This is a genomic window from Mesorhizobium sp. CNPSo 4688, from assembly GCF_057784295.1.
In genome coordinates this window covers 1-55,112 of the sequence record NZ_JBWLUY010000018.1, presented here as the reverse complement: position 1 = coordinate 55,112, position 55,112 = coordinate 1, and the positions used below count along the sequence as shown (strand labels likewise).

General features: G+C 62.0%; 55 protein-coding genes and 3 tRNA genes. 34 read left to right on the top strand and 24 right to left on the bottom strand.

Annotation, left to right across the window (positions count from 1 at the left end; genetic code table 11):
- Positions 1-240: 240 nt before the first annotated feature.
- From AC04SH_RS27910 to AC04SH_RS27895, 4 genes are all read right to left on the bottom strand, one after another.
- Positions 241-858, bottom strand: a complete 618-nt coding sequence (locus AC04SH_RS27910; protein WP_488577397.1) for a PilZ domain-containing protein — start codon at positions 856-858, stop codon at positions 241-243.
- Positions 859-1,026: 168 nt separating this feature from the next.
- Positions 1,027-1,665 carry a PAS domain-containing protein gene (locus AC04SH_RS27905; protein WP_488577396.1) on the bottom strand — a complete coding sequence of 213 codons (639 nt, stop codon included), beginning with the start codon at positions 1,663-1,665 and terminating at the stop codon, positions 1,027-1,029.
- A gap of 475 nt (positions 1,666-2,140) precedes the next feature.
- Positions 2,141-2,434 carry a MoaD/ThiS family protein gene (locus tag AC04SH_RS27900; RefSeq protein ID WP_488577395.1) on the bottom strand — a complete coding sequence of 98 codons (294 nt, stop codon included), beginning with the start codon at positions 2,432-2,434 and terminating at the stop codon, positions 2,141-2,143.
- A gap of 5 nt (positions 2,435-2,439) precedes the next feature.
- On the bottom strand, positions 2,440-3,522 hold the full coding sequence (locus tag AC04SH_RS27895; protein ID WP_488577394.1) for a WD40/YVTN/BNR-like repeat-containing protein: 1,083 nt from the start codon (positions 3,520-3,522) through the stop codon (positions 2,440-2,442).
- Between the two features lie 262 nt (positions 3,523-3,784).
- Here AC04SH_RS27895 and AC04SH_RS27890 point away from each other — a divergent pair, with 262 nt between their 5' ends.
- The gene (locus AC04SH_RS27890) at positions 3,785-4,561 is read left to right on the top strand and encodes a rhomboid family intramembrane serine protease (protein ID WP_488577393.1); all 777 of its coding nucleotides are present in this window, start codon (positions 3,785-3,787) and stop codon (positions 4,559-4,561) included.
- 88 nt (positions 4,562-4,649) lie between these two features.
- Positions 4,650-5,081 (top strand): CBS domain-containing protein, encoded by a 432-nt coding sequence (locus AC04SH_RS27885; RefSeq protein WP_488577392.1) that lies wholly within the window; start codon positions 4,650-4,652, stop codon positions 5,079-5,081.
- A gap of 48 nt (positions 5,082-5,129) precedes the next feature.
- On the opposite strand, the gene AC04SH_RS27880 is transcribed toward AC04SH_RS27885, so the two are convergent.
- Entirely contained in the window at positions 5,130-5,387 is a 258-nt protein-coding gene (locus AC04SH_RS27880; RefSeq protein ID WP_488577391.1) for a YjhX family toxin, read from the bottom strand.
- A 284-nt stretch (positions 5,388-5,671) separates the two neighbouring features.
- Here AC04SH_RS27880 and gatB point away from each other — a divergent pair, with 284 nt between their 5' ends.
- Together gatB and AC04SH_RS27870 are read left to right on the top strand one after the other, a co-directional pair.
- A complete protein-coding gene (gene gatB / locus AC04SH_RS27875; RefSeq protein ID WP_488577390.1) occupies positions 5,672-7,171 on the top strand; it encodes an Asp-tRNA(Asn)/Glu-tRNA(Gln) amidotransferase subunit GatB in 1,500 nt (499 codons plus the stop codon).
- Between the two features lie 4 nt (positions 7,172-7,175).
- The gene (locus AC04SH_RS27870; RefSeq protein WP_488577389.1) at positions 7,176-7,664 is read left to right on the top strand and encodes a GNAT family N-acetyltransferase; all 489 of its coding nucleotides are present in this window, start codon (positions 7,176-7,178) and stop codon (positions 7,662-7,664) included.
- A 17-nt stretch (positions 7,665-7,681) separates the two neighbouring features.
- On the opposite strand, the gene AC04SH_RS27865 is transcribed toward AC04SH_RS27870, so the two are convergent.
- The 3 genes from AC04SH_RS27865 to panB form a co-directional block, all read right to left on the bottom strand.
- A complete protein-coding gene (locus AC04SH_RS27865; protein ID WP_488577388.1) occupies positions 7,682-8,842 on the bottom strand; it encodes a helix-turn-helix transcriptional regulator in 1,161 nt (386 codons plus the stop codon).
- A 220-nt stretch (positions 8,843-9,062) separates the two neighbouring features.
- Positions 9,063-9,920, bottom strand: a complete 858-nt coding sequence (gene panC / locus AC04SH_RS27860) for a pantoate--beta-alanine ligase (RefSeq protein ID WP_488577387.1) — start codon at positions 9,918-9,920, stop codon at positions 9,063-9,065.
- Positions 9,917-10,747: a 3-methyl-2-oxobutanoate hydroxymethyltransferase gene (gene panB, locus AC04SH_RS27855; protein ID WP_488577386.1), complete on the bottom strand. Its 831-nt coding sequence runs from the start codon at positions 10,745-10,747 to the stop codon at positions 9,917-9,919. The genes panC and panB overlap by 4 nt, the downstream gene beginning before the upstream one ends.
- A gap of 227 nt (positions 10,748-10,974) precedes the next feature.
- Here panB and AC04SH_RS27850 point away from each other — a divergent pair, with 227 nt between their 5' ends.
- From AC04SH_RS27850 to AC04SH_RS27840, 3 genes are all read left to right on the top strand, one after another.
- Positions 10,975-11,373, top strand: coding sequence for an NADH:ubiquinone oxidoreductase subunit NDUFA12 (locus AC04SH_RS27850; protein WP_488577385.1), 399 nt, complete (start codon positions 10,975-10,977; stop codon positions 11,371-11,373).
- Positions 11,374-11,488: 115 nt separating this feature from the next.
- Complete coding sequence (locus tag AC04SH_RS27845) at positions 11,489-12,040, top strand: DUF2155 domain-containing protein (protein WP_488577384.1); 552 nt, start codon at positions 11,489-11,491, stop codon at positions 12,038-12,040.
- A 75-nt stretch (positions 12,041-12,115) separates the two neighbouring features.
- Positions 12,116-12,502, top strand: coding sequence for a hypothetical protein (locus AC04SH_RS27840; RefSeq protein ID WP_488577383.1), 387 nt, complete (start codon positions 12,116-12,118; stop codon positions 12,500-12,502).
- 46 nt (positions 12,503-12,548) lie between these two features.
- Here AC04SH_RS27840 and aat read toward each other — a convergent pair whose 3' ends face one another.
- The 6 genes from aat to AC04SH_RS27810 form a co-directional block, all read right to left on the bottom strand.
- Entirely contained in the window at positions 12,549-13,166 is a 618-nt protein-coding gene (aat, locus tag AC04SH_RS27835; RefSeq protein WP_488577382.1) for a leucyl/phenylalanyl-tRNA--protein transferase, read from the bottom strand.
- A gap of 27 nt (positions 13,167-13,193) precedes the next feature.
- Positions 13,194-14,537 (bottom strand): acetyl-CoA carboxylase biotin carboxylase subunit, encoded by a 1,344-nt coding sequence (gene accC / locus AC04SH_RS27830; RefSeq protein WP_112564333.1) that lies wholly within the window; start codon positions 14,535-14,537, stop codon positions 13,194-13,196.
- Between the two features lie 10 nt (positions 14,538-14,547).
- Entirely contained in the window at positions 14,548-15,009 is a 462-nt protein-coding gene (gene accB, locus AC04SH_RS27825; protein ID WP_112564335.1) for an acetyl-CoA carboxylase biotin carboxyl carrier protein, read from the bottom strand.
- A gap of 26 nt (positions 15,010-15,035) precedes the next feature.
- Positions 15,036-15,470, bottom strand: coding sequence for a type II 3-dehydroquinate dehydratase (gene aroQ / locus AC04SH_RS27820; RefSeq protein WP_112564337.1), 435 nt, complete (start codon positions 15,468-15,470; stop codon positions 15,036-15,038).
- Between the two features lie 151 nt (positions 15,471-15,621).
- A complete protein-coding gene (locus AC04SH_RS27815) occupies positions 15,622-16,422 on the bottom strand; it encodes a DsbA family protein (RefSeq protein ID WP_488577381.1) in 801 nt (266 codons plus the stop codon).
- 57 nt (positions 16,423-16,479) lie between these two features.
- Positions 16,480-17,892: a M48 family metalloprotease gene (locus AC04SH_RS27810; protein ID WP_488577380.1), complete on the bottom strand. Its 1,413-nt coding sequence runs from the start codon at positions 17,890-17,892 to the stop codon at positions 16,480-16,482.
- A gap of 155 nt (positions 17,893-18,047) precedes the next feature.
- On the opposite strand from AC04SH_RS27810, the gene AC04SH_RS27805 reads away from it, so the two are divergent.
- Both AC04SH_RS27805 and AC04SH_RS27800 read left to right on the top strand, forming a co-directional pair.
- Positions 18,048-19,196: a pyridoxal phosphate-dependent aminotransferase gene (locus tag AC04SH_RS27805; protein ID WP_488577379.1), complete on the top strand. Its 1,149-nt coding sequence runs from the start codon at positions 18,048-18,050 to the stop codon at positions 19,194-19,196.
- An 11-nt stretch (positions 19,197-19,207) separates the two neighbouring features.
- The gene (locus AC04SH_RS27800) at positions 19,208-20,137 is read left to right on the top strand and encodes a glutaminase (protein WP_488577378.1); all 930 of its coding nucleotides are present in this window, start codon (positions 19,208-19,210) and stop codon (positions 20,135-20,137) included.
- Between the two features lie 97 nt (positions 20,138-20,234).
- On the opposite strand, the gene AC04SH_RS27795 is transcribed toward AC04SH_RS27800, so the two are convergent.
- On the bottom strand, positions 20,235-23,195 hold the full coding sequence (locus AC04SH_RS27795; RefSeq protein WP_488577377.1) for an Rne/Rng family ribonuclease: 2,961 nt from the start codon (positions 23,193-23,195) through the stop codon (positions 20,235-20,237).
- Between the two features lie 649 nt (positions 23,196-23,844).
- Between AC04SH_RS27795 and AC04SH_RS27790 the strand changes: the two genes are divergently transcribed.
- From AC04SH_RS27790 to AC04SH_RS27770, 5 genes are all read left to right on the top strand, one after another.
- Positions 23,845-25,104 carry an N-acetylmuramoyl-L-alanine amidase gene (locus tag AC04SH_RS27790; RefSeq protein WP_488577376.1) on the top strand — a complete coding sequence of 420 codons (1,260 nt, stop codon included), beginning with the start codon at positions 23,845-23,847 and terminating at the stop codon, positions 25,102-25,104.
- 213 nt (positions 25,105-25,317) lie between these two features.
- Positions 25,318-27,774, top strand: a complete 2,457-nt coding sequence (locus tag AC04SH_RS27785) for a penicillin-binding protein 1A (RefSeq protein ID WP_488577375.1) — start codon at positions 25,318-25,320, stop codon at positions 27,772-27,774.
- A 130-nt stretch (positions 27,775-27,904) separates the two neighbouring features.
- A protein-coding gene (prfB, locus tag AC04SH_RS27780) for a peptide chain release factor 2 (RefSeq protein WP_112564354.1) occupies positions 27,905-29,036 on the top strand; the annotation gives its coding sequence in 2 pieces (ribosomal slippage) (positions 27,905-27,970 and positions 27,972-29,036; 1,131 coding nt in all).
- A 42-nt stretch (positions 29,037-29,078) separates the two neighbouring features.
- Positions 29,079-29,486 (top strand): GFA family protein, encoded by a 408-nt coding sequence (locus AC04SH_RS27775; RefSeq protein WP_488577374.1) that lies wholly within the window; start codon positions 29,079-29,081, stop codon positions 29,484-29,486.
- A gap of 270 nt (positions 29,487-29,756) precedes the next feature.
- Complete coding sequence (locus AC04SH_RS27770) at positions 29,757-30,134, top strand: hypothetical protein (RefSeq protein WP_488577373.1); 378 nt, start codon at positions 29,757-29,759, stop codon at positions 30,132-30,134.
- 245 nt (positions 30,135-30,379) lie between these two features.
- On the opposite strand, the gene AC04SH_RS27765 is transcribed toward AC04SH_RS27770, so the two are convergent.
- Positions 30,380-31,249 carry an SDR family oxidoreductase gene (locus tag AC04SH_RS27765; protein ID WP_488577372.1) on the bottom strand — a complete coding sequence of 290 codons (870 nt, stop codon included), beginning with the start codon at positions 31,247-31,249 and terminating at the stop codon, positions 30,380-30,382.
- Positions 31,250-31,352: 103 nt separating this feature from the next.
- Here AC04SH_RS27765 and AC04SH_RS27760 point away from each other — a divergent pair, with 103 nt between their 5' ends.
- The 4 genes from AC04SH_RS27760 (at position 31,353) to AC04SH_RS27745 (ending at position 34,392) form a co-directional block, all read left to right on the top strand.
- Positions 31,353-32,243: a LysR family transcriptional regulator gene (locus AC04SH_RS27760; RefSeq protein WP_488577371.1), complete on the top strand. Its 891-nt coding sequence runs from the start codon at positions 31,353-31,355 to the stop codon at positions 32,241-32,243.
- Between the two features lie 128 nt (positions 32,244-32,371).
- Positions 32,372-32,740, top strand: a complete 369-nt coding sequence (locus tag AC04SH_RS27755; RefSeq protein ID WP_142864880.1) for a GFA family protein — start codon at positions 32,372-32,374, stop codon at positions 32,738-32,740.
- Between the two features lie 153 nt (positions 32,741-32,893).
- On the top strand, positions 32,894-33,544 hold the full coding sequence (locus AC04SH_RS27750) for a YiaD family glycine zipper/OmpA-like lipoprotein (RefSeq protein WP_112564362.1): 651 nt from the start codon (positions 32,894-32,896) through the stop codon (positions 33,542-33,544).
- Between the two features lie 239 nt (positions 33,545-33,783).
- Positions 33,784-34,392, top strand: a complete 609-nt coding sequence (locus tag AC04SH_RS27745; protein WP_488577370.1) for a hypothetical protein — start codon at positions 33,784-33,786, stop codon at positions 34,390-34,392.
- 64 nt (positions 34,393-34,456) lie between these two features.
- On the opposite strand, the gene AC04SH_RS27740 is transcribed toward AC04SH_RS27745, so the two are convergent.
- Entirely contained in the window at positions 34,457-36,052 is a 1,596-nt protein-coding gene (locus AC04SH_RS27740; protein WP_488577369.1) for a DEAD/DEAH box helicase, read from the bottom strand.
- Between the two features lie 191 nt (positions 36,053-36,243).
- Entirely contained in the window at positions 36,244-37,011 is a 768-nt protein-coding gene (locus AC04SH_RS27735) for an NAD kinase (RefSeq protein ID WP_488577368.1), read from the bottom strand.
- A 671-nt stretch (positions 37,012-37,682) separates the two neighbouring features.
- Between AC04SH_RS27735 and AC04SH_RS27730 the strand changes: the two genes are divergently transcribed.
- The 6 genes from AC04SH_RS27730 to AC04SH_RS27705 all read left to right on the top strand — a co-directional run bounded on the left by AC04SH_RS27730 (position 37,683) and on the right by AC04SH_RS27705 (position 43,709).
- Positions 37,683-38,717 (top strand): extracellular solute-binding protein, encoded by a 1,035-nt coding sequence (locus AC04SH_RS27730; RefSeq protein ID WP_488577367.1) that lies wholly within the window; start codon positions 37,683-37,685, stop codon positions 38,715-38,717.
- Positions 38,718-38,818: 101 nt separating this feature from the next.
- On the top strand, positions 38,819-40,246 hold the full coding sequence (locus AC04SH_RS27725) for an amidase (protein ID WP_488577366.1): 1,428 nt from the start codon (positions 38,819-38,821) through the stop codon (positions 40,244-40,246).
- A 66-nt stretch (positions 40,247-40,312) separates the two neighbouring features.
- Entirely contained in the window at positions 40,313-41,005 is a 693-nt protein-coding gene (locus tag AC04SH_RS27720; RefSeq protein ID WP_488577365.1) for a TetR/AcrR family transcriptional regulator, read from the top strand.
- An 842-nt stretch (positions 41,006-41,847) separates the two neighbouring features.
- On the top strand, positions 41,848-42,615 hold the full coding sequence (locus AC04SH_RS27715) for a hypothetical protein (protein ID WP_488577364.1): 768 nt from the start codon (positions 41,848-41,850) through the stop codon (positions 42,613-42,615).
- A 60-nt stretch (positions 42,616-42,675) separates the two neighbouring features.
- Positions 42,676-42,975 (top strand): hypothetical protein, encoded by a 300-nt coding sequence (locus tag AC04SH_RS27710; protein WP_488577363.1) that lies wholly within the window; start codon positions 42,676-42,678, stop codon positions 42,973-42,975.
- A 164-nt stretch (positions 42,976-43,139) separates the two neighbouring features.
- A complete protein-coding gene (locus AC04SH_RS27705) occupies positions 43,140-43,709 on the top strand; it encodes a DUF2569 family protein (RefSeq protein ID WP_488577362.1) in 570 nt (189 codons plus the stop codon).
- Between the two features lie 120 nt (positions 43,710-43,829).
- Here the strand turns inward: AC04SH_RS27705 and AC04SH_RS27700 are convergent.
- Positions 43,830-43,905, bottom strand: a tRNA-Thr gene (locus AC04SH_RS27700).
- A gap of 159 nt (positions 43,906-44,064) precedes the next feature.
- Here AC04SH_RS27700 and AC04SH_RS27695 point away from each other — a divergent pair.
- A complete protein-coding gene (locus AC04SH_RS27695; protein ID WP_142864872.1) occupies positions 44,065-44,232 on the top strand; it encodes a hypothetical protein in 168 nt (55 codons plus the stop codon).
- 274 nt (positions 44,233-44,506) lie between these two features.
- Positions 44,507-44,815, top strand: a complete 309-nt coding sequence (locus AC04SH_RS27690; RefSeq protein WP_488577361.1) for a BA14K family protein — start codon at positions 44,507-44,509, stop codon at positions 44,813-44,815.
- Positions 44,816-44,872: 57 nt separating this feature from the next.
- On the opposite strand, the gene AC04SH_RS27685 is transcribed toward AC04SH_RS27690, so the two are convergent.
- Positions 44,873-45,328, bottom strand: a complete 456-nt coding sequence (locus AC04SH_RS27685) for a hypothetical protein (protein WP_488577360.1) — start codon at positions 45,326-45,328, stop codon at positions 44,873-44,875.
- An 88-nt stretch (positions 45,329-45,416) separates the two neighbouring features.
- On the opposite strand from AC04SH_RS27685, the gene AC04SH_RS27680 reads away from it, so the two are divergent.
- Positions 45,417-45,770, top strand: coding sequence for a hypothetical protein (locus AC04SH_RS27680; RefSeq protein ID WP_488577359.1), 354 nt, complete (start codon positions 45,417-45,419; stop codon positions 45,768-45,770).
- A gap of 56 nt (positions 45,771-45,826) precedes the next feature.
- On the opposite strand, the gene bhcR is transcribed toward AC04SH_RS27680, so the two are convergent.
- Positions 45,827-46,648 carry an HTH-type transcriptional regulator BhcR gene (bhcR, locus tag AC04SH_RS27675; protein ID WP_488577358.1) on the bottom strand — a complete coding sequence of 274 codons (822 nt, stop codon included), beginning with the start codon at positions 46,646-46,648 and terminating at the stop codon, positions 45,827-45,829.
- Positions 46,649-46,852: 204 nt separating this feature from the next.
- Here bhcR and gcl point away from each other — a divergent pair, with 204 nt between their 5' ends.
- Genes gcl through AC04SH_RS27660 form a run of 3 tightly spaced genes read left to right on the top strand, consistent with a single transcriptional unit; the run spans position 46,853 to position 50,380 of the window.
- On the top strand, positions 46,853-48,634 hold the full coding sequence (gene gcl, locus AC04SH_RS27670; RefSeq protein ID WP_488577357.1) for a glyoxylate carboligase: 1,782 nt from the start codon (positions 46,853-46,855) through the stop codon (positions 48,632-48,634).
- Between the two features lie 27 nt (positions 48,635-48,661).
- Positions 48,662-49,459 carry a 2-oxo-tetronate isomerase gene (gene otnI, locus AC04SH_RS27665; RefSeq protein ID WP_488577356.1) on the top strand — a complete coding sequence of 266 codons (798 nt, stop codon included), beginning with the start codon at positions 48,662-48,664 and terminating at the stop codon, positions 49,457-49,459.
- Between the two features lie 33 nt (positions 49,460-49,492).
- Entirely contained in the window at positions 49,493-50,380 is an 888-nt protein-coding gene (locus tag AC04SH_RS27660; RefSeq protein ID WP_488577355.1) for a 2-hydroxy-3-oxopropionate reductase, read from the top strand.
- A gap of 30 nt (positions 50,381-50,410) precedes the next feature.
- On the opposite strand, the gene AC04SH_RS27655 is transcribed toward AC04SH_RS27660, so the two are convergent.
- Positions 50,411-51,262, bottom strand: coding sequence for a TrmH family RNA methyltransferase (locus AC04SH_RS27655; RefSeq protein ID WP_477238214.1), 852 nt, complete (start codon positions 51,260-51,262; stop codon positions 50,411-50,413).
- A 210-nt stretch (positions 51,263-51,472) separates the two neighbouring features.
- Here AC04SH_RS27655 and AC04SH_RS27650 point away from each other — a divergent pair.
- Both AC04SH_RS27650 and AC04SH_RS27645 read left to right on the top strand, forming a co-directional pair.
- Positions 51,473-51,557: transfer RNA gene (locus AC04SH_RS27650), tRNA-Tyr, on the top strand.
- Between the two features lie 27 nt (positions 51,558-51,584).
- Positions 51,585-51,658 (top strand) — tRNA-Gly (locus AC04SH_RS27645).
- Positions 51,659-51,850: 192 nt separating this feature from the next.
- Here the strand turns inward: AC04SH_RS27645 and AC04SH_RS27640 are convergent.
- Positions 51,851-52,315 (bottom strand): YidB family protein, encoded by a 465-nt coding sequence (locus AC04SH_RS27640; RefSeq protein ID WP_488577354.1) that lies wholly within the window; start codon positions 52,313-52,315, stop codon positions 51,851-51,853.
- Positions 52,316-52,449: 134 nt separating this feature from the next.
- Here AC04SH_RS27640 and AC04SH_RS27635 point away from each other — a divergent pair, with 134 nt between their 5' ends.
- On the top strand, positions 52,450-52,707 hold the full coding sequence (locus AC04SH_RS27635; protein WP_142864859.1) for a GlsB/YeaQ/YmgE family stress response membrane protein: 258 nt from the start codon (positions 52,450-52,452) through the stop codon (positions 52,705-52,707).
- Between the two features lie 48 nt (positions 52,708-52,755).
- Here AC04SH_RS27635 and AC04SH_RS27630 read toward each other — a convergent pair whose 3' ends face one another.
- On the bottom strand, positions 52,756-53,643 hold the full coding sequence (locus AC04SH_RS27630) for a DMT family transporter (protein ID WP_488577353.1): 888 nt from the start codon (positions 53,641-53,643) through the stop codon (positions 52,756-52,758).
- A gap of 297 nt (positions 53,644-53,940) precedes the next feature.
- Here AC04SH_RS27630 and tuf point away from each other — a divergent pair.
- Positions 53,941-55,112 (top strand): elongation factor Tu (tuf, locus tag AC04SH_RS27625; RefSeq protein WP_473562770.1); only part of this gene is annotated, 1,172 nt, incomplete at its 3' end.

Sequence of the window (55,112 nt, the reverse complement as noted above, 5' to 3'; positions counted from 1 at the left end):
GCAAAAACCCGAAGTAGACATTGAGTAAAACCCCAATAGAATAAGCGTAAAATTTGATCTATTTTAATATAAAATCGTTCAGGTCTCTGCGCAAAAACCACGGTGTCGGGGCGCGGATTTCGACCGGCGCCGTGGATTTGCGGCGTTCCGCACCGCTGCAAGAAAAAGCAGACGGAATGCCAGGTGACAAAAACCGGCCGCGAAGGGCCGGTTCGTTTTTTACTGCATGTTGTCGATCGTTCAGGCGCGCGGCGCGTTGAACTCGGAATCGAGCGTTTCCGGGCGCTGGATGACAGCGAATTCGATGGCGACGCCGTCCTCGAACTGACGCACCACCTGGCCGCGCATGGTTCCAAGCATCACCTGGATGCCGATCGCCGGCTTGACGTCGATCTCGACCGCCGCGCCCGACAGGGACAGGTCGATAATGCGGCACTGATACTGGCGCCCATCGGTGAGCTGTAGCACGCTGGTCGGGTTTCGCGGCGCCACGCGTTCGTGGCGGCGATCTTCCGGCAGATCGAGTTCATGCTTGTTGGCAAGCCAGGTCAGCTGTGCGGCAAGCTTGTCCTTCTTGCGGTCCGAGGCAATGACGGTCATGGCAAAGCCGTCCTGCAAGGTGCGCGTCACCACGCCCTCGATGCGGCCGATATGATCGATATAGGCAATGACTTTTTCGCCCGGCATGCCGACGCGCTCGGTGCGCAGCGCGACATTGCCCGGCGACATGTCGACCACCTGGCACGGGTGTTCGGTGCGGTCCTCCAGCATGAACCGTCCGTAGATCTTAACCCGGACGCGCTGAAAGTTACGCCTTTCGGCGCGGGACGGCGCATATTCGACCGCCGCTGACCTCATGACTGCCTACACCCCGTTGGCATTCCCGCATCGCGCGTGGAACTTCACGCTGAAACGCTACAGCAAATCAGGTTAACAAAGGGGAAAAGCGGGCCGCCGATACTTAAGGTCGGAGCCTGGTTTTGAGCCTAAAGCGCGTCGTGTTTGAACGCATTCAGGCGACATGCACTATTCGCCACGCCCTCCCTCGAACACGACGAGGTGGCGGATGCGTCGCGACCGACCGAGCGCCGAGATGGTCTCCGGCGCTTCGAGCTCGGTAGGAGCCAGCGAAGGAACGGATATTTCCGGCCGGTTTTTCAGGAACATCGGTTCCTTGTCGGGATCGATGACACGGATGGAATCGATCAAGGCGTCGGTGATCGGGTCTGCGCCCAGCCAGAACGGCTTTTCGACGGCGCTGACGACGCCGAGGCAGCGCGGGTTCTCGACACCGCCGTCGAGCGGCAGGGCAAGCAGTTCGAAGCGGTTCGAACGGCCGTTGCGGCTGAACCCCTCATAGGTGATGAGCACTACGGATTTCTGCTCGAAGACGCCGTGAATGAGCCGCGACACCAGCCGCTGGTCCTTTTCGCGCCACAGCGACGGGAAGGAAAAGCCCTTGAGTTCGCGGCCATAGCCGGCGCAAAGCCTGGTGCCGGCAAGCCGGAACACCGCTTCGCCGCGCGTGTCCCTTTCCAGGATGAATGTATCGGCCAAAAGCGCCTTGATGTCGGCCGGTTCGACTTCCGATCGCTTCGGGGCAGGGCGCCCATCACGCAGCCGGTTCCAATATTGGAACAGCGTGATTGATCCGTTCTGGTTCATGCTATGCGGCTCCGCGCGATCTGTCTTTTGGTGTCCCATCGGTGAACAGAAAGGGCGCTCTCCGATGACTTACATGCGGTGCCTCGCAGGATGCGTGCCAGCGTCGTTAACACTTGTTCACGGGTCGGGGACGTTAAGGTTAACAAGTGGTTTACGTTGCGCGCGCGAGGCCGCCATGGCACAGCAAAACCACTCCAGAAGCGGTCGTTTCGCGACGATCGGCAGCACTTCAGTCAAGAGTTTTAGGGGGAGCAGGGGCTCGACCGGCCGTTCAAGGGAAACCTTGGACGGCTTCTTTTTGATTCGCACCCGGTGATTCGCGCGCTTCGAAAACGGTCGAGGGTCTCGACGCCAAGCTTTCTGCCGTCGGCGAGCGATGAACGCGCCGCCACCAGCTGGATCCCTCCAACTGATCCCTTCTCCCTCGCTTGCGGCCAGGGATATCGTCGGGAGGGTGGGCTACCTGTTCCCTGGCCTAACCGCCGCTGATTGCCGTCAGGATAAAAACCTCGGTGCCGGGCGCAAGCCTGGTTTCCAGGGTTGCCTTCTCGCCATCGACGAAAACGTTCATATGGCGGCGGATGGCAGGGCGGGAATCGCACATCCGGTCGCGCATGCCGGGCCAGAGCGCGTCCAACCCTTCGATCATTTCCTTCACAGTCGAGGCCGGCAGTTCGACCCGGCGCGGCGCGCCAGGAAACAGGTCGACGAGCACGCCCGGGAGCCGCGCGATGACATGGTGCACACTGCGGGCGGGGTTGTTCGACATTTGCCCTACTCGCCCAACACCATCGTCTCGACGGACAGAATCTGGGGCAGATGCTGAGCGATCTCCGACCAGTTTTCGCCTTCGTTGGCACTGGCAAAGAGCGAGCCGCCGCTGGTGCCGAAATAGACTCCGGCCGGATCGAGGCTGTCGGTCGCCATAGCCTGCCGCAACACGCCCGCATAGCAGTTCTCCTGCGGCAGACCCTTGCGCTCGTCGAGCCATGTGGCTCCAGCATCCTTCGTCTTCCAGACCGCCGCCTTCGCGTCCGGCACGTAACGGCCGGCGCTGTCGCCGTTGAGCGGCAGAAGGAAGAGCGTGTCGGCGTCGCGCGGATGCGTTGCCGCGGGAAAACCGAAGGTCGATGGAAGGCCCTTCTCGATGCTCTGCCAGTTCTTGCCGCCATCGTCGGAGCGGTACATGCCGCAATGGTTCTGCTGGTAGAGCCGGTCGGGCTTGCCGGGCGCCATCACCAGGCAGTGTACGCACTGGCCGAATTCTGGATAGTTTTGTCCTTCGGGCAGGAAGTCGGCGCGGGTGCCACGGTTGCGCGGCTCCCACGTCTTGCCGCCGTCCCAGGTGTAGAACACGCCTGCGGACGAGATGCCCACCCAGATCTGCTCCTCGTCTCTGGGGTGCGTGACGATGGAATGGAGGATGAGGCCCGCGCCACCTGGGTTCCAGTCCTTGCGGCTCGGGTGATGCTGCAGGCCCTCGATGTGGCTCCAGGTGGCCCCGCCGTCGTCGGAGCGAAACAGGCCGGCCGGCTGCACGCCGGCATAGAGGCTGCCGTTGCGCTTGGCGAGGCTCCACACCGCCTTGATCGGTTCCTCGCCAACCGCATAGGCCAAGCCCTCGCTGGAATGCGTCCAGGTCTGGCCAAGGTCGTCCGACTTCCAGACCGCCGGACCGAACCATTCGTTGCCGCCGGCGCCGTAGATCGCCCCGGTCGCGGGGTCGCCGACGACATGGTTCATCGGCCAGTGCTCGCAGAACGGACCGCGCAGCTTCCACGACCCGCGCTTGCCATCGCTCTCGGCGATGAAGGCGCCCTTTTTTGTGCCGATGAGCACGAGGATTTTTTCTGGCATTTTCTCCTCCCGATTGCGCCGCTTTCATCAAGGACGGTGGAGCGCGGGCCTAGCCGACAGGGCCAACGATTTTTTTTCAGTCTAAACCCGTCGAGGCCAAGGTGAGAAGATCTGCCGCCTCCCTGGCTCTGGCATCGGGGATAGCGCGATCTGTGCTGTCATCACCTGCCGCCGGGCTGGAGAGGTGTCAGAGGATGCAGGCAGTTTCAACCGAAGCATCCTTGCTCTAAAGCTCGCGGAACGAATTCCTGGACCCAAGTGAATGAGCGAACCGACAAGCCCCGCCGAGACCGAACAGACCGAAGAGGCGCCGCCGCCGCGCCGCGAGCCGGTGTTCAACCTGCCACCGGTGGTGCTGGCGGTGATCGGCATTTGCGTCGCCGTGTTCCTGCTGCAGCAATATGTGCTGACCGAGGACCAGCAGATAACATTGCTCACCGACGGGGCCTTCATTCCCGTCCTCTACACCGGCCAGTACGGCTTCGACTGGTTCCTCTTCACCCGTCCTTTCACCTATGCCTTCATGCATGGCGGCCTTGCCCACATTGCCATCAACATGGTTGCGCTGGCCGCCTTCGGTTCGCCGCTGGCCAACCGTCTCGGCTGGTTCTGGTTCGCATTGTTTTTCGCCGCCACCGGATTGGCCGCGGTGGTGCTGTTCTGGGCCGTCCATCCATACGGCGAAGCGCCGCTGGTCGGCGCTTCCGGCGCGATATCGGGCATGATGGGTGCTGCGGCGCGTTTCGGATTCCGTACCGACCGCTCGTCCGGCAGGGCTGCCTTTGCCGGTCCCGTGCTGCCGATCGCAATCGTTCTGCGCATGCGCGGCGTCGTCAATTTTCTCGGCGCCTGGATGATCATCAATCTCGTCACCGGCCTCTATGGTCTCGGGCTCGGCGCGCCCGGCCAGATCGCCTGGGAGGCGCATATTGGCGGGCTTGTCGCCGGTTTCTTCGGATTGCGCTGGTTCGACCGGCGCTGGCGGGCGCCTGAATGGGAAATAGCCGACGACCAGCACACCCCCGACCAGCACACTTGAAATGCAACCGTTCACGGCGCACGATGTTCACTCTTATGTGAAGCCGGTCTGGGGGAGCTGGCTAGCCAAGCAGGAGGAGGAGGACGCCATGACGGTTAAGGCAATTCTCGAGAAAAAAGGCCATGACGTGTTCACGCTCGGGCCGAATGTAAAGCTGAGCGAAGCCATTCGAATCCTGGCCGACCACAAGATCGGTGCACTGGTCATCACCAATGGCGATCACAAGATCGTCGGTATCCTTTCCGAGCGTGACATCGTGCGGGTCGTTGCCAAGGAAGGCGCTGCCGCACTTGATATAGCGGTGCGCTCGGCGATGACGCCGAAAGTGAAGATCTGCAACGAGAACCACACGGTCAACGAGGTGATGGAGATTATGACCAAAGGCCGGTTCCGCCATCTGCCGGTGGAAAAGGACGGGATGCTCGACGGCATCGTGTCGATCGGCGACGTGGTCAAGCGCCGTATCGAGGATGTCGAGCGGGAGGCTGAAGAGATTCGGGCCTATATCGCAACGGCTTGACTCGACGAAGAACCCGCCGACCGGAAGACCGGCCGGCGGTATTTTACTCTATCGGTTGTCGAGTTCGGAGCGGACGAGCTGCAGTCCGCGGCTTGTGATGCGGTAGGGGCCGCCATCGCAAGACGAAACCGCCTTCCTCCGCCTCAGTTTTCGAAACAGATCGAGATCGACGCCTGGATAGTGCCAGCCGTCGCGGGTCATGCATTTGACCGACGCGATCCGTCTTTTGTGGTTCTTTTCGACTTCAATGCGCCCGCCCTGTGCGAGCAGGTGCAGGATGAGCTGTTCAGTGCGCGAAATATCCATTGGAGAAATTCCCGGGAAAACGAAAAATGCCGCCGCCGCGAAGCTTCGCGGCACGGGGTTTCAGGTCTTCTTGCCCTGCCTCGCTAAGAGGTCAGGGCCCTACCGGGACTGAGCGTAAGTGGACATCCACTCTCCATTGGGATGGGCGTCCTATAGGCGAAAGCGGCCGAAAAGGCCAGACTGCGGCTTTGGCCTTGTCTCTTTTGGCGGTTTGCACTAGCGAAGTTTTCACATCCAAATATGCGTCTCACGCATATCCGAGAATTCTAGGTACGCAGGCCACCATGACCCTCATCGATACCCGTACGCCCGACGCCAAGCGCCTGATCTCCGGCGCCACCGGCGATTGGGAAATCATCATTGGTCTCGAAGTGCACGCGCAGGTCATCTCGGAAGCAAAATTGTTTTCCGGCGCTTCGACCGCTTTCGGTGCGGCCCCCAACGCCAATGTCAGCCTGGTCGATGCGGCCATGCCGGGCATGCTGCCGGTGATCAACGAGGAATGCGTCAAGCAGGCGATCCGCACCGGTCTCGGGCTGAAGGCGCAGATCAACCACAAGTCGGTTTTCGACCGGAAGAACTATTTCTATCCGGATCTGCCGCAGGGCTACCAGATATCGCAGTTCAAGCAGCCGATCGTCGGCGAGGGCACGGTGATCGTTTCTGTCGGCCCCGACCGCCAGGGCGAGTTCGAGGATATCGAGGTCGGGATAGAGCGGCTGCACCTGGAGCAGGATGCCGGCAAGTCGATGCACGACCAGCATCCGACCATGTCCTATGTCGACCTCAACCGTTCGGGCGTGGCCCTGATGGAGATCGTCTCCAAGCCTGACCTGCGTTCCGGTGACGAGGCCAAGGCCTATGTCACCAAGCTGCGCACCATCATGCGCTATCTCGGCACCTGCGACGGCAACATGGACGAAGGCTCGATGCGCGCCGACGTCAACGTCTCGGTACGCCGGCCCGGTGGCGAGTTCGGAACGCGCTGCGAGATCAAGAACATGAACTCGATCCGCTTCATCGGCCAGGCCATCGATTATGAGGCGCGCCGCCAGATCGCCATCCTGGAGGACGGCGGCAAGATCGAGCAGGAAACGCGGCTGTACGATGCGGTCAAGGGCGAGACGCGCTCCATGCGTTCGAAGGAAGAGGCGCATGACTACCGCTATTTCCCCGATCCCGATCTTTTGCCGTTGGAATTCGACCAGGCCTATGTCGATGCTTTGGCGAAAAACCTGCCGGAGCTGCCCGACGACAAGAAGGCGCGGCTGGTCTCTTCGCTCGGGCTGTCGACCTACGACGCCTCGATCCTGGTGTCGGAAAAGCCGATCGCCGACTATTTCGAGCAGGTGGCCAGCGGCCGCGACGGCAAGCTTGCCGCCAACTGGGTGATCAACGATCTGCTCGGCCAGCTCAACAAAGCCGGCAAGGACATTGAAAATGCTCCTGTCACACCGGAGCAGCTCGGTGCCGTCATCGACCTGATCAAGGAAGGCACCATCTCCGGCAAGATCGCCAAGGATCTGTTCGAGATCGTCTGGAACGAGGGCGGCGATCCGCGTCAGCTGGTCGAAAGCCGAGGGATGAAGCAGGTCACCGACACCGGCGCCATCGAGAAGGCCGTGGATGAGGTCATCGCCGCCAACCCCGACAAGGTCGAGCAGGCGCGCGCCAAGCCGACCATGGCCGGCTGGTTCGTCGGCCAGGTGATGAAGGCCACTGGCGGCAAGGCCAACCCGCAGGCGGTCAACGATCTCGTCAAGGCCAAGCTCGGTATCGAGTAAAACGATGTTCGTCCGCACCGCCGGGGAACGCGACCTTGCCGCCATCCGCGCGCTGCTGGTCGAAACCTGGCATGCAACCTACGACGCCATCTATGGCCCCAAGCGGGTGACCGAAATCACCGACGATTGGCATTCGATCGCATCGCTCAAGGCGCGGCTGACGCGGCCGAATTCCGAGTTCCTGGTTGCCGATGACGGCAAGCGCATCGGCGGCATGGCTTTCGCCGCCGCTACGACGGATGCGAAGATCGTGCTGTTGAACCAGCTCTATGTCCTGCCCGCCTGCCAGCGGCAAGGCATCGGCAAGGCCTTGCTGGACGAGGTCGAGGCCAGCTTTCCCGAGGCAAACACGCTGCGCGTCGAGGTGGAAGAAGCCAACACGCCGGCCATTGCTTTCTACCGTTCGAGGGGATTTTTGCCGGCCGGCAGCACCGCAGATTGCGGCGGCGGTTCGGGATTGCCAGCGCTGATCTTCGAGAAGCCGCTGGGATAGGTGGCTGACGGCGCGGATCAGGCCGAGCGCAGCGGCGGCGTCAACTCGCGCATCAGGAGTTGCAGCTCGCGCTGATCGCCGGTGGCGGTCTTGTCGAAGATGGTCGCCAGCTGTGATTTGATGGTGCCGTCCGAGACGCCGCTGGCACCCGCGATTTCGCGCCGCGTCCGGCCGGCGAAGACATGGCCGGCGACGCGCTTTTCCGCCGCGGTCAATCCGAACAGCGCGGCGATCGCCTCCAGCGCCGGCACGGGTGCTGCGCCGGCGGCGGCAATGAAGATGGCGGCGGCGGCGCGTTGCGACATGCGGGCCGAAATGTCGCGTCGCGCCAGCGGCATGACATGCGCCACCGCCGGAACCATGGACCGGACCAGGGGGATGTTGATGCCTGACGGCCCGAGCGCGAATTCGTCGCGCGTGCCGAGCTGCACGGCGCGGCCAATCGCCGTGTTGGCATTCGCGTAGGCGAAGGAGAGATGGCCGCGAACCGAGGACATCGGGGTGTTCTCCGTGAGCAACGCCTCGGCTGCCGGATTGGCGAAGATGATCTGCATGTCGTCTGCGACGATCAACACCGGATGGTCTAGGCTCTCGATAATCGAGCGGAAGATGTCAGCCTTGCGCCGCTCGGCCTCGAACAGGTCGCCGATCGTCACTGCGCGCCGGACGTGAGGTGCGAGCGTCGAAATCAGATCGAGATCCCTGGCCGAAATCTGGGGCCTGTCCTTGTCGGTCACCACCATCAGCGTGCCGGTGCGAGTAGGCTGCTTCATCAGCGCCACCCAGAAGAAATCGTCGAGCCGGTTGGGTTCCACCCACTCACGCACGATGCGGCTTTCGATCCAGTTCTGCCGCGCGTCGGGGCCTTGCAGCGCATAGACGCTATCGACAGTGAACGGCATGTCGATGTCCATCTTCGGCAGCGCCTTGAGGAACGGCACTTCGGAGGCATAGTCGCGCTGCAGCGACTCGAGCAGGGCCGGGTCGCCGCAACACATCGAAAACCGAGCCGAATTGCTTGATGTGTCGACGACCGCCAGCATGGCAAGCCGGCCGATCGCCAATTTGCAGATTGATTCAAGCGTCGACTGCCACCGGCCGACATCGGCAATCGAATCGTAAATTGCCTCCACGATCTGCGGCAGAGCGCGACCGTTGATGTTGGGCTGGATAGACATAGAGCCTCGTTTGCATCGCAGCGTAGTGGCAGGTCACACATTATCTCTGCCTAAGGTAACACAACATTGCCGGGTTACGCCGCGTCTGTGAAACATCTCACAGCGACGTTTTGGTGTGTTATCGCTATCAGACCAGCCGATATGACCCTGAATCACCGCTGTTTACGGGTGCTCGCGCCAAGCTGCGATACAAATCAAATTGAACGGATTTGGAACTTTTTCAGGGAATAAATGAGGAAACTTCCACATTGTCGATCAGTCTGGTCTTGCCAAGCCAGGCCGCAGCGAGGAGGCGGCCATCGCTGTCACGCCGCCAGGGGGCAAGGGTCAGGCTTTCGCGCGCGGCGACATAATCGACGCGGTCGAAGCCTGCCTCGAGAAGCGCGGCGGCAGCCTTGGCGGTCACGCTGCTTTCGTCTGTGCCGGCTGCAAGCGCCGCCGCCGCCTGACGCAAGATGACATTGAACTGGCGTGCGACATCGAGTTCGGCGGCGCCGAGATAGGCATTGCGCGACGACATAGCGAGGCCGTGCGCGTCGCGCACTGTCGGCGCGCCGACAATCTCCACCGGCAGGTCGAGATCGCGGCAGAGTTTTCGGACGACGCAAAGCTGCTGGTAGTCCTTTTCGCCGAAAATGGCGAGATCGGGCAGGGCTTGCAGAAACAGCTTGGCCACGACCGTGGCGACGCCCTCGAAGAAGGTCGGCCGGAAGTCCGATTCCAGTCCCGAAGACGGGCCGCCGACCGATATCCTAGTCGCAAAACCCGCCGGATACATCTCGGAAACCGTCGGCGTGAAGGCAAGATGGGCGCCGGACAGCGTCAGCCGATCGAGGTCGCGCGCCAGCTGGCGCGGATATTTGTCGAGGTCTTCGGTGGGGCCGAACTGGGCAGGATTGACGAAGATCGAGACGATGCAGCGATCGGCCGTCGAAAGCGCGGCCCTGACCAGCGAGATATGGCCGTCATGCAGCGCGCCCATGGTCGGCACCATGGCGACCGTGAGGCCGTCGCGCCGCCAGTCGCGGATCGCGGTGCGAAGGGCAAGCACAGTGTCGACCACGACAGGCTGGTTCATGCGTTGTCCTTGCCCGTTTTGGCTGAAAAGACATGGCCCGCTCCCGGAAAGGTGCGACTGCGCACCTCCGCCGCATAGTGCGCGGCGGCATCGGCGACGACGCTGCGCAAATCGGCGTATTCCTTGACGAATTTCGGCACCCGGTCGACCGTCAGGCCGATCATGTCGTCGATGACCAGGATCTGGCCGTCGCAATCGCTGCTGGCGCCGATGCCGATGGTCGGAATGGCGATGCGCCGGGTGAGGTCGGCGGCAACAGTCTCGACGGTGCCTTCGATGACCAGCGAGAACGCGCCCGCCGTCTCGACCGCGTCGGCGTCGCGCATGAGGGCAGCGACATTCTCCGGCGTGCGGCCCTTGATCTTGTAGCCGCCGTCCTTTTCCACCGACTGCGGCTGCAGGCCGATATGGCCCATCACCGGAATGCCGGACGCGACGATTGCCCCGATCTGGCCGGCCACGTCAACGCCGCCTTCCAGCTTCACCGCCTGGCAGCCGGTTTCCTCGACGATGCGGCGCGCCGAGGTAACGGCTTGCTCGACTGACGTCTCATAACTGCCGGCCGGCATGTCGATCACCACGCAGGCCTTTGCCGAGCCGCGCATCACCGCCTGGCCATGGGCGATCATCATCTCCAGCGAGGCGCCGAGCGTGGTCTCGTGGCCGTGCAGCACCATGGCAACGCTGTCGCCGACCAGGAGAAGGTCGACATGCTCGTCGAGCAGGCGGGCGATGGGATAGGTGTAGGCGGTCAGACAGACGATCGGCACGCCGCCCTTGCGGGCGCGAATCGCCTCCGCGCTGATCCTGACGGCAGCTTTGGCCATTCCTCACCTCCCGCAGCCGGCGTTGACCAGCGCCGGCTGCGCAGAGCTTTAGGAACACACAGCCGGCTTGGCAAGCGTGCTGTTCGCACTTGCGAAATGATCAGCGGACAGCAGAGGCTTTCGCCATGCCGTCAGTGCCGCAGTCGCCGCAAAACCCTTGCCTTCGCGATGGCCTGACGCCATAAGCAGGGAAGCAGGCACCGCCGCGCCCGCCGCGAGGATTTTTGATGAAAACCTTCCTTACGCAGTTTTTCACCTGGTGGAACAGCCAGACGCTGGGAACGCGTTTCCACACCTGGCGCCACGGCATCAAGGTCGGCCAGGACGCGACCGGCAATGTCTACTATGAGGGCGGCGTCGATTCGGAAGGCCGCACCCGCCGCTGGGTCATCTACGCCAACTATTCGGAAGCCTCGGCGATCCCTCCGGGCTGGCACGGCTGGATCCATCACCGCGTCGATGTCGCGCCGCCGAGCGACGATTATCGCCCGCGCGAATGGGAAAAGGCGCATGAGCCGAACCTCACGGGAACGCCGGCCGCCTATCGCCCGAAGGGTTCCGTGCTCACCAATCAGCACCGTCCGCAGGTGACGGGCGACTATGATGCGTGGACGCCTGGTTCTTGACCACAGGCCGGTCTTTTGTCGCCACAATTGGCGTTTAGCTGCTTGTTGGTATGACAACGGCGACTAGCCTTGGGCGTGACAGAATCACCCAGGCCCAAACCACCGGTATATCAGCATGAACATTTTCAGCCTGACATCGATGGCCGGACTGACGGCAGTTGCCGCTGTTGCCATGTGCCCGACAGCGTTTGCGGCAGCCCAGGAGCCCGCCGCGGCGCCGGCAATCTCGGAACGTATCACCAACCCGGTCGCCCAATTCGCCGGCATCGACAAGATCACCGGCCGCATCATCACCTTCGATGTCTATATCGACGAAACGGTGCAGTTCGGCGCTTTGCAGGTGACGCCGCGCATCTGCTATTCGCGGCCGGAGAACGAGGAACCAAAGACCGATTCCTTCGTCGAGGTCGACGAAATCACGCTGGACCGCAAGATCCGGCGTATCTTCACCGGCTGGATGTTCGCCGAAAGCCCCGGCCTCAACGCCGTCGAGCACGCCGTCTATGACGTCTGGCTGAAAGGCTGCAAACAGAAGTCGGATGTGCCGCCGCCCGACGCGGCCAAGGCCGAAACCCCCAAGGTCGATGCCTCCAAGCCGAAGCCCGCCGCTGCTCCGGCCGTGGAACAGCCAGACCCCACGGAGCCCGACGCGACCGACACCAACTGATCCTCCGGAACCGTCGTGGCCACCACGCGTTTGGCCATGAACGACCGCGCATTTATGCGCTTGGAGGATTTTGCGATGTCAGATAGCAAGCGGATCACGGCCAACAAGAAAGAACTGCTCGACCTCGAAAAGGGGTTCTGGACGGGCGACTCGGCCTATTACGCGGCCAACGCCGACACCGAATGCCTGGTGGCATTTCCTCAGATGGCAAAGGCGATGGACAATGCCGACCTCGCCAAGACCGCGACCAAGCCCAACCGCTGGCGCGACCTGCAGATCGACCTCAAGGGCATCATCGAGCCCGGCAGCGACATTATCATGCTGACTTATGAGGCTCATGCGACACGGGAAAACGGCGAAGCCTACGCGGCTCTGGTCAGCACCGGCTATGTTCATCGGGTCACCGGATGGAAGATGATGTTCCATTCGCAGACGCCGATGGAGACCACAGCGAAAAGCTGATCACTCAAGCCGTCGATGAGTGAGCCGGGCACGTCCGGTCTCCCGTTCAGGGATAGAAAACGGCTTCCCCCTTCAGGGCGTCGGCCAACATCTTCTCGTATTTGCCACGCGGCACGTCGACCGCGCCGAAACGCCTGAGGTGTTCGGTGGTGAACTGCGTGTCGAGCAGCGCGAAGCCGCGCGCCTTCAACCGCTCGACGAGATAATAAAGGCAGGTCTTGGACGCGTCGGTCTCCCTAGCGAACATGCTTTCGCCGAAGAACACCCGTCCCAGCGACACGCCATAGAGGCCGCCAACCAGCCGTTCTTCGCGCCATGCTTCGACCGAATGGCAATGCCCGAGACGGTGCAGCTCGACATAGGCTTCGCGGATCGGCGCGTTGATCCAGGTCGAGCGGCGCTCCTCGCGCTTTTCGGCGCAGCCGTCGATCGTCGCCTCGAAATCGAAGTCGAAGCGGATGTCGAAAGGGTGCTTGCGGATCGTCTTCTTCAGGCTCTTCGGCGTGTGGAACGCCTCGAGCGGGATGATGCCGCGCGTCTCCGGCCGCACCCAGAACACCTCAGGGTCCGAAGCGCTCTCGGCCATCGGGAAGACGCCCGAGGCATAGGCCTTGAGCAAAAGGTCGGTCGGAATGCGATAGCCGGGCGCGTAGGGGCGGGTCATCGCGGCATCATAGCGGCAATTTGGGCGCTATTCCTCTTTGGCCAGATACTTTTCCAGCCAGTGGATGTCGTAGTCGCCATTGGCGATGTCGGCATTGCCGACCAAGTCGCGAAACAGCGGCAGCGTTGTCTTGATGCCGTCGACGACGAACTCGTCGAGCGCCCGGCGCAGCCGCATCATGCATTCGACGCGGTTGCGTCCGTGCACGATCAGCTTGCCGATCAGGCTGTCGTAATAGGGCGGGATCTTGTAGCCGGAATAGACGCCGGAATCGACGCGGATGCCGAGGCCGCCAGGCGTGTGGAAATGGGTGATCGTGCCGGGCGAGGGCGTGAAGGTGCGCGGATCCTCGGCGTTGATGCGGCATTCGATGGCATGGCCGTTGAACTTGATGTCTTCCTGGCGCACCGAAAGCCCGCCGCCTGAGGCGACGCGGATCTGCTCGTGTACGAGATCGATGCCGGTGATGGCTTCCGTCACCGGATGCTCGACCTGCAGGCGCGTGTTCATCTCGATGAAGTAGAACTCGCCGTTCTCGTAGAGGAATTCGATGGTACCGGCGCCGGAATAGCCGAGGTCAGCGATGGCCTTGGCGCAGATACCGCCGATGCGGGCGCGCTCCTCGGCGTTGAGGGCCGGCGATGGCGCCTCTTCCCAGACCTTCTGGTGGCGGCGCTGCAGCGAACAGTCGCGCTCGCCGAAATGCACGCCGCGGCCGGCGCCGTCGCCGAACACCTGCACCTCGATGTGGCGCGGCTTTTGCAGGTATTTTTCGATGTAGACGGCATCGTCGCCGAAGGCGGCACCGGCTTCCGTGCTCGCTGTCTGCAAGGCGATCTCAAGGTCGGCCTCGGTAAGAGCGACTTTCATGCCGCGCCCGCCACCGCCCGCCGACGCCTTGATGATCACGGGATAGCCGATCTCGGCGGCAATGCGCTTGGCTTCCTTCTGATCGGTGACGGCGCCGTCCGAACCCGGCACCACCGGGATGCCGAGACGCTTCGCGGTGCGCTTGGCCTCGATCTTGTCGCCCATGATGCGGATATGGTCGCCGGACGGGCCGATGAAGGTGATGTTGTGGGCGGCCAGAATGTCGGCGAACTTGGCGTTCTCCGACAGGAAGCCATAGCCTGGATGCACGGCGTCGGCGCCGGTGATCTCGCAGGCGGCGACGATCTGGTGGATGTTGAGATAGCTGTCTCGCGACGGTGGCGGGCCGATGCACACGCTCTCGTCGGCAAGCCTGACATGCATGGCGTCCGCATCGGCGGTCGAATGCACCACCACGGTCTGGATACCGAGTTCCTTGCAGGCGCGCAGCACCCGAAGCGCGATTTCGCCGCGATTGGCGATGAGGATCTTCTGGAACATCCGGCCCGCTCTACTCGATCACGACGAGCGGCATGCCGTATTCGACCGGCTGGCCGTCCTCGAACAGGATCGCCGTCACCGTGCCGGCGCGCGGCGACGGGATCTGGTTCATTGTCTTCATCGCCTCGATGATCAGCAGCGTCTGGCCTTCCTTGACCTTCTGGCCGATCTCGATGAAGGCCTTGGCGTCGGGCGAGGGGGCGAGATAGGCGGTGCCGACCATCGGCGAGGGGACCGCGTTCTTGGACGGATCGGCCGCCGCGGGTGCAGCAGCGCTCGCCGCGGGCTGCGCTGCCGGCGCATAGCCTGCTTGAGGTGCCGCAATGGCGTGGACGGCGGCCGGCGCCTGGCGCGATACGCGCACCTTCAGGTCGCCGAGCTCGACCTCGATCTCGGTGAGGTTGGTGTCGTTCAGTATGCCCGCCAGATCGCGGATCAGTTGCTGGTCAACACCGGTCTTCTTTATCGACATTTTCGAGCCTTCTGTTTGTGGGCCGGTCATAGGCGTGCCGCCAGCGCCTGCAGCGCCAGCGAGTAGCCAAGCGGCCCGAACCCGCAGATCATGCCGACAGCGACCGGCGCAACCATGGAGACGTGGCGGAATGGTTCCCGCGCGTGGATGTTGGAGAGGTGAACTTCGGCGACGGGCAGCGGCGCGATGGCGCGGATGGCGTCGTGAATGGCGATCGAGGTGTGGCTGTAGGCACCCGGATTGATGACGATGCCGGCGGCCTTGTCGCCGGCCTCCTGGATCCAGTCGACGAGGTCGCCCTCATGGTTCGACTGGCGAAAATCGATCTCGAGGCCAAGTGCGGCGCCTGCCTGCTTGCAGTCGTCGGCGATCGCGGCAAGCGTCTTGCCGCCATAGATGCCGGGCTCGCGCTTGCCGAGCGCGTTCAGGTTGGGACCGTTCAGGACGAAAATCGTTTTCAAAAATGCCGACCTTTTCCCAGCACCTGCCTCAAGCCGGCGCGCAGGGCCTTCTATAATGGGCATAGTCGCCCGCGGAAAGAGCGCAAGTGCGATCTTTCACTGTCCACAACAGGCCGAAATTTGCCCGTGAGAGATAGGCTCGCGCGCAAGATCAGAGGGCGGCTTTCGCCGCCTCGATCTTTTCGGCCAGCACTTCCTGGCCAAGCGCACCGAACACCACCTCGTTGCCGACCACGTAGGACGGCGTTCCAGTGATGGCCAGCTTGTTGGCGAGGTCGAAGGTCTTGGAGAAAGCCTCGGTGATGGTCGGATCCTTCATCTTCTCGCGCAACTCCGCCTCATCGGCGCCGAGCGACAGCGCCACCTTGATGGCCGCAGCCTCTGTGGCGCGGCCCTGGCCGCCGAGCAGCGCATTGTGGAACTCGCCATACTTTTCCGGCTTCATCAGGTGGAAGGCCATCGAGACGACGCTGGCCTTCTGCGAATCCGGGCCGAGGATCGGGAATTCCTTGAGCACGAAGCGCAGGTCCGGATCGGACTTGGTCAGCGCCCGCATGTCCTCGATGGCGCGTTTGCAGAAGCCGCAATTGTAATCGTAGAACTCGACGATGGTGACCTTGCCCTTGGGATTGCCGACAACGCCGTCGAAGGCCGAGTTGAAGATTTCATCCTTGGCCTTGGTAATGACGCCGAGTGCGGCAATGCGCTGCTCTTCCTTCTGCTTGGCCTCCAGCGCGTCCTGCACTTCGAGCAGCACTTCCGGGTTTTTCAACAGATAGTCGCGGATGATGCCCTCGACCTCGGCCCGATCGATCTTGGTGTCCGAGGATGCGGTCTGGACGATCGCGGTATCGGCCTTTGCCACCTGCGGACTGCCGGCGACGAACCCGAAAGCCAGCATGGCAAGAGCAGCCGCCACTCCCGTCGTGCCTAGCAATATTGCCTTGTTCATCGTCTGATCCTCTTACCGGTTCCGGTCTATTTTAGTCGCTGCGAGCGACCGGAAGGTTCATTTCTTGAGTTTGCCTGAAGGGTTGTAGTTTATGATGTCCTGCGCGCGAATCCAGCCGGGCTCGCCGCGCTTCAAGTCCTTTTGCGCGCGCATGGCAAAGATTTTCGCATTCTTGTAGTCGCCGGAATAGAAATGGCCCTCGGCGGTGGCGAGCTCCGCGGCCGGTATGTTACCGAGTTCGCCATAGGCCTGGGCCAGATAGCGGTACCCGGCGGTGTTTTCCTTGTCGCGCCCGAGACCGGTGTTGATCTGCACCACCGCCTTCTTCAGTGAATCGGGCGTGCCGATGGCCATCAGCGCCTGGCCGAGGGACACGGGCAACAGGCCCGACTTCACCGGATCGAGGCTGACCGCCTTGGCATAGGCATCCGCCGCGTCCTTCGGCTTGTTGGCCTTCATCAGGATATCGCCGCGCAATTCCTGGAAATAGGGGTTCTTCGGCTGTTCCTTGATCAAGGCGTTGGTCTTGGTGAGCGCCGCACCGAGATTGCCGTAGAGATAGGCCATCTGCGCCTCGCCATAGCGCGATGGGAGGCTGCCCGGGGCCTTGCGCATCAGCCGCGTCGCGGCGGCCTGGCCGCCCATATAGGCGGCGATCTTGATGCGCATCATGTCGTGCCGCTGCTGCAGGGCGGGCGGATCGACCTTGTCGACATTGGGGCTTTGCTTGACCAGCACTTCGAGATTGGCGATGCGCTCCTGCGGCATCGGATGGCTGATCCGGTAGGGATCGACCTGCGTGCCGGACAGCGACAGGGCGTTCTGGAAGCGGGCGAAGGTCTTCAGCATGCCCATGCCGGACTGGCCGGTGGCATTGAGATAGGTGATGGCCGAGCGGTCGGCGGTCGACTCTTCGGTGCGCTGGTAGGCAAGAATGCTGCGCTGCGCCATCTCGCCGCCGCCGGCGGCGACACCCATGCCGGCACCGGCAAGGCCGCGGCTGTTGGTGGTGGCGCCGGCAACGATGGCGCCGGCGCCAAGCAGCGTGGCGATGATGGCCATCGTCTTGGCGCGCTCGAGCTGGTCACGCAATTTCTGCTGATGGCCGCCGGCGATGTGGCCGGCTTCGTGGGCGATGACGCCGATGATCTCATTGGGCGTTTCGGCCTGCATCAGCGCGCCGGTGTTGATGAACAGCCGGCGCCCGGTGACGAAGGCGTTAAAACTCTGATCGTTGACCAGGACGATATCGACGCCGTCATTGGCAAGACCAGCCGCCTTGAAGATCGGCCGCGCATAGTCGCGCACCAGCGCCTCGATCTCGGCATCGCGCACCACCGGCACGGCCTGCGCGAAAGCAGTCACGGAGCCGGAGATCGCAACAGTGGCGGCGAGCAAAAGCGTCGCGAAGCCGCGCGCTGTCTTCCCGATGGAATATTTTGAAATCGTCGATTTGGGTCGGCTCAGCATGAGGTCCACTGGTAAACGAGCGGGCGAACGATGAAAAGAGTCGGCACCGAAACTAGGCTAACTTGTGATCCTCACATCAATCGGGCATTTGTGGGGCGCTGCCATCCGGGTAGATGATCTGGAGCGGCGGGATCGGGCGGAAAGAGTGAGGTCAAATGGTTGTTTCGCTGTCGCGCCGCGGTGAAGTCGAGCCGTTTCACGCCATGGACATTCTGGCCGAGGCCAACCGGCTGAAGGCGACAGGCGTGCCTGTCGTCTCCATGGCTGTCGGCCAGCCATCCGATCCGGCGCCGGTGGGGGTCAGGGAAGCCGCCGTAAATGCGCTGAAGATCGGTCGCATCGGCTATACCGATGCGCTCGGCCTGGTGGATCTGCGCAAGGCAATCGCCGCGCACTATGGCGATCATTACGGGATCGATGTCGCGCCGAACCGGATTGCCGTGACGACGGGATCGTCGGCAGCCTTCAATCTGGCCTTCCTGGCCATGTTTGATCCGGGCGACCGCGTCGCCATCGCAGCGCCCGGCTATCCCGCCTATCGCAACATCATGGCCGCGCTCGGCATCGAGATCGTCGAGATCGAGCTCGGCCTGGACGCCTATCTGCATGCCGACCATCTCAAGGCCGCACATCGGGAAAAACCGCTGAAGGGCGTGCTGTTCGCGAGCCCTGCCAATCCGACCGGCGCCGTCATTCCCGCCGACGAGCTGTCTGCGCTGGTGACGACGGCCGAAGACCTTGGCATCGCCGTGATTTCAGACGAAATCTATCACCGGCTGGCCTATGCCGCGCCCGACACCACGGCGCTGGCCTATGGCTCGGGCGCAACGGTGATCAATTCCTTCTCAAAATACTATTGCATGACCGGCTGGCGTATCGGCTGGATGGTGCTGCCGGACGCCCTGGTGCGGCCCATCGAGCGCATTGCCCAGAGCCTCTACATCTCGCCGCCGGAACTGTCGCAGATCGCGGCGATCGAAGCCTTCAAGGCGACGGAAGAGCTGGAAGCGGTGAAGGCGCGCTACGCCTGGAATCGCGAGCTGTTGATGCAGCGCCTGCCGGAGCTCGGATTTCCGCTGGCAGCCCCCATGGACGGCGCCTTCTACGCCTTTTGCGATGTCACCCGGCATACCAATGACAGCATGGCCTTTGCGCGCAAAATGCTGGCCGAGGCGCATGTGGCGGCGACGCCCGGCCGTGATTTCGATCCGCTGGCTGGACACCGAACGATGCGGTTTTCCTATGCCGGCAGCCATGACGACATGGTCGAGGCGATGGCGCGCATCGAGCGCTGGCTGAAATAGCGGGGACGACAATGCCGGAACTCGAACAGGCGCTGGCCGAAGTTGCCGCCGAAATGGCTGAGCGAACCGATCGCGGCGAGGTCGCCACCTACATCCCGCAGCTCGGCAAAGTCGACCCGAAGAAATTCGGCATTGCGGCGGTGACAAATGACGGCCGCGTGCTTGTCGCCGGCGACGCCGACCAGGCGTTCTCGATCCAGAGCATCTCGAAGGTGTTTACCCTGACGCTGGCGCTCGGCAATGTCGGCGACGCGCTGTGGCAGCGTGTCGGGCGCGAGCCGTCGGGCAATCCGTTCAACTCGATCGTCCAGCTCGAGCATGAGAACGGCATTCCGCGCAATCCGTTCATCAATGCCGGCGCCATCGTCGTTTCCGACATCCTGCTCGCCGGCCACCAGCCGCGAGAAGCGATCGGCGAGATCCTGCGCTTCATCCAGTTCCTCGCCGACGATGAGACGATCATCATCGACCGCGAGGTCGCGGCGTCCGAACGCGCCACCGGCTACCGCAACTTTGCGCTTGCCAACTATATGAAATCCTTCGGCAATCTTCACCATGCGCCGGAACTGGCGCTGGGCGTCTATTTCCACCATTGCGCCATCGCCATGAGCTGCCGGCAACTGGCGCTGGCCGGTCGCTTCCTCGCCAATGGCGGCAAGAACCCGGCGACCGGCCACTCTGTGGTGTCGGCCGAGCGCGCACGCCGCATCGGCGCCATGATGCTGACCTGCGGCCACTATGACGGCTCCGGCGATTTTGCTTTCCGTGTCGGCATTCCCGGCAAAAGCGGCGTCGGCGGCGGCATATTGGGGATCGTGCCGGGTGTCGCCTCGCTTGCCGTGTGGTCGCCCGGCTTGAACGCCAACGGCAATTCGAAGCTGGGGTCGATCGCCTTGGAAAAACTGGCCAGGACGATGAACTGGTCGATCTTCGCTCCCTGACGGGTTCGGCCATTCCCAGATACGAAAATCCCGCGCCGTCTTTCGAGCGGCGCGGGATTTCTATTGTTCAAGCAATCAGTTCAACTGTCTGAAATTCTTAGAAAAAGCCCTTCCGCTGCCACCAGCCGGCACGCTTCGGCTTTTCCTCGGCCTTTGCCTCGTCGGCAACGCTGGAGGAAACCACCGGCACGACCGGGGTATCCGCCGCGACGGCCTTGCGCCGGGTCGGTCGAGCAGGCGCTTCCTCCTCGACTGGAGCGACAGGCGCAGGCGTCTCCACCTTTGCCGGTGCGACTTCCTCGACTGGGGCAGTAGCCGGCACTTCGGCCACCGTCTCGGCGGGGATTTCGGCCACGGCCTTCTTCGCCCTCGAGGCGCGCTTCTTCTTCGGCTTTTCGGCTGGCGCGTCGTCGTTCGCCGCGGCGGGAGCCGCAGCTTCTTCAACCGCTACTGCCACGACCGGTTCGTTGGCCGTAGCTTCGGCTTCTGCGGCATCGGCCACCGAAACGTCAGCGGTTTCGCCTGCCTCGGCCTCAGTGCTTTCACCGTCTTCGCGGCGATTGCGCTTTCCACCGCGCTTGCCGCGCCGGCGCTTCTTGCCCTGGGCGTCATCCGACGCTTCCACGGTTTCGACGGCGCCAACCGGAGCTTCGCTCTGCGGTCCCGCATCGCCATCGCCTGCTTCAGCGGCCAAGTTGTCGCTTGCAGCAGAGATCGGGGCACCTTCGGCGGCGTGGCCATGCTCGCGATCGCCATGTTCGCGGTCGCGATCCTTGCCGCCGCGCCGCCTGCGGCGCTTGCGGCGCTTGCGGTCGCGGCCTTCGCCGTCCTCGGCCGATCTCGGCTGCTGCTGCGATTGCGGCTGCGCCTGGCGCGGCTGCTCGACCTGCACCACAACCTCGTCGTCTTCCTCCTCGATGACGATCTCGTCCTCGGGCTCTTCGGGCTCGACATAGGCGGGCAGGCTGCGCTGTTCGACAAAGCCTTCCGGCTTTTCGGCAATAGCGCCGCGGAAGATCGCATAGTGCTGCACACCGACCGTGTCATCTGCCTCGATGGTGATGGTCAGGCCGAAGCGGCTTTCGAGTTCCACCAAGGTGCCGCGCTTGTGGTTGAGCACATAGAGCGCGGTCGCTGCCGGCGTCCGCACCGTGATGTGGCTGCGCGAATCCTTGAGCAGGAATTCCTCAATCGCCCGCACCACCATCAGCGCCACCGACGAGTCGGAGCGCACATGGCCGGTGCCGCCGCAATGCGGGCAGGGCTTCATGGTCGATTCCAGCACGCTGGCGCGAATGCGCTGGCGCGACATCTCCATCAGGCCGAAATGCGAGATGCGGCCGACCTGGATGCGAGCCCGGTCGTTCTTGAGGTGATCCTTCAGCCGCTTCTCGACGGAGCGGTTGTTGCGGTTCTCTTCCATGTCGATGAAGTCGATGACGATCAGGCCGGCGAGATCGCGCAGCCTCAACTGCCGGGCGACTTCTTCCGCCGCTTCGAGGTTGGTGTGGAGCGCGGTGTCCTCGATCGAGTGCTCCTTGGTGGAACGGCCCGAATTGACGTCGATGGCGACCAGAGCTTCGGTCTGGTTGATGATGATGTAGCCGCCGCTCTTCAGCGTCACCTGCGGCTGCAGCATGCGGTCGAGCTGTGCCTCGATGCCGTTGCGCACGAAGATCGGCGTCGTGTCGCGGAACGGCTGAACCACCTTGGCGTGGCTCGGCATCAGCATGCGCATGAAATCCTTGGCCTCGCGATAGCCTTCCTCGCCGGAGACAAGAATCTCGTCGATATCCTTGTTGTAGAGGTCGCGCACCGAGCGCTTGATCAGGCTGCCTTCCTCATAAACAAGGGCAGGGGCGGTGGATTGCAGGGTCAGATTGCGGACGTTTTCCCAAAGCCGCATCAAATATTCGTAGTCGCGCTTGATCTCGGCCTTGGTGCGGCTTTCGCCGGCGGTGCGCAGGATGACGCCCATGCCCTGCGGCACTTCGAGATCGGCAACGACCTCCTTGAGGCGCTTGCGGTCGACCGCGCTGGTGATCTTGCGCGAAATTCCGCCACCGCGCGCCGTGTTGGGCATCAGCACCGAATAGCGGCCGGCAAGCGACAGATAGGTGGTCAGAGCCGCGCCCTTGTTGCCGCGCTCTTCCTTGACCACCTGCACCAGCAGGATCTGCCGGCGCTTGATGACTTCCTGGATCTTGTACTGGCGGCGCACCGGCTTGCGGCGGTTGCGCACCTCTTCCAGCGCATCCTCGGCGCCGACCGATTCAATCTCGTGGTCGTCGGGATGCGAGGACTGCACCTCTTCCAGCATGCCGCGATCATTGTCGCTGGAGGTGGATTCGCCGCTGTGATCGGCCGAAACAGTTTCGCCGCTAGCCTCGCTGGAGGCCGCCTCGTCGCCGGCCTCAGCCTGCGGGACGGCTTCGGAGATCACATCCGCTTCGACGCTTGCCGCGATCGATGTCGGGCCGCCTTCTGACGGTTCGGTCCCGGATGTCTCAGTCTCGGAGGTTTCGCTGTCGCTATGCGCGGCGTGATCTTCATGCCCGGCGGTATCAGCCGCGGCATGCTCGAAAGCAGGCTCTTCGGCAACGGCATCGCTGCCGGTGTCGCCATGTTCGCCGTTTTCATCATCGGTACCGGCGTCGCGCTTGTGTTCGCCACGCTCGCGGCCTTTGCCGCCGCGCCGGCGGCCGCGCCGGCCGCGATCGCGGCTCTGGCGGTCGTCGCCGTCATTGTCCTCGTTCTCCTCGTCTTCGGCTTCCTGCGCTTCGGCGCGCAGCAGAGCCTGACGATCGGCGACCGGGATCTGGTAATAGTCGGGGTGTATTTCACTGAAGGCGAGGAAACCATGACGGTTGCCGCCATATTCGACAAAGGCTGCCTGAAGGGAAGGTTCGACGCGCGTTACGCGGGCGAGATAGATGTTTCCTTTGAGCTGCTTCTTGTCCTGGGATTCAAAGTCGAATTCTTCAATACGGTTACCGCGGATAACGACAACGCGTGTTTCCTCCGGGTGGGAGGCGTCTATCAGCATTTTGTTGGGCATTATTTCGTTTCCCCCCGGCAGCCGCCAGCCGCAGCTTGCGAGGCAAAGCCCGCTGCTGCGTGTCTGTGATGTGGGTGCCGGATGTCTGGATGGTTGCTGGCCGCCGCTTGAGCGCCATGGCGGTGCCGCCCGCAGCCATTATGGCGCGGTTTGATGCGGACCTTTCCATGATTGCGCTTGAAGCCATCGTCACCAGCAGAACCTTTTGAACCAAAGCCCGGGCGAACCGGACCAGCTTGTTTGCTCATACAGAGCCGGCACGGGAACAAACCCGGCCGTTTTCCTCACGCAGGCGATTCCCCCGCCACGGGCGCACACCTGCGAAATTCGTCGCGATCACCTGAAGCCTTTTCGCTGGAAGCGAAAGGAGCCGCCTTTCATCTGACCTGTAGCAGGAAGCTGCGGGAGAAGCGGTTCCAGGATTGCAGTGATCCACCATCGCTTTTATGATTTGACGGGGTGGAAGGCAACCCCGATTTCGGATGCCGGCAAAAAGCAGTGCCGTAACGGAAGCACAGGCCTTAATCCTCAATGAAAAGGCTTGGTTAACCTTCTCTGGATACCAATCGTTAATCGAGTCTGCGGCCTGACCGGCATTTCGACCAACCACGCGGGCGCGAGGCGCCAAACCGGGAGCGACTGCAAAGAGATGGGACTGGCGGGCACCACAGACAAGGGCCATGGCCGTGCAGGCCTTTTGCTGCGCGCTGCGATTGTGCTTTTGCTGCTGGCGCTTTGCTTCGGTTTTGCGCCGGGTTCACGCGCGGCCGATGCGCCGCTCGGCGCCACCGCCTACAAGATGGCGGGCGACGCCACCAAGATGCGCATCGTCATCGATTTCGACCGCGAACCCGATATCAAATGGTTCCTGCTGCGCGGCCCCAACCGGCTGGTCGTCGACCTGCCGCGCACACGATTCGCCATCAGCGCGAAGGACGCCAAGGCGCGCGGCCTGGTTAAGGCGGTGCGCTATGGCGATCAGGGCGAGGGATCGCGGCTGATCCTGACCGGCAAGGGGCCGTTCTCGGTCGACAAGCTCGACGTGCTCAAGAACGATGACGGAACCGGCTACCGCATCGCCATCGACATGTCGGCGGCCTCGGATCGCGAGTTCGATGAAGCCCTTGCCAACCAGGCGCTGACCACCGGCTCGACCGTCTCCACCGACAAGGGCGCCAGGGTCGGCACCGGGCCGGTCTCCAATCCGGGGCATCGGTTCACCGTCGTCATCGATCCCGGCCATGGCGGCATCGACGGTGGCGCCGAAGGCCTCAACGGCACCATCGAGAAGAACGTCACGCTGGCCTTCGCCACCGAATTGCGCGACAAGCTCACCGCCGTCGGCAGCTACGACGTGTTCATGACGCGCGAGACCGACGAGTTCCTGCGGCTCGACGACCGCGTGCGCATCGCGCGCCAGCACGAGGCCGACCTGTTGATCTCGATCCATGCCGATACGATCAGCGTCAAGGGTATCAGAGGCGCCACCGTCTACACCGTCTCCGACAAGGCGTCCGATCCGGAAGCGCAAGCGCTGGCCGATCGCGAAAACCTTTCCGACCAGTTCGCCGGCATGGTGATCAAGGACGACAACAAGGAAGTGACCGACATACTGATCGACCTGATCCGCCGCGAGACACATAATTTCTCGATGAGTTTCGCCCACACTCTGGTTGGTCAGCTTTCCACCAGCGTCGGCCTGATCAACAATCCGCAGCGCTCGGCCGGCTTCAAGGTGCTGAAGGCGCCCGATGTTCCGTCGGTCCTGGTCGAGCTCGGCTATCTCTCCAATGCCAAGGACGAAGCGCAGCTGCTCGACGCCGACTGGCGCGGCAAGGCGGCGCAGAGCATCACCAACGCCGTCGCCTTGTTTGCCTCCGCCAAGATGGGGACTGGAACCGGGGGCTGAGATGGCCGCCGCCGCCCACAACCAGAGGCAGCGTTGCACGACGACAACACCGGGCGCTTTTATTTCCGGTGGGGGATGCAGAAATCGGGCGCTGCCCCATTTTGTCCACATGGTGGCGACATGGGTTTTCCATCACGGATCGGGACCGTTGCGAAGGCTTGCGCGAAAGGCGGCTTCGTCTAGGAAATTCCCGAACCTCGGACTGGAGCGGGCATGATTCGTCTCATCGGCTATTTCTTTGGTATCGGCACGACGCTGGCGCTTCTGGTTGCCGCGGGCGTGGCGATATACATCAGCCATCTGTCGAAGGACCTGCCCGACTACGAAGTGCTGGCCAAGTACGAGCCGCCGGTGACGACCCGGATCCATGCCTCCGACGGCTCGCTGATGGCAGAATATGCGCGCGAACGGCGGCTCTATCTGCCGATCCAGGCGGTTCCGGACCGGGTCAAGGCGGCGTTCCTGTCGGCCGAGGACAAGAATTTCTACAACCATCCCGGCATCGACATCACCGGGCTTGGCCGCGCCATCTACGTCAACCTGCAGAATGTGGGCTCGGGCAGGCGCCAGGTCGGCGCCTCGACCATCACCCAGCAGGTGGCAAAGAACTTCCTGCTGTCCTCGGACCAGACCTACGAGCGCAAGATCAAGGAGATGATCCTGGCCTTCCGCATCGAGCAGGCGTATTCGAAGGACCGCATCCTCGAGCTCTACCTCAACGAGATCTTCTTCGGTTTCGGCGCCTATGGCGTTGCGGGCGCGGCGCTGACCTATTTCGACAAGTCGGTCAACGAACTCACCGTCGCGGAAGCCGCCTATCTGGCGTCGCTGCCGAAAGGTCCCAACAACTACCATCCCTTCAAGCATGCCGACCGCGCCATCGAGCGCCGCAACTGGGTCATCGACCAGATGGTCGAGAATGGCTACGTGACGCGCGAGGAAGGCGACAAGGCCAAGGCCGAGCCGCTCGGCGTGACGCCGCGCCGCAACGGCTCCTATCTGTTTGCGGGCGAATACTTCACCGAGGAAGTGCGCCGCCAGATCATCGCGCGCTATGGCGAGAACGCGCTCTATGAGGGCGGCCTGTCGGTGCGCACGACGCTCGATCCGAAGATCCAGCTCATCGCCCGCAAGTCGATGCAGAACGGTTTGCTCAAATACGATACGCTGCGCGGCTATCGCGGACCGGTGACGCATATCGACGCTTCCGGCGACTGGGGCGTGGCGCTGGGCGCCGTCAAGGGCTTGGAAGACGTGCCGGAATGGTCGCTTGCCGTCGTGCTCGACAGCTCGGATACCGGCCTTTCCATCGGCCTGCAGCCGAAGCGGCAGATTTCAGGCGATATCGTCAAGGAACGCGTCGAAGGCACCGTCAGCAAGGAAGACATGAGCTTTGCCATGCGCCATGTGGTCGAGGGCAAGACGGTCAAGGCCAAGTCGCCGGCCGACGTGCTGCAGCCGGGCGATGTCATCTTCGTGCAGAAAAACGAAGGTTCGGACGGCGCCTATACGCTGCGCCAGGTGCCGGAAGTGGAGGGCGGCCTGATCGCCATGGATCCGCATACCGGCCGCGTGCTGGCCATGGTCGGCGGCTTCTCCTATGCGCAGTCGGAGTTCAACCGCGCCACGCAGGCGATGCGCCAGCCGGGCTCGTCGTTCAAGCCGATCGTCTATTCGGCCGCGCTCGACAATGGCTATACGCCGGCCTCGGTGATCATGGACGGACCGATCACCATCCAGAGCGGCAACACGACCTGGACGCCGAAGAACTATGACGGCACGGTCGCCGGCCCCGCGACCTTGCGCTCCGGTATCGAAAAGTCGCGCAATTTGATGACGGTGCGGCTGGCCAACGACATGGGCATGAAGCTGGTGGTGGAATATGCCGAGCGCTTCGGCGTCTACGACCATCTGGCGCCGTATCTGCCAATGGCGCTGGGCTCCGGCGAGACGACCGTGATGCGCATGGTGTCGGCCTATTCGATCATGGCCAATGGCGGCAAGTCGATCAAACCCTCGCTCATCGACCGTATCCAGGACCGCTACGGCAAGACGGTGTTCAAGCAGGACGAGCGCGGCTGCGAAGGCTGCAATGCGTCCGAATGGAACAACCAGCCTGAGCCGGAACTGGTCGACAATTCCGAGCAGGTGCTCGACCCGATGACCGCCTACCAGATCACCTCGATGATGGAAGGCGTCGTCCAGCGCGGCACCGGCGCTACCATCGCCGAACTTGGCCGCCACATTGCCGGCAAGACCGGTACGACCAATGACGAGAAGGACGCCTGGTTCATCGGCTACACGCCGAACCTCGTCGTCGGCCTCTATATGGGCTTTGACACGCCGAAAGGGCTTGGCAAGGGCGCGACGGGTGGTGGTCTGGCGGCGCCTATCTTCAAGGATTTCATGCGCGTTGCGCTGGACGGCACGCCCAATGTCGACTTCAAGGTGCCGGAAGGCATGAATCTGGTCGCCATCAACCGCAAGACCGGCATGCGTGCCGCGGCGGGCGATGCCGGCACCATCATCGAAGCCTTCAAGCCGGGCACCGGCCCCGCCGACAGCTATTGGGTGATCGGCATGGGCGCCGACGGTTCCAACGGCGCCGGCGGACCGCTGTCGCCGCAGGCGACGGAAGCCATCCAGGCGCCCGGCGGCGGGCTTTACTGACGATCTGATTTCTTATGTTGAATGGGCTGGCTTGTTAAGCTGGCCCATTTCGCTTTACAGGCAGCAATGCCGTCCCTATGTATCGCGCCGACCCAAGCGCCACTTCAAAAACAGGACAGAACAACCAGCCATGCGCGCGGAAACGCAGAACATTGTCGATGAGATCAGGCAGGCGATAACCCTGCTGAGGAGGCATCTTTGACTGGGATCAGGCCATAAAGCGGCTTGAATACCTGAATGTGCGGGCTGAGGACGCCAGCCTCTGGAACGAACCACTGGAAGCGCAAAAGCTGATGCGCGAGCGTCAGGGCCTCGAAGAGGGCATCGCCGCGGTCAAGGGCCTGACGCAGGCACTGGAAGACAATATCGGCCTGATCGAGCTTGGCGAGGAAGAGGGCGACGAGGGCGTCGTCGCCGAGGCCGAAGCCGCCATCCGCTCGATGCAAGGCGAAGCCAAGGCCCGTCAGGTCGAGACGCTGCTGTCGGGCGAAGCCGACGCCAACGACACCTATCTCGAAGTCCATGCCGGCGCCGGCGGCACCGAGAGCCAGGACTGGGCCTCGATGCTGTTGCGCATGTATACGCGCTGGGCCGAACGGCGACGCTTCAAGGTCGAGGTGCTGGAAGTCCATGACGGCGAAGAGGCCGGCATCAAATCCGCTACGCTCTTGATCAAGGGCCACAACGCCTATGGCTGGCTGAAGACCGAATCCGGCGTCCACCGCCTGGTGCGCATTTCGCCCTATGACAGCAATGCGCGCCGCCATACGTCCTTCTCCAGCATCTGGGTCTATCCGGTTGTCGATGACAGGATCGAGATCGACGTCTCTGAATCCGACGTGCGTATCGACACCTATCGCTCGTCCGGTTCGGGCGGCCAGCATGTCAACACGACGGATTCGGCGGTCCGTATCACCCATATCGCGACGGGCATCGCGGTCGCCTGCCAGGCCGAACGCTCGCAGCACAAGAACAAGGCCAAGGCCTGGGAAATGCTGCGCTCGCGGCTCTACGAGGAAGAGCTGAAGAAGCGCGAGGCGGTGGCCAACGCCACCGAGGCGTCGAAGAGCGACATCGGCTGGGGACACCAGATCCGTTCCTATGTGCTGCAGCCCTACCAGCTGGTGAAGGATCTGCGCACCGGCGTCGAAAGCACCAGCCCGTCGAGCGTGCTCGACGGCGATCTCGACGACTTCATGGAAGCCTCGCTGTCGCAGCGCATTGAAGGCGGGGCGGGCGAAGCGGTGGCCGACCTCGACTAAGACACGTCCATATCCTCAAGGCGTCGGGCAAAGGAGAGGCCGATGACTCGCAAGCTCAGCGGAAAGTGCTTTTGCGGCGCGGTCCACTATGAGGTGGCGGACGAATTCGTCTATGCCGTGAACTGTCATTGTTCGAACTGCCGGCGCACCACAGGGTCGGCCTTCAAACCGTTCGCCGGCATCGAACGCGACAAGTTCGCCCTTGCCGAAGGGCATCACGGGCTCATCCATTTCGGCGACGACCGCGGCCACGACGCGCATTGCAGTCGCTGCGGCTCGCTGCTCTATTCGCTGGTCCGCGACGGCGCCTATGTCCATGTCGCCATGGGCACGCTGGTCGACGATCCGACGATCCGGCCGACGGCGCATATTTTCGTCGGCTCCAAGGCGCCGTGGTTCACCATCGCCGACGACCTGCCGCAATATGAAGGACACGCCTCCGACGGCTAATGCTTCTTGGGCATCGCGTCGTTAACCTCTCATTAACCAAGCCGGCGCACCCTTTTGGACGGCAGATGTCGGCGCGCGGGGTGCGGCACTGTAGCACCTATGCACTTCTTGCGCCGACCAAGGAATCAGCCCAGCATCTCGGGCTGAGGGGTGAAAAAGCATTTATGGCCGGACGCGGCATATCTGCGAGCTGACGATTCGGCCACTGGGAAGACACGTTCCAAGAACGGGCAAGCAAACGCTTGATGCTCGCTTGAAAGGAACGTTTCCATGTCTGCTGCCATAGTCCGATCGGCCAGAGCCGTTCAACCGGCTGGCCGACTTTTGTTTTCTCTGTTCGTGATCGGCGCGATCGCGGGCCTGACCGCTCCCGGCTTCGCCCATGACGCCAAGCCGACGGCGGCGAAGCCGCTAGGCTGGAGTTATCCCTTCGCCTGCTGCGCCAACTATGACTGCCGCACCACCCATACGGGCGAGGTGCTGGAAAAACCCGAGGGCTATGTCATCGCCGGAACGGGGGAGGTCGTTCCGATGAGCGACAAGCGGGTCAAGGACTCACCCGACGGCGATTTCCACTGGTGCGCGCACCAGGCTGGTCTCGACGCCGGCAAGACGATCTGCCTGTTCGTACCGCCGCGTGCCTACTGACGGCTGTCGACAAAGTTCATCGGAAGGCAGGCCGTAGTTCCAGAATTTCTTTTGGCGGCAGAGCGACGGCTCTCACCGCCTAAAACCGCTGCCACCACACGTTCGCGAAGATCATTGGAAAGAGGTCGGGTCATCAGATGCTGGCCTCCACTCCAGCCAGCATCTTGAATCACAAAACCGACAAATCGGGAATCCCCTTCGATTCCGTAAAGGCGTGAACCGCTCTAGGTGTTTTTGTGCTTGCGTCACACGGAAGGAGCGACTGCTGAGGCGAAGTCGCGATATGAGCGCAGGGGGCGGCCCAGAAGCGCCGTCAGGCGCTCGACGTCGCCGGCCTCAGGCAGCATCCCGTCGGTGAAGAAGCGCTCGCCCATCAGGCGCATGTCGTAAGCCATCCAGGCGGGCAAGACCTGCTTGAGATTTTGCTCAAAGGCCTCTGCATTGTCGCCGCTGTAGCTGATCGGGCGGGCAAGCACGTCTGACCAGATTGCGGCAATATCCGTCCCGATCAGTGTCTGCGGACCGACGAGGTTGATCCGGTCGAGCGCCAGCGGCTCCTCGGACTGTTCGCGGCGCAGCAGCTCAAGAGCGGCGATCTCGGCGATATCACGGGCGTCGATCATGGCGAGACCCTTGGCGCCGATCGGCATTGGGTAGATGCCATAGCCGGTGATGGTGTCTTCGATCATCAGATCGTTCTGGATGAAGTAAGCCGGGCGCAAGATCGTAGCCTTGAAGTCCATCTGCTCGATCATTCGCTCGACACCGAACTTGCCCGCGAAATGCGGCACGTTCACATAGGCGTCAGCGTGGATCACCGACAGATAGACGATCCGCTCGATGCCGGCCGATCGGGCGACGTTCAGCGCGATCAAAGCCTGGGTGAATTCATCCGGTACCACGGCGTTCAAGAGGAACAGCGTGGAAACCCCGGACATGGCTTTGCGCAGCGAGTCGACGTCGAGAAAGTCGCCTTGCACGACGGATACGCCTGCCGGGAAGCCCGCCTTCGACGGATCGCGCACGAGAGCACGGACATCGGCGCCGCGCTTGACGAGGTGTTCGACGACTTGGCGGCCAATATTGCCGGTGGCGCCGGTAACGAGAATGGTCATGAAATTTCTCCTGTTGGATTGCTTGACACCTCCAATATGTGTGGCTCACAAAGCGCCCAGTAGACGGTAATTTTAGACACGTCGTCTCGCTGGTGGGACACTCATGGATCTTCTTGCCCTCGCCGATTTCAATCTCGTTGCCCGCCATGGTGGCTTCGGCAAAGCGGCAAGGGCCACCGGCCGGCCCAAGGCAACGTTGTCCCGGCGCGTTGGAGAATTGGAAAGCAGTCTTGATCTGCGCCTGTTTGAACGGGGTGCGCGTAACCTGAAGCTGACCGAGGAAGGACGGGCGCTCTTCGAGCGGACGGGGGCGTTGCTCGCCGAGCTGGACGAGACGGCTTCGGCGATTGCCTCGGGCGGTCAGAGGCCCAAGGGCAGATTACGGATCAGCGCACCTTTGCATTTTTCGCAGACTGCAATGGGGAGGATCGCTGCGGGGTTTTCCCTTAAGTATCCGGAGGTGAGGCTTGAAGTGACCACCGAAGACCGGCATGTCGACATGATCGAGGAGGGCTACGATCTGGTAATCCGGGTCAATCCCGATCCCGACGAAAGCCTGGTCGGACGGGCGTTTCTCCGCGACCGCCTGGTCGTTGTGGCGAGCCCCGACCTTCCTCGTACGACCGCTGGGCTCGCCGCTCCTGGCGTTGCTCGCGGGACAGGCGAGCGGCAAACTTGGCAGGTGAAGACACCCGGTGGCCGGTCAACAATTAGAATCGAACCTGTCCTCGCTTTATCAACGCTCATCATGGTCCGCGATGCGGTGCGAGCCGGCGTCGGCGCGGGACGGCTTCCCATTTCGTTGGTGGCCCACGACTTGGCCGACGGCACACTGGTGAATTGGGGGGATATTGACGGCCCCGAGATCTCTCTATGGACGCTCTACCCATCTCGGCGGCTGCTCAGCGCGCGAGTGTCGGCGTTCCTGGATTTTCTAAAACAGGCTTTTCCAAATGGGACGCCGGACGAACTAGCTGCCTATATTGGCAGGTGACGACAGACCGCTCAGCCAGAACGCCGCTCGGTTCTATCGATCAGAGCCTGCTGACAGACAGTTGTCAGGAGCCTTCCTTTATGGTGCCTTTGCCGCATGGCGGCGGGCAACGGAAAGGAAATCTTTTCATGACCATCAAGGCCAGCTGTCATTGCAGGGCGACGACATTCGAGGTTTCGCAAGCGCCCGAGACAGTAACGCAATGCACATGCTCGTTCTGCTCCAAGCGCGGCTCGCTGTGGGCCTACTACGTTCCGTCGCAATTCAAGCTCACCAGCCCGGCAAAGAATGTCTCCGTCTATCAATGGGGATCGAAGACCGTAAAGCACGGGTTTTGCGCCATTTGCGGCTGCGGCACCTTCACCGAAACGCCGGACTGGTCGACCGGCAAACCGGACTTCGACAACCCCAAGATATCGGTCAATTCGCGGCTGTTCGACGATTTCGACCTCGACAAGGTCGAGGTGGTCGTCATCGACGGCAAGAATCTCTGGTAGTCGGCCCCATCCACCGAAGCAGAAGAGCGGCGCAAGCGGGGGAAAAGCCGCTTTCGCCGTTCCGCTTTTCGCCGTATTTCATGGTACAAGACCCGTGGAAGGGCTGATATGCGCGGGCCGTAAAGGCCGCGGTTTGGAGAGGGACGTTATCTCATGAAAAAGACTGTGCTCGTCGCCGTTGCGACGGCTGTGCTGGTGAGCGCCTGCACGACCACTGATCCATATACCGGCGATCAGAAGATTTCCAACACCGCCGCGGGTGCAGGCCTTGGTGCCTTGGCCGGCGCCAGCCTTGGTCTGCTTGCCGGCGGCAATGACCGCCGCAATGCGCTGATCGGGGCCGGTATCGGCGCGCTGGCCGGCGGCGCCATCGGCGCCACGATGGACCAGAACGAGGCTGAATTGCGCCGCCAGCTGCAGGGCACCGGCGTCAGCGTCACCCGCACCGGTGACCAGATCATCCTCAACATGCCGTCCGACATTACCTTCAACGTCGACCAGGATGCAGTGAAGCCCGGCTTCTACCAGGTGCTGAATTCGGTGGCGCTCGTGCTGAACAAGTTCCGCCAGACCACGGTCGACGTGTTCGGCCACACCGATTCGACCGGTGGCGACGAGCACAATTTCGATCTGTCGCAGCGCCGCGCGCTGGCTGTCGCCAACTATCTGTCGGGACAGGGCGTCGATTCGCGTCGCTTCGCCGTCACCGGCTTCGGCAAGACCCGCCCGATTGCGTCCAACGCAACGTCGGCCGGCCGCGCGCAGAACCGGCGCGTCGAGATCCAGCTTTCGCCGCTTACCTGATCAGGTCGGTACGGACATGCGAAGGCGGCCCCGTAAGGGGCCGTTTTCATTTTGGCGCTCGGGTTCGCCAAACGATCTAAAGAATTAGATTTTTCTAATATTTTCTTCCCGCAGACCTTGGAAAGGACTAGCATCGGCGCTGTTCCAGAGGGGATGGGGCGGTACAAATGGCCGCGCGATCATCATTCTTCTTTCGCCCCGGTCTTGCGCGGCCAGATCATGAAATCTGGGAGGAATGCATGACAAGAACAGCTCGCCTTGGGCGTTGCGGCGTCCTCGTTTTGACAGGTCTAGTCTCTGCTTGGTGCTCAGTCGCCACGGCTCGCGCCGAGGACGCAAACAAGGCCGACATCGAAGCCTTGAAGAAATCGCTCGCCAAATATGAGGATTACACGGCCGCCATCCGCGACCTTTATCTGTCGACCGAAGGTTGCGTCTACTTCAGCGGCGAAAAGATACCCGGCACGATGGATTATCCAAAGGGCGCCATGGGCATCCATTTCGTCAATGTTCCCAGCGTCGGCCAGAAACTCGACCCGATGAAACCCAATGTCTTGATCTACGAGCCGACCAAAAAAGGCTTGAAGCTGGTGGGCGTGGAATGGCTGGTGCCCCTGACGCCGGACGTCAAGGAAGCGCCTAAGCTATTCGGCCAGAAATTCATGGGACCGATGGAAGGGCACTATCCGCTCATACCGAGGGAGTTCGTCCACTATGACCTTCATGCCTGGCTGTTCAGGGACAATCCGAATGGCATGTTCAGCCCGACGAACCCGAAGGTGAAATGCAGCAAGGCCGAGTTTCCGATGCTGGAAAAACCGACCAAGATGATGCCCGGCCCGATGTGACGGGACAGAAATGATCATGGCAAGCCGGGTGATCGGCTTGCCTCGCGAAATCGAAAACCGGAAATCAGACCTTGGCGACGATCTTCATGAAGGCCGGCATGTCGTCGCCGAAGCCGACGGTGCCGTCATTGTCTTCGCCGCCGCGGTTGTTGCGGGCAGGGCGGCTGTTGTTGGCGCGTTGCGGCCTTGTGTCGCCGCGTTCGGGAGCACGGTTCTCGTTGTTGCGATCGGAGACCTTGCGCTCGCTGTTTTCGGAGCGGATCGATTCCTTGCGCTGACGCCGTTCGCCGATGTCGGCGACCGCGGCTTCTGCCACGACCGGCTGTTCCTCGCGTGCGGCTTCTGCCGGGGCAGCTTCGCCGGGCTTGGCGTGACGCTCGCGCGGCTTGCGCTCGCCGCGATCCTTGCGGTCCTCGTCCTTGCGGCCGGCGCGGCGCGGGGCGCCACGGCCACGGCGGGGCGCTTCGTCCTCGCCGCCTTCGCTGGCGACCACCGTCGACAGGTCGCCGTCATGCCACTCGATCTTGTTGCCGATCAGCCGCTCGATGGCGTCGATGTATTTGGTGTCCGACTTGGTGGCGATGGTGAAGGATTTGCCCGAACGTCCGGCGCGGCCGGTGCGGCCGATGCGGTGGACATAATCTTCGGCGTGGATCGGCACATCGTAGTTGAAGACGTGGCTGACATCGGGGATGTCGAGGCCGCGCGCGGCGACGTCGGACGCCACCAGGTAGCGCAGCTTGCCGTCGCGGAAATTGGCCAGCATCTGCATGCGGGCGCGCTGATCCATGTCGCCATGCAGGGCCCCGGCGTCGAAATCATACTTCAAGAGCGAGCGGAACAGTTCCGACACTTCGACCTTGCGGTTGCAGAAGATAATGGCGTTCTTCAGCTCGGCGTCTTCGGCCTTCATCAGATTGCGCAGCGTCTCGCGCTTGTCCCACGGCTTCGAGCCTGACTTGACCAGTCTCTGGATGATGTTGGTTGCGGCGGACGCCGCCTTCGAGACCTCGACGCGCACCGGCGCATGCAGGAATTTCTCGGTGAGCTTGGTGATTTCCGGCGGCATCGTCGCGGAGAAGAACAGCGTCTGCCTTGTGAACGGGATCATTTCGCAGATGCGCTCGATGTCGGGGATGAAGCCCATGTCGAGCATGCGGTCGGCTTCATCGATGACGAGGATCTCGACGCCGTTGAGCAAGAGCTTGCCGCGCTCGCGGTGGTCGAGCAGGCGGCCGGGCGTGGCGATCAGCACGTCGGCACCGCGCTCGAGCTTCTTGTCCTGCTCGTCGAAAGAGACGCCACCGATCAGGAGCGCGATGTTGAGCTTGTGGTTCTTGCCGTATCGGATGAAATTCTCTTCGACCTGCGCGGCGAGCTCGCGCGTCGGCTCGAGGATCAGCGTGCGCGGCATACGGGCGCGGGCCCGGCCTTTTTCGAGGCGGGTGAGCATCGGCAGCACGAAGGAGGCGGTTTTGCCGGTGCCGGTCTGGGCAATGCCCAGAATATCCTTGCCGAGCAGCGCATGCGGGATGGCGCCGGCCTGGATCGGCGTCGGCTGGGTGTAGCCGGCATCGGTGACTGCGGAAAGGACCTTGGGCGACAGGCCGAGGTCTGAAAAGGTCAACGCTTCTGGAGCGGTCGTGGTGTCTGAGGACAAGTGTTGTTGTCTTTGGCTGGTTCGGGGAAGCGCAACGGCATCCGTCGCGGCAAGCACAGCGTGCCTGCAAGATTGGTATTGCGATTAGGCGCAAGCCCGCGATTTGTCAACAGAAACGGGCGGGATTGGTGCGATTGTGAAACGTAAGCTTAATCGCGATGCTTAATCAGGTAGTGTCTTTTTGCGCCGGCTCAATAGCGAAACTGCTCGGCGAGAATGCGTTCGTTCCACGAATGGTTGGGGTCAAACAGCAGCGTCGCCGTCGCGCTCAGTGATTCCCGAACCGTGACGGAAGCCACCGCCTTGACCTCGGTGTGGTCGGCAGCGGCGTTCACCGGGCGCTTTTCCGGCTCCAGAATATCGAAGCGAACGGTCGCCTTGTTGGACAACAGGGCACCCCGCCAACGGCGCGGCCGGAACGGGCTCACCGGGGTCAGCGCGAGCAGCGGCGCGTCGAGCGGCAGGATCGGCCCGTGCGCCGACAGATTGTAGGCGGTGGAGCCGGCCGGCGTCGCGATCATCACGCCGTCGCAGTTCAGTTCCTCGATCCGGACCTGTTCGTCGACGGTGATGCGGATTTTTGCGGTCTGATAGGATTGGCGCCACAGCGCCACTTCGTTGATGGCAAGTGCTGAAACCGTCTCGCCCTCATGCGTCACCGCCAGCATCTCCAGCGGCCGGATCGTTTCGGCGACGGCGGCGGCGATGCGTTCGGTGAGGCCGCCGACGCGGTATTCGTTCATCAGGAAACCGATGGTGCCACGGTTCATGCCGTAGACCTTCTTTCCCGTGCTCATCGTGTCGCGCAAGGTCTGCAGCAGGAAGCCGTCGCCGCCCAGCGCCACCACCACCTCGGCGTCCTCGAACGAGGCCTGGCCATAGCGGGCCGACAGGCTTTCCATCGCCGCCCTGGCATCGGCGGTGTCGGACGAGACGAAGGCGAGACTGGCGTTGCTCATGACTTCCCGATGGCGGTCGGCGGCGGTTGCGTGGGGTAGCATGGGCAAGCGCATCTGCAAAGGGAGGCCGCGTCCGGTCCCACCGCGGCTGCGCCGGAGCAAAAATCAGCTTCTCTCGCTTCATGTCGCCGGAGAGGCGAATGTGATGGTTAAGAGCGAGCTTAAACACTCGTAAAGCCCGATCGATCATGTTAGCCGGCAGAGGATGGGTGGCTGGGGGGCTAGCCAGTTGAGACCTGTCTATTGCCGGTGACACGCCTGATTATCGTCTTCCTCATGCTGGGAAGTTTCGCGCTTCTCTTCGCCGAACTGGTGCGGCAGTCCGAGGACATGAGTTCCAGGCCAAGGCCGACGGCCTCACGCTGCGGCGACGCCAGCATGCCATGCCCGCAGAACGCATTGTAGGCTGAAGCCGCAACCGATCCGCCGACGGCGATCCATCGCTCACTGAATCTGTAGGTTTGACGGCATCGACCACGCGTCGTCGACGTCTGGCCCATACCGTCGCCATGCCAGCAAAAAGATATTGACTGTATGTTTAGTAATTAATACCGTTGTGGACATACCGAGTTGGTCAGCCGGCATCCGCCGGTGAATGACCACCAGGACGAAGGGAACATACGGACTCGAGGCGGCAATCCCGCCGGTCCCGACAATGGGAGACAATAAGCATGCAGCTGAAATCCACCGCGACGGCGCTCGGCCTGTCGCTGCTGGCGATGACCGGCATTGCCCGCGCCGATGGCGAACTCCAGATCTACAATTGGGGCAACTACACCAGTCCGGAGCTGATCAAGAAGTTCGAGGAGACCTACAAGATCAAGGTCACCGTCACCGACTACGATTCCAACGACACCGCCTTGGCCAAGGTTCGCCAGGGCGCTTCCGGCTACGACATCGTCGTGCCCTCGGCCAGTGTCATGCCGATCTGGATCAGCGAAGGCCTGCTGCTGGAAACCGATCCCAACACGATGGAGAATTTTAGAAATGTCGATCCGAGATGGGTCGATGTGCCGTTCGATCCCGGCCGCAAATACTCAGTGCCGTGGCAATGGGGCACGACCGGGATCTCGGTCAACAAATCGGTCTATGCGGGCGATCCGAATACGTCCGCGATTTTCCTCGATCCGCCGCCGGAACTCGTCGGCAAGATCAATGTCGTGCCCGAAATGGGGGACATCATGTTCCTGGCCATTGCCTATGAGGGCGGCAAGTATTGCACCGACGACAAGGCGCTGCTGAAGAAGGTGCATGACAAGCTAGTCGAGGCGAAGGGCAAATGGCTATCGCTCGATTACGCTGCCGTTGATGGCCTCGGCCGAGGCGACATTGCCGCCGGCGTCAACTGGAACGGCATATCGCTGCGCGAGCGGATTGAGAACGACAAGATCGTCTACGGCTATCCCAAGGAAGGCTTTCCGATCTGGATGGACAATGTCGCGGTGCTCAAGGACGCCAAGAACGTCGAGAACGCCAAGCTCTTCCAGAATTTCATCATGGACCCCAAGAATGCCGCGCTGATCTCGGCCTTCGCGCACTACGCCAACGGCATCAAGGGCTCCGAGCCCTTCCTGCCGGACGACATGAAGGGAGCACCCGAAGTGGATGTTCCGGCCGAATTTGCCGACAAGGGCCAGTTCATGCCGACCTGTCCCGCCGACATCCAGGCGCTCTACACCAGGATCTGGACCGACCTGCAGAAATAGCCGCGCCGCCAGTCGAATCTGACCAACAGCCATCGGGCCGCACAGTGCGGCCCGACCGTCCCTTCATGCCAGATGCGGTAAAGCCGCCGCGGGAGATTTTGATGTCCGACCTCGACCTTTGCTACATGCCCGCCAGCGAGGCGTTGCGGCTGTTCAAGGCGAAGAAGCTTTCGCCTGTCGACCTGATGCAGGCGACGATCGACCGCGCCGAGGCGACCAAGGCGACAATCAACTGCTTCACCTTCACCCATTTCGACGAGGCGATGGCTCTCGCCAGGAAGGCGGAAGCCAAATACGCCAAGGGCGCCAGGACCGGTGCGCTCGAGGGCCTGCCGATCGGCATCAAGGATGAGAGTTACATCAAGGGCAAGCCGACCTCGCATGGCTCGCTGCTTTCGAAGGACGCCATCGGTGGCCACACGTCGACGATGAACGAGCGTGTCATGAAGGCCGGCGGCATAGTGCATGCCCGCACGGCGACGCCCGAATTCAGCTGCGCCGGTTACACCTGGTCGAAGCGCTGGGGCGTGACGCGCAACCCCTGGAATCCGGACTATACGCCGGGCGGGTCGTCGGGCGGTTCGGCGGCGACGCTGGCCTCGGGCACATCGTCGATCGCCACCGGCTCGGACATTGCCGGCTCGATCCGCATCCCGGCCTCGGCCTGCGGCCTGGTCGGCTTCAAGCCGCCTTACGGCCGCAACCCCGACGAGCCGCCCTTCAACCTCGACTTCTATTGCCACACCGGGCCGCTGGCCCGAAATGTCGGGGATGCGATCCTGCTGCAGAATGTCATGGCCGGACCGAGCCCACTCGACATCGCCACGCTTCGCCCGAAACTGCGCCTGCCGCTCGACTACAAGCCGATCAAAGGCTGGAAGATCGCCTTCTCCATGGATCTCGGTTCTTTTGAGGTTCACCCTGACGTGCGCAAGAACACGCTCGCTGCCTGCGATGTGTTCCGCTCGCTCGGCGCTACCGTCGAGGAGGTCGACCTTGGCTGGGGCGACGAGGTGCTCAAGGCGGGCATGGCCTATCTGGAGCATCTTTTCGGCGCCTCGCTGTCGCCACTGCTCGCCAAGCACGGCAAGGACATGACCAGCTATGCCAGGCAGTTTGCGCAGGATGGGCAGAAGTCGAAGGCGACGGATTTTGTCGCGACCCTGGACGTAGCGGCCAGGATGTACCAGACGCTGGGGCCGTTGCTGGAAAAATACGACGTGCTGATCTGCCCGACAAACGCGCTTCCGGCGGTGCCGGCGGAATTCGATCAGACCAAAGGCAAGGTCGAGATCAACGGCGAGCAAGTAAACCCGTCGCTGGGTTGGGTGATGACGACACCGTTCAACATGCTGAGCCGCTGCCCGGTTCTGTCCGTGCCGTCGGGCCGCGCCGCCAATGGCGTGCCGACCGGCATCCAGATCGTCGGCCGCACCTATAGCGACGCCGATGTTTTCCGGGCGGCGATGGCCTATGAGACGGCTCAGGGTCAATGGTACATGAATGCCGGGACGCGCCCGTCGCTCTGAGTCCGCAACGCGCCGGCGTGCCAAAGCAGCGGCGGGATGTTTTCGCCGGGGAAAGGCTTGACGACAATGGCGCAACGCAAAGCCACCGCTGAGGCGGGAAAAGACAAGGCGACCAAGGGTGCAGCGAACGACGCCGCGCCCAAGGACCGCCGGCGCGAGCGCGGCGAAGCGAGCATCCAGCGCATCATCGACGCCACCATCGAGCTCATCGCGGAGGAGGGCTTGGCTAGCGTCACAATGCAGCGCATCGCCGAGCATGTCGGCTCGTCCAACGCGCTGGTGGTCTTTCATTTTCGCAGCAAGGAGAACCTGTTCCGGGCCGTTCTGCAGTATCTCAGCGATCAGTATGACGCGCTGTGGGTGACGCTGGTGCGGGCGCCCGGCCTGTCGCCTGTCGAGAGGGCGCTGGGCGCGGTCGATTGCGCGCAGCGCTTTGCCCGGCTGCATCCGAAATGGGTGTCGGTCTTCGTCGTGTTTTCCAGCGACCGCAAAAGCATGCAGATCTACAACGAAATCGGCCTGCCCAGCGATCTCGCCTACACCGCCGAAGCCCGCGATCTGCTGATAGAAATCGCCCGTGACGGCGGCTACACCGGCGTCGACATCGACACGTTATCGGAGAGCCTGAACTATCTGGTTCACGGCGCCTGGTATTGGGATCATCTCAACCCGTCCAGCCGTGACACCGACGTGCTGCGCAAGACCATGCTACTCCTGCTGCACCAGGCATTTCCGCGGCATTTTGAGTCGATGCGCTAGGCTCCCGATCAGGACGTTCCGAGCATCAAGCATGCGCTCAAACGTACCCTCGCCATTTGTTATTTCGAGGTGCCACCCTCAGTTGGGGAAATCGTCAATGAGGGCTTTTTTAAGCAGTCCCTAATATATACGATTTGATCAGCCGGCCTGGCTCCCAAGCCCTCGGGCCGGTCAGGCCCGACAGTTCACGGATTCACCCCAATGATCTGTCGGGCCGCCTGGAAGTTTCCCTCGCTCAGAGACACGTTGGATTATGATAGGCGCATGCTCTGCATTTTTTGATCGAAAAGCGCGAGCTTGGTCATATAACCGATCCTGATCCTCGCGTCGCAGTGATCGCAGTTGAAGGCAGATATAACCTTCACCCACGAGCCCCTTTTTACGATTACATGGGAACAGTTGGGGCATTCAAATTTTAGGTACTCGTCCATCATTTTTTCTGAAATGGGCATGGAGCCACTCCCCCAGCAATGCACCGAAATTGAACGGTGGCGGTCTTCAGCTGAGCCACCAAGTGTGACTTGAACTTCCATGCTAAGCAATGGTTCCTGCCGGGGGCTTTGGGCTTACTGTGCAACAGACCAAAGTCGGAAATCGAAAAGAAGGTATTAGATCCCCACGCCATTTCTTCGTCCCGCACTCCCTTGAGGGACCAAAGTCTGACTCGCATACGCATTGGGCCCAGACGGGCAACAGACGCTTTCTTGGCGGCCGCTTTGGAGAGTAAAAAGAACCGCCAATGCAGACGCATGCGTGAGTGCCGTTATTGGCCTTCCGATCATCCAGGAGGGGCTCCTGGTTTACAGCGGTTGCCAATTTCAAGCGCCTTCGAGGGCCGAAAAGTGATCATCGAGCTATTTGGTCCGGCCGGCTCAGGTAAGACCACTTTCGCTCATGCGCTTCAACGTCATCTGCAAGCACAAGGCTACGACGCCAAGGTAGTGCTTTCATATGAACCCGGTGTCCATCGCTCACCGCTAGACCCTGGTGGGTTCCGCTATGCACTACACCGTCTTGCCATATCAACGATCAGAACTGCCGCCTTTGCTTGTCACCCTATCGACAACGCCGAAGGGTTCAGACTGGCCGGCAAGCTGATAAGGATTCTGACGCCGAGAAATCCGATCTGGCTGATCAGGTTCAGTCAGTATCTCATGGCTCTCTCCCACGTTTGGCATCAACCGTACGACGCTCGTCAGATTGTGATCTTCGACCAAGGTTTTATCCAGCTTGTCGTTTCATTAGGCGTGTTCAGCGGCGTTTCGGACATAGAGAAACTTAAATCTGCTTTGGAACTGATCCCATCATCGCATCTCGCCATAGCCACCAGCGCGGCCGAGCCATTGCTGTCACAGCGCCTGAGTGCTCGGCTCCTTCGGCAGACCTATTTGGAGCGCATGTTCGAGGCGGATTGCAGAACCAACCTGCAATCGATCCCAATAATCGACCACGTAAAAAGCATCCTTCTCGGCAGCGGCAGGTTCGTATTAAGCATCGATACGTCGGAGGAAGGCGGTCTGCAGGAAAGTGTAGCTCGAGTTGCAAGGGAGATTGGCGCGATGGGTTCTGATGGTGCAAAGCTGCGGAAACCTAACGCCCAACGCCGATAGAACTGCAGCTGCCCGTCGATATCGTGGCTGAGGATATTCTTCAGGCCGCCGGCAGGCGTCTTGGTGTTCGTCGTGTTCTCCAGCGACCGCAAGAGCATGCGGATCTACAATGAAATCGGCCTGCCCAGCGATCTCGCCTACACCGCCGAAGCGCGAGAGCTGCTGATCGAGATTTCGCGCAGTGGCGGTTATACCGGCGTCGACATAGACACGCTGTCAGAGAGCCTGAACTATCCGGTTCACGGCGCCTGGTACTGGGATCATCTCAACCCATCCAGCCGTGACACCGACGTGCTGCGCAAGACCATGCTCCTCCTGCTGCATCAGGCGTTTCCGCGGCATGTTGAGTTGTTGCGTTGATCCGCTCGGACACTGCCATAGGTGCCGGCGAGCTTGGCGCATTGCACCAGATACCCGTCGATCGGCTTGCCTTGGGTGTCGTACAATCGATTTCCAGAGGACCCTGTTGAGTTGTATCATAAAACAATATACAACTTAAAAGAGCATTAGTGGGAGGGGTATGGATGCAGTTTTCAATTTGGCATTGGGCGATCTTGCTGCTTCTGATCGGCGTGCCCGTCTTCTTCGCTGTCCGGTCAGCACGCAAACCTTCACAGGATAAGAGCGATCTGGTGGGGTTTGGGGGGTGGCTTTTGCTGCTCGCACTCGGTCAGACCGTGTCGTCATTGCGCACACTGGGCGAATTCGCTGCATCGATCGAAGGTTACAAGCAGCTGATGACGCTTCCCTACGGTCCGTTAACGACCTATGGCGAGGTCGTGTTGTTGCTGGCATTTCTGGTGCTTCAGCTGGTTGTTACCATTGCTATGTTTCGGCGCAGTCCCCGTTTCAAGAGGCTGTTTCTGCTCCAGTGGATTGCAATCCCGGTCGTGTTCGTAGTCGACGTTGTTTGGGTCTCCGCTCTTATTCACGTTCCGGTAAGCCAGATCCTTGCCGGAGATGCGCTGGTCAAGCCCATTGTTTCCTTCGTAGTGTCAGGAATTTGGGTTGCCTATCTCTACAACTCCGTCAGGGTCAGAAACACGTTCGACAGGGCTGCGGCAAGTGCGCAGATCGCGACTGCCTTTCAGTAAGGCGGGGGTTCGGTTTTTCGCTTGGCCGTCAGCAGTCCTCCTACGCCAAGGCTTCGGAGGACACTCCTTCGTCTAACGAGCTTCAGGTGGCTTGCCACCCGAAGCTCGAAGAGCGAAGGGTGGTGCCCCCGGACGGAATCGAACCGCCGACCTTCGGTTTACAAAACCGCTGCTCTACCAGCTGAGCTACAAGGGCACGGCGCTCCGGTTAGCATATTTGGTGCGCCAGTAAAGACAAAACTCCGTTTTCGATTGCTAATGGACCCGCCGGGCCTGCTGGCGCCGCCATGCTGAAAACCGCCAATTCCTTTCCTACATATTGTTGAGGTGCAATCGCCTGGTTAGGGGGGCTCGCATGATCAGACTCGTCATCATTCTCCCGCTCGTCGTCATCGCCTGGTTTCTCGTGGTGAAGCTCATCAAGGATGTGAAAAGCGCCAACATCGACTGGACCGGTATTGCCACCATCGTCGGTTTCATCGCGATGGCGTTCTGGCTGCGGCATGTCACGGGGATGGGGTAGGGGAGCGAATAGCGAATAGGGAGTAGCGAATAGGGAAGCTTTAGCTCCCGAACGCCATTTCGCTACTCGCTACTCACTACTCGCTATTCGCTTTGCAACCCTCCAACCCTTCGCTGTGGCGCGAAGATCCACCGAGGCGACGAGACCCTTGCCGCAGCAGGGTTTTGCCGGCCCGAAAAAAATCAAAAACCGCTTCGAACCTTTTTCGGCGCCGCAACGACAGATGATCAAGAGGCGGATGGATCGCCTCTAGCAACGAAACAAGGAGATCATCATGTTCACGCGCAAAATCGCTTCGGCCCTCATCGCCTCCACTGTTGCCGCCGCTTCGCTGGCCGGCACCGTCCAGCCTTCGTCCGCTCACAGCCACCACCACAACCGCGAAATCGGCATCGGCATCGCCGCCGGCGTTGGCGGCTTCGTCCTCGGCAGCCTGCTCAACCAGCAGCCGCGCACCGTCTATGTCGACGACGAGGGTGGCTCCTGGCACGTCCGCCGCTGCGCCAATCGCTACGCCAGCTACGATCCGTACTCCGACACCTACGTCGGCTACGACGGCTATCGCCACTACTGCCGCCTTTAACAGGTCGGTTTCAGGCAATGAAGAAGGGGCTCCACAGCCCCTTTTTCATTATTCGCGCTAGGATTTCTGCGTGTCGATCGGCAAGCCTGCTGCGCGGCAGGCATCCGCAATCGCGCCCTGATGCGTGTTGCCCATCGCGGTGAGTTCGAAGCTGTCGTCGGCATCCGGGTAGATCTTGCCAAGGAAAGGCTCATAGTCAGCAGAGCCGCCGGCAGCGTTCCTGTCATCGACAGAGCCGCATATCACGATCTCTTTGCGGCCATTCCTCCTGCGCTCGCCGGCAAGTATGGGTCCGAACCTCGCCGCGACAGGATTTTTCAAGTGCTGGCGCACGCCAATGGTGATGGTCTCCTCCAGGGCGAGCGAGACCGCAATCGGATCGGCGCGCTGGCTCGCGGCGGGTTCAGGTGGCGGCGGTGTTGTCGCCACGCAACCGCAAAGGCAAGCGAAGAGCAAAAGCTGGATCGTTTTCCACATGCTCGCCCTTTTGCATGCCTGCGAAAGCCGCGGCAAGACGGGCAACGTCCATGTGGTCGGCGATGTACAGCGATTTTGCGAAAGTCTAGTCTGCCACCCGAGCGCCAATTGAGGGGAGGGTGGCTTGGACGAGGACCCGAAGGAAGATCTGGTCGAAACGGCTTTTCGCAACGGCACCGTCACCACCGTCGGGCTCCTGCTCGCCTTTTCGCTGGGTTTCATCACCCACTGGGCCGCCAATCCCATTCCGTGGCGGGCCTACCACCTGGTCGCGGTCGTGCCGATCCTGATCGGCATCGCCTTGCAGATGCGGGCGCTTGCCATATTGCTCGACATCGCGTCGCTGCAACGACGCATTTTTGAGCGCGCCAACCGCATCTTCATCACCGGTCTCATCTTCACTGCCTGCGGCGTCGGCGGGGCGATCCTGCTCGATTTCTTCGAGATTTCGGTACGGAGCGCGTTGCCGGGCGCATGACGCCGAGAGACGAGGGCCGATCTCTCGGGTCGCGCGCAGCCTGAAAATTCGGCTGATCAGCCTGACTTATGTCCGCCGATCATCTTGGTCACTTCTGCTGCGGCATCGCGCACCAGCGGCCCGATCTCGTCCAGCCGCTCCGGTGTCACCCGCACTGTCGGCCCGGAGACCGAAACACCGCCGATCGGCTCGCCGAACTCGTTGAAGATGGCGGCCGCCACGCAGCGCATGCCGGGATGGCGTTCCTCGTCGTCGACCGACCAGCCGCGATGCTTGATGACAGCCAGATCATGGGCGAGCGCCGAAATGTCCGACAGCGTCTTGTCGGTGAAGCGCTGCAGGCCCGACTTGCGCAGGATGGCGGCGACGCGTTCCGGCTCGAGCTGCGCCAACACCGCCTTGCCGATGCCCGAGGCATGGAAGGAGCTGCGCGTGCCCGGGCGGAAGAAGGCGCGGATCGCCTGATGCGTCTCGACCTGGCTGACGAAAACGACGCAATCGTCCTCGGCGACGCCGAGATTGGCGGTTTCACCGGTCTTTTCCATCAGCTCCTGCATGACGACGCGCGCACGGTCGACCAGTTTGCGCCGGCGCAGGAAGGCCGCGCCCATGCGGTAGGTCTCGACGCCGATCGACCATAGCTGGTCCGACGTATCGAATTCGACCATGCCGTGGTTCTGTAGCGTCGTCAGCATGCGGTAGGCGGTGGACGCGGCAAGTTCGCTGCGCGCCGAAATCTCGCTCAGCGACAGGCCGCTGCCTTCGGCAACGATGGCCAGGATGCGCAAGGCGCGGTCGAGCGACTGCACCGAACCGGCCTCGGCCGGGCCGTTGAAGGCGCGGGGACGGCCGCGCTGGCGTTTTTCGCTGGTCTCCATGGCGGCATTGTCGCCGATTTCTCCAAAAGCACAATGAAAAAGTTTTTCACTTATTTTTCGAGCCGGATTCGTGGAAAACGAAAAATCCAGTAAAATCAGTCGATAGAAGCCGTTTTCTCGAAATGAAAAAATATTCTGAAAAAATTGAAAAATGAATGAGGCGCTGGCATTGTCAGCCAACCAACAATCTTGCGGAGGCTGGACATGGCCAGGATGCGCGCTGTCGATGCAGCGGTTCTCGTTCTCGAAAAGGAAGGCATTTCCTGCGGCTTCGGCGTGCCGGGGGCAGCGATCAATCCATTCTATTCGGCGCTGAAGGCGCGGGGCTCGATCCGTCACATACTGGCGCGCCATGTCGAGGCGGCGTCGCATATGGCTGAAGGCTACACGCGGGCCAAGGCCGGCAATATCGGCCTGTGCATCGGCACATCAGGTCCGGCCGGCACCGATATGATCACCGGGCTCTATTCGGCGGCGGCAGATTCCATTCCGATCCTGTGCATCACCGGCCAGGCGCCGCGGGCACGGCTGAACAAGGAGGATTTTCAGGCCGTCGACATCGCCGCCATCGCAGCGCCCGTCGCCAAATGGGCGGTTACGGTCATGGAGCCTTATCTGGTGCCGATGGCGTTGCAGAAGGCGTTTCATTTGATGCGCTCGTCGCGGCCGGGTCCGGTGCTGATCGACCTGCCGGTCGATGTGCAACTGGCCGAGATCGAGTTCGACATCGACGCTTATGAGCCGCTCGTCCCGTTCAAGCCGGCCATGTCGCGCGCCCAGGCCGAAAAGGCGCTGGCAATGCTCAACGCGGCGGACAAGCCTTTGATCGTCGCTGGCGGCGGCATCATCAATGCCGATGCGTCGGATCTCCTGATCGAATTCGCCGAGATCACAGGCGTGCCGGTCATCCCGACGCTGATGGGTTGGGGAGCGATCCCCGACGACCACCGACTGATGGCGGGGATGTGCGGGCTGCAGACCTCGCACCGCTACGGCAATGCGACGATGCTGGAAGCCGATTTCGTCTTCGGTATCGGCAACCGCTGGGCCAACCGCCACACCGGTTCGGTCGATGTCTACACCAAGGGCAAGAAATTCATCCATGTCGACATCGAGCCGACGCAGATCGGACGCGTCTTCGCGCCGGATCTCGGCGTCGTCTCGGATGCAGGTGCGGCGCTGAAGATGCTGCTCGACGTCGCCACCGAATGGAAGACGGCGGGCAAGCTGCGCGACTGGTCGGGCTGGGCGAAGGAATGCCAGGGCCGCAAGAAAACGATGAAGCGCAAGACGCATTTCGACCAGGTGCCGCTGAAGCCGCAGCGCGTCTACGAGGAGATGAACAAGGCCTTCGGCCGCGACACCACCTATGTCACCACGATCGGCCTGTCGCAGATCGCCGGGGCGCAATTCCTGCATGTCTACAAGCCGCGCAACTGGATCAATTGCGGCCAGGCCGGCCCGCTCGGCTGGACGCTGCCGGCAGCGCTTGGCGTGCGCGCCGCCGATCCGGATCGCACCATCGTGGCGCTGTCGGGCGACTATGATTTCCAGTTCATGATCGAGGAGTTGGCTGTCGGCGCGCAGCACAAATTGCCTTACATCCACGTCGTCGTGAACAATGCCTATCTCGGCCTGATACGCCAGGCGCAGCGCGGTTTTTCGATGGATTTCGAGGTCAGTCTGGCCTTCGAGAACGTCAACCGTACCAACGATCCCGAGGCCGGCTATGGCGTTGACCATGTCGCCGTCGCCGAAGCGATGGGCTGCAAGGCGGTGCGGGTGCGCAAGCCGGAAGAGTTCGCCGGCGCCTTCAAGGAAGCGCAGCGGCTGATGAAGGAGCATCAGGTGCCCGTGGTGCTCGAATTCATCCTCGAACGCGTCACCAACATTTCCATGGGCACGGAAATCGACAAGATCACCGAATTCGAGGACCTTGCCGAAAGCCATGAGGATGCGCCGACGGCCATCGTCCTCCTGGACTAAGCTTTGGCGGCAAGAAGGAGAAAAAGAATGCCGCGTTTTTCTGCCAATCTGTCGATGCTGTTTGGCGAGCATGAATTCCTGGATCGTTTTGACGCCGCCGCCCGCGCCGGCTTCAAGGGCGTCGAATATATCGGCCCGTATGATCATGCGCCTGACGTGGTCGCGGCGCGGCTGAAAAAGAACGGGCTGACACAGGTGCTGTTCAACCTGCCGGTCGGCGACTGGGGCAAGGGCGAGCGCGGCATTGCCGTTTTGCCCGACCGCGTGCCGGAATTCCGGCAAGGCATCGCCAAGGCGATCTCTTACGCCCACGCACTAGGCTGCGAGCAGGTCAATTGCCTCGCCGGCATCGCGCCGCAGGGCGTGGATCGCTCGGTGCTGGAAAATACCTTTGCCGAGAACCTGGCGTTTGCGGCGGAGAAACTGGAGCAGGCCGGCATCAGGCTGCTGATCGAGCCGATCAACACGCGCGACATTCCGGGGTTCTTCCTCAACTATTCGGACCAGGCGCTGCCGCTGATCGACCGCGTCGGCTCGAAGAACCTCTATTTGCAATACGACATCTACCACATGCAGATCATGGAGGGGGATCTCGCCCGTACCATCGAGGCCAACCTTGGCCGCATCGCGCATATCCAGCTTGCGGACAATCCCGGCCGTCACGAGCCGGGGACGGGCGAGATCAATTATCCCTTCCTCTACGAGCACATCGACAGGATTGGTTATTCCGGCTGGGTTGGGGCGGAATACAAGCCGAAGGTGGGGACGGAGGCTGGGCTGGGGTGGTTCCGGGCGTTCGCCGGGCAGGGGAGCGCCGCGGCTTAGGCCGCGTTTCACGCAGTCATTTGGAGAACAACAATGGAAACCATCGGCTTCATCGGCCTCGGCATCATGGGCGCGCCGATGGCGGGGCATCTGCTCGATGCCGGCTATACCGTCGTCGCTAGCGGCCACCGCTCGAAGCCGCCGGCCGATCTTGTCGCCAAGGGGCTGAAGTCAGTCACCGGCCATGCCGCCGTGGCGAAGGCGGCTGATATCATCATCACGATGGTGCCTGACACGCCTCAAGTCGCAGAGGTTCTGTTCGGCGACAATGGCGTCGCCGCCGGCCTCAGCAAGGGCAAGCTGGTCATCGACATGAGCTCGATCTCGCCGATCGAGACCAGGACCTTTGCCAAAAAGATCAACGACCTCGGCTGCGACTATCTCGATGCGCCGGTGTCGGGCGGCGAGGTCGGCGCCAAGGCGGCGTCGCTGACCATCATGGTCGGCGGCGAGGACAAGGCGTTCGAGCGCGCCAGACCTATCTTTGAAAAGATGGGCAAGAACATCACGCTGGTCGGTCCGAACGGCGTCGGCCAGACCACCAAGGTCGCCAACCAGATCGTCGTTGCGCTGACCATCGAAGCCGTCGCCGAGGCGCTGGTCTTTGCCTCAAAAGCCGGCGCCGATCCGGCCAAGGTCAGGCAGGCGCTGATGGGCGGACTGGCGGCATCGCGCATCCTCGAAGTGCATGGCGAGCGCATGGTCAAGCGCACCTTCGCGCCGGGCTTTCGCATCGAACTGCACCAGAAGGACCTTAATCTGGCGCTGGAAGGTGCCAAGGCGCTTGGTGTTTCGCTGCCCAACACCTCGACCACGCAGCAGCTGTTCAACTCATGTGCGGCTAATGGCGGGGCGAAGGAGGATCATTCAGCGCTGGTTCGCGCGCTGGAGCGGATGGCAGGACATGAAGTGGGTGAATAGTGAATGGCAAGCCGCTCAACCATTCACCATTCACTTTCCCAGGAATTTCCGCGCCGCATAAAGGCTCACCGCCGCCGCGTTCGACACGTTGAGCGAACGAATCGCACCGGGCATGTCGAGGCGGGCGAGGGTCGTCACCGTCTCGCGCGTCTTCTGGCGCAGGCCTTTGCCTTCAGCGCCCAGCACCAGTGCGATCTTCTCGCCTGAAAAACTGGTTTCGAGCTCCGCCGGACCGTCCGAATCGAGGCCGATGGTCTGGAAGCCGGCTTCGTGCAGCTGTCCCAGCGCGTCGGCCAGATTCTTCACCTCGATCTGGTCGATATGCTCAAGCGCGCCGGAGGCCGATTTGGCCAGCACGCCGGATTCCTGCGGGCTGTGCCGGGCGGTGGTGATCAGCGCGCCAGCGCCGAAGGCGACCGCCGAGCGCAGGATGGCGCCGACATTGTGCGGGTCGGTGACCTGGTCAAGCACCAGCACCAGTTTCGTGTCGCCGAGCGCGTCGAGGCGCTTGGGCTTCAGCGGCTCGGCTTCGATCAGCACGCCTTGATGGACGGCGTCCGAACCGGTGACCTTGTCGATGTCCCTGGGCTCGACCAGCTCCGCCTTGAACGGCAGAGCGGCGAGGTCGGCAATCGCAAGCCGCTCGGCGGCGTTGCGAGTCACCAGCATTTTTTTGATCTTGCGCCGCGGATTGTCGAGCGCGGCCCGCACCGTGTGCAGGCCATAGAGTCGCACCAGTCCGTCGGCGGCGTTCTCGCCCGGCGGCACCGGCTGGCGCGGCCGGAAGGCGGGCGCACCGCCGGCCTTCTCGTCGCGGTGGGCGCGGCGCAGCTTCGCGTAATGGGTATCTTTGGCGGTCTTGGGCGTGTTGTCGTTGCTCATGGCCGGCTTCTATAGCCGTGTCGCAAGGGCATGGATACAGGCAGAAAGCCGGCTTGCCGGGCGGGCTGTCAAAATCAGCGCATTTTGCCCAGACGTGCGGTTGACACCCACTGGCCTTGCCGCCATAAGGCGCTTCGCTGATTTCGGACAAAACCTTGGTTTCGACCGGATCGGCGAGAATGCCTCGTTGCAAGGCTTCGACGGCAGGCTGGAGAGGTGCCCGAGTGGTTAAAGGGGACGGACTGTAAATCCGTTGGCTTAGCCTACGTTGGTTCGAATCCAACCCTCTCCACCACTGCCAGCCCGTCAGCCCTGAAGCGAAGCGGGTATAGCTCAGTGGTAGAGCAGCAGCCTTCCAAGCTGAATATGCGGGTTCGATTCCCGCTACCCGCTCCAAACTTCCCAATTCGCATCAGATTTCAGCGAATATTTCGACGACGTTGCCGTCGGGACTTTTCGGTTCCCGGCTACACGCCGGTCGATCCATCGACCGCCAGGCAGTTCGCGGCGCTGGTCGAAGCGACGCCCGACAGCCGCAAGGCGGTGCCGGGACGTCTTGGCTGAAAATGCTGGAGCGAAAGCGGCGCCCTAGCTGTTGAAAGCCGACGCAACCTGGTGCTGTTGCGGCACCTGGCCGTTCGGCGTCAGCTTGTCGACGATGCCGGGCAGGGCGGTGGACAACTGCTTGAGCAGCTCCTGTTCGTCGAGCCCGGTCCTTTGGGCAATCTCGCGGATGACCTGCGGGCCGATTGCCCTGCCAAGATCATTGGCGTTGATCGGCTGGTTCTGCCCGGTGCCGACCCATGAATCGGCGACATTGCCGTGGCCGGCATCCTTCAACTTGTCGAGCAGCCCGCCCAGTCCGCCGAGCAGGCCGCCATCGCCGGAAGCCGTGGTCCCGATGGGGGCGGGCGTTTGAGGCTGGGCGGCGGGCTTGTCCGCCTGTTCGGCACTTCTGCCGCTCAGCATCTTTCCGACCAGCAGCGCGCCGAGCGCGATCATCAGCGGTTTGGTGATGTTGCCGCCGGGTACGGCGTTGTCAAAAAGTCCCATAGGTCCAATCCTCCATAGCGACCAAGCCCCGTCCCATTGGCTAGAATGGAGCGCGCAGGCCGAATTTCAAGTTGGCTTGAGCTTTTGACAATCATGTGACCATGATCGGCCAGCGGGGGGAATGGAGAGGAAAAATGGGCATCATCAGCTGGATCATCCTCGGCGTCATCGCCGGCTTCATCGGCAGCAAGATCGTCAACAAGACCGGCCAGGGCCTGATCATGGATATCGTGCTCGGCATTGTCGGCGCCATTGTCGGCGGCGTGATCTTCAGCGCCTTCGGCGCTTCGGGTGTGACCGGCCTCAACATCTGGAGCCTGATCGTCGCCGTGATCGGCGCGGTGGTCGTGCTGTGGGCCTATCATCAGATCAGCGGCAGGCGGGCGCTCTAAGCGCCAGTTCTGCCGAACTGGCTGGCTGCCGATACGTTGCCGTGAAGGCTAGGCGACGACGGTCAGCCTGCGCTTGCGTTCATCCAGCGACACGATCGTCAGTCCGCTCGCGACCACCAGCAGGATGCCGCACACGGCCAGCGCATTCGGGAACTGCCCGAACACCAGCACGCCTGAAATGACTGCCCAGACGGTGAAGCAGTAGTAGAACGGCGCCACGACGCCGGTCGGCCCGACGCGATAGGCCATGAAGATGAAGAAATGGCCGAAGATCAGGAAGAACCCGGCGCCGGCCATCAAAAGCAGGTGACGGGCTTCCGGCATGACCCAGCGCTCGGAAACCAGATGTGCGGCACCCGCGCCGATCAGCACCACTACGACGGCGGAAATGGCGACGATCATGCCCGGCACCTCGGCCGGGACCCTCCTGCCGGCGAGATCGCGCGCGGCCGACAGGGCAGCGTTGCCGAGCGCCAGCAAGGCATAGACCGAGATGCCCTCCATGGTCGGCTGCGCCACCATGACCGCGCCGACGAAGCCGAGCCCGATCAGCGCCGTGCGCACGCCGCCGATCCGCTCGCCGAACAGAATGGAGGAGCCGACCAGCATCAGGAGCGGGGTGATCTGCCCGAGCGCGGTTGAATCGGCGATCTGCATGTTGGCCAGCGCCACCACGTAGCAAAGGATCGCCGCCAGCTCGAGCAGGTTGCGGCGCAGCACGCGCCCGTCGAAGATCAGCGGGATCTGTTTACGATAGCCGAGCAGATACAACACCGGCATGCCCCACAGCGTGGCCGCGACCCCGCGCAGGAACAGCACTTCATAGGACGGTAAGCCCGCGGTAGCGAGCTTCATCATCGTGTCGTTGACGAGGTAGGACCCCGTCGAAACGATCATGAACAGCGGGCCGCGTATGGATGTCGGGATGAAATGCATCGGACGAGCAAATCAGACCGGCGGCGCAGCGGCAATGGGCCAGGCGCGGGCTGCCAATCCAGCAAGGAAGAGCCAGGACATAGCCGGGAGTTGCAGGACACGCGCTGAAGCCGGCGCCCCCATTTCATTTCCCGTCGCGCATTCCTATGTCAGCGCCATACCCCCGCAATCGGATCATCGGTTAGGACCGAGTGGACAGCGCACCCGGCCACAAGGCACTTGTGTTTTTCGGCCGTAGTCGCTAATCGCCCCGCATTCGACTGAACTGAAGGTCAAGGCCGTCCAAGGAAAGAGACTATGGCAAAAGGTAAATTCGAGCGCACTAAGCCTCATGTGAACATCGGCACGATTGGTCACGTTGACCATGGCAAGACGTCGCTGACGGCGGCGATCACGAAGTATTTTGGCGAATACAAGCGCTACGACCAGATCGATGCGGCGCCCGAAGAGAAGGCTCGCGGCATCACCATCTCGACGGCTCACGTCGAATACGAGACGGCCAACCGCCACTACGCCCACGTCGACTGCCCCGGCCACGCCGACTATGTGAAGAACATGATCACCGGTGCCGCGCAGATGGACGGCGCGATCCTGGTGGTTTCGGCTGCCGACGGCCCGATGCCGCAGACCCGCGAGCACATCCTGCTTGCCCGTCAGGTCGGCGTGCCGTCGATCGTTGTGTTCCTGAACAAGGTCGACCAGGTCGACGACGCGGAACTGCTCGAACTGGTCGAGCTCGAGGTTCGCGAGCTTCTGTCGAAGAATGAGTTCCCCGGCGACGACATTCCGATCGTCAAGGGCTCGGCGCTGGCTGCTCTGGAAGATTCGAACAAGACCATCGGTGAAGACGCGATCCGCGAGCTGATGGCTCAGGTCGATGCCTACATCCCGACGCCGGTTCGTCCGCTGGACAAGCCGTTCCTGATGCCGATCGAAGACGTGTTCTCGATCTCGGGTCGTGGCACGGTCGTCACCGGCCGCGTCGAGCGTGGCGTGGTCAAGGTCGGCGAGGAACTGGAAATCATCGGCATCCGTCCGACGACCAAGACGACCTGCACGGGCGTTGAAATGTTCCGCAAGCTGCTCGATCAGGGCCAGGCTGGCGACAACATCGGCGCGCTGCTGCGCGGCGTTGATCGTGAAGGTGTCGAGCGCGGCCAGGTTCTGGCCAAGCCGGGCACGGTGAAGCCGCACAAGAAGTTCGTGGCTGAAGCCTACATCCTGACCAAGGACGAAGGTGGCCGTCACACGCCGTTCTTCACCAACTACCGTCCGCAGTTCTACTTCCGCACGACCGACGTGACCGGCATCGTGTCGCTGCCGGAAGGCACCGAGATGGTGATGCCCGGCGACAACATCACGGTCGATGTCGAGCTGATCGTGCCGATCGCCATGGAAGAGAAGCTGCGCTTCGCCATCCGTGAAGGCGGCCGCACCGTCGGTGCCGGCATCGTCGTCACCATCAAAGA

What these genes read in the sequence shown, in the direction of transcription:
- AC04SH_RS27910 (WP_488577397.1), bottom strand. Translation starts at nt 858, where the DNA reads ATGAGGTCAGCGGCGGTCGAATATGCGCCGTCCCGCGCCGAAAGGCGT.
- AC04SH_RS27905 (WP_488577396.1), bottom strand. Translation starts at nt 1,665, where the DNA reads ATGAACCAGAACGGATCAATCACGCTGTTCCAATATTGGAACCGGCTG.
- AC04SH_RS27900 (WP_488577395.1), bottom strand. Translation starts at nt 2,434, where the DNA reads ATGTCGAACAACCCCGCCCGCAGTGTGCACCATGTCATCGCGCGGCTC.
- AC04SH_RS27895 (WP_488577394.1), bottom strand. Translation starts at nt 3,522, where the DNA reads ATGCCAGAAAAAATCCTCGTGCTCATCGGCACAAAAAAGGGCGCCTTC.
- AC04SH_RS27890 (WP_488577393.1), top strand. Translation starts at nt 3,785, where the DNA reads ATGAGCGAACCGACAAGCCCCGCCGAGACCGAACAGACCGAAGAGGCG.
- AC04SH_RS27885 (WP_488577392.1), top strand. Translation starts at nt 4,650, where the DNA reads ATGACGGTTAAGGCAATTCTCGAGAAAAAAGGCCATGACGTGTTCACG.
- AC04SH_RS27880 (WP_488577391.1), bottom strand. Translation starts at nt 5,387, where the DNA reads ATGGATATTTCGCGCACTGAACAGCTCATCCTGCACCTGCTCGCACAG.
- gatB (WP_488577390.1), top strand. Translation starts at nt 5,672, where the DNA reads ATGACCCTCATCGATACCCGTACGCCCGACGCCAAGCGCCTGATCTCC.
- AC04SH_RS27870 (WP_488577389.1), top strand. Translation starts at nt 7,176, where the DNA reads ATGTTCGTCCGCACCGCCGGGGAACGCGACCTTGCCGCCATCCGCGCG.
- AC04SH_RS27865 (WP_488577388.1), bottom strand. Translation starts at nt 8,842, where the DNA reads ATGTCTATCCAGCCCAACATCAACGGTCGCGCTCTGCCGCAGATCGTG.
- panC (WP_488577387.1), bottom strand. Translation starts at nt 9,920, where the DNA reads ATGAACCAGCCTGTCGTGGTCGACACTGTGCTTGCCCTTCGCACCGCG.
- panB (WP_488577386.1), bottom strand. Translation starts at nt 10,747, where the DNA reads ATGGCCAAAGCTGCCGTCAGGATCAGCGCGGAGGCGATTCGCGCCCGC.
- AC04SH_RS27850 (WP_488577385.1), top strand. Translation starts at nt 10,975, where the DNA reads ATGAAAACCTTCCTTACGCAGTTTTTCACCTGGTGGAACAGCCAGACG.
- AC04SH_RS27845 (WP_488577384.1), top strand. Translation starts at nt 11,489, where the DNA reads ATGAACATTTTCAGCCTGACATCGATGGCCGGACTGACGGCAGTTGCC.
- AC04SH_RS27840 (WP_488577383.1), top strand. Translation starts at nt 12,116, where the DNA reads ATGTCAGATAGCAAGCGGATCACGGCCAACAAGAAAGAACTGCTCGAC.
- aat (WP_488577382.1), bottom strand. Translation starts at nt 13,166, where the DNA reads ATGACCCGCCCCTACGCGCCCGGCTATCGCATTCCGACCGACCTTTTG.
- accC (WP_112564333.1), bottom strand. Translation starts at nt 14,537, where the DNA reads ATGTTCCAGAAGATCCTCATCGCCAATCGCGGCGAAATCGCGCTTCGG.
- accB (WP_112564335.1), bottom strand. Translation starts at nt 15,009, where the DNA reads ATGTCGATAAAGAAGACCGGTGTTGACCAGCAACTGATCCGCGATCTG.
- AC04SH_RS27815 (WP_488577381.1), bottom strand. Translation starts at nt 16,422, where the DNA reads ATGAACAAGGCAATATTGCTAGGCACGACGGGAGTGGCGGCTGCTCTT.
- AC04SH_RS27810 (WP_488577380.1), bottom strand. Translation starts at nt 17,892, where the DNA reads ATGCTGAGCCGACCCAAATCGACGATTTCAAAATATTCCATCGGGAAG.
- AC04SH_RS27805 (WP_488577379.1), top strand. Translation starts at nt 18,048, where the DNA reads ATGGTTGTTTCGCTGTCGCGCCGCGGTGAAGTCGAGCCGTTTCACGCC.
- AC04SH_RS27800 (WP_488577378.1), top strand. Translation starts at nt 19,208, where the DNA reads ATGCCGGAACTCGAACAGGCGCTGGCCGAAGTTGCCGCCGAAATGGCT.
- AC04SH_RS27795 (WP_488577377.1), bottom strand. Translation starts at nt 23,195, where the DNA reads ATGCCCAACAAAATGCTGATAGACGCCTCCCACCCGGAGGAAACACGC.
- AC04SH_RS27790 (WP_488577376.1), top strand. Translation starts at nt 23,845, where the DNA reads ATGGGACTGGCGGGCACCACAGACAAGGGCCATGGCCGTGCAGGCCTT.
- AC04SH_RS27785 (WP_488577375.1), top strand. Translation starts at nt 25,318, where the DNA reads ATGATTCGTCTCATCGGCTATTTCTTTGGTATCGGCACGACGCTGGCG.
- AC04SH_RS27775 (WP_488577374.1), top strand. Translation starts at nt 29,079, where the DNA reads ATGACTCGCAAGCTCAGCGGAAAGTGCTTTTGCGGCGCGGTCCACTAT.
- AC04SH_RS27770 (WP_488577373.1), top strand. Translation starts at nt 29,757, where the DNA reads ATGTCTGCTGCCATAGTCCGATCGGCCAGAGCCGTTCAACCGGCTGGC.
- AC04SH_RS27765 (WP_488577372.1), bottom strand. Translation starts at nt 31,249, where the DNA reads ATGACCATTCTCGTTACCGGCGCCACCGGCAATATTGGCCGCCAAGTC.
- AC04SH_RS27760 (WP_488577371.1), top strand. Translation starts at nt 31,353, where the DNA reads ATGGATCTTCTTGCCCTCGCCGATTTCAATCTCGTTGCCCGCCATGGT.
- AC04SH_RS27755 (WP_142864880.1), top strand. Translation starts at nt 32,372, where the DNA reads ATGACCATCAAGGCCAGCTGTCATTGCAGGGCGACGACATTCGAGGTT.
- AC04SH_RS27750 (WP_112564362.1), top strand. Translation starts at nt 32,894, where the DNA reads ATGAAAAAGACTGTGCTCGTCGCCGTTGCGACGGCTGTGCTGGTGAGC.
- AC04SH_RS27745 (WP_488577370.1), top strand. Translation starts at nt 33,784, where the DNA reads ATGACAAGAACAGCTCGCCTTGGGCGTTGCGGCGTCCTCGTTTTGACA.
- AC04SH_RS27735 (WP_488577368.1), bottom strand. Translation starts at nt 37,011, where the DNA reads ATGAGCAACGCCAGTCTCGCCTTCGTCTCGTCCGACACCGCCGATGCC.
- AC04SH_RS27730 (WP_488577367.1), top strand. Translation starts at nt 37,683, where the DNA reads ATGCAGCTGAAATCCACCGCGACGGCGCTCGGCCTGTCGCTGCTGGCG.
- AC04SH_RS27725 (WP_488577366.1), top strand. Translation starts at nt 38,819, where the DNA reads ATGTCCGACCTCGACCTTTGCTACATGCCCGCCAGCGAGGCGTTGCGG.
- AC04SH_RS27720 (WP_488577365.1), top strand. Translation starts at nt 40,313, where the DNA reads ATGGCGCAACGCAAAGCCACCGCTGAGGCGGGAAAAGACAAGGCGACC.
- AC04SH_RS27705 (WP_488577362.1), top strand. Translation starts at nt 43,140, where the DNA reads ATGCAGTTTTCAATTTGGCATTGGGCGATCTTGCTGCTTCTGATCGGC.
- AC04SH_RS27695 (WP_142864872.1), top strand. Translation starts at nt 44,065, where the DNA reads ATGATCAGACTCGTCATCATTCTCCCGCTCGTCGTCATCGCCTGGTTT.
- AC04SH_RS27690 (WP_488577361.1), top strand. Translation starts at nt 44,507, where the DNA reads ATGTTCACGCGCAAAATCGCTTCGGCCCTCATCGCCTCCACTGTTGCC.
- bhcR (WP_488577358.1), bottom strand. Translation starts at nt 46,648, where the DNA reads ATGGAGACCAGCGAAAAACGCCAGCGCGGCCGTCCCCGCGCCTTCAAC.
- gcl (WP_488577357.1), top strand. Translation starts at nt 46,853, where the DNA reads ATGGCCAGGATGCGCGCTGTCGATGCAGCGGTTCTCGTTCTCGAAAAG.
- otnI (WP_488577356.1), top strand. Translation starts at nt 48,662, where the DNA reads ATGCCGCGTTTTTCTGCCAATCTGTCGATGCTGTTTGGCGAGCATGAA.
- AC04SH_RS27660 (WP_488577355.1), top strand. Translation starts at nt 49,493, where the DNA reads ATGGAAACCATCGGCTTCATCGGCCTCGGCATCATGGGCGCGCCGATG.
- AC04SH_RS27655 (WP_477238214.1), bottom strand. Translation starts at nt 51,262, where the DNA reads ATGAGCAACGACAACACGCCCAAGACCGCCAAAGATACCCATTACGCG.
- AC04SH_RS27640 (WP_488577354.1), bottom strand. Translation starts at nt 52,315, where the DNA reads ATGGGACTTTTTGACAACGCCGTACCCGGCGGCAACATCACCAAACCG.
- AC04SH_RS27635 (WP_142864859.1), top strand. Translation starts at nt 52,450, where the DNA reads ATGGGCATCATCAGCTGGATCATCCTCGGCGTCATCGCCGGCTTCATC.
- AC04SH_RS27630 (WP_488577353.1), bottom strand. Translation starts at nt 53,643, where the DNA reads ATGCATTTCATCCCGACATCCATACGCGGCCCGCTGTTCATGATCGTT.